This is a genomic window from Pseudomonas borbori (genome assembly GCF_900115555.1).
Taxonomy (GTDB): Bacteria; Pseudomonadota; Gammaproteobacteria; order Pseudomonadales; family Pseudomonadaceae; genus Aquipseudomonas; species Aquipseudomonas borbori.
The window spans coordinates 182,230-236,393 of record NZ_FOWX01000004.1 but is presented as its reverse complement, the minus strand read 5'-3'; the positions used below and the strand labels follow the sequence as shown (position 1 = coordinate 236,393).

Sequence of the window (54,164 nt, the reverse complement as noted above, 5' to 3'; positions counted from 1 at the left end):
TCGGCGGTCAGCGGCACCAGCACCCGCAGCACGTTGCCGTAGGTGCCGCAGGACAGCAGGATCAGGCCCTTGTCGCGGGCCTTGGCGACGATCTGGCCGGTCAGGGCGGCATTCGGTTTGTGCAGATCGCCACCCTCGCATAGTTCCATGGCGATCATCGCTCCGAGGGCGCGCACCTCGCCGATCGCCTTGTGCTTGGCCTGGATGGCCTTGAGCCCCGTGACCAGCCGCTCGCCGACCGCCTTGCAGCGTTCCAGCAGCTGTTCCTCCTCGAACACCTCCATCACCGCCAGGGCCGCGGCGCAGGCAATCGGGCTGCCGGCGTAGGTGCCGCCCAGGCCACCGGGGGCGATGGCGTCCATGTATTCGGCCTTGCCGCACACCCCGGCCACCGGGAAACCGCCGGCGATCGACTTGGCGAAGGTGGTCAGGTCGGCGGCCACACCCATCTGTTCCATGGCGAAGAAGGTGCCGGTACGCCCGGCGCCGGTCTGCACTTCGTCGGCGATCAGGAGGATGCCGTGCTGGTCGCAGAGCGCGCGCAGGCGCTGCATGAATTCTTTCGGCGCGACATAGAAACCACCCTCGCCCTGCACCGGTTCGATGATGATGGCGGCGATGTCGCGCGGCTCGGCGTCGTTCTTGAAGATGCGCTCGATGCTCGCCATGGCGGCGTCGACGCTGACCCCGTGCAGTTCGCACGGATACTGGGCGCGGAACACGCCGCCGGGCATCAGGCCCATGCCGGCCGAGTAGGGATTGACCTTGCCGGTCAGGCTCAGGGTCATCATGGTGCGGCCGTGGTAGCCGCCGGTGAAGGCGATCACCCCGGCGCGGCCGGTGGCGGCGCGGGCGATCTTCACCGCATTCTCCACCGCCTCGGAGCCGGTGGTGACCAGCAGGGTTTTCTTGGCGAAGTCGCCCGGCACCCGGGCGTTGATCTTCTCGCACAGCTCGACGTAGGGCTCGTAGGCCAGCACCTGGAAGCAGGTGTGGGTCAGCTTGCTCAGCTGTTCCTGCACCGCGGCGACGACTTTCGGGTGCAGGTGGCCGGTGTTGAGCACGGCGATGCCGCCGGCGAAGTCGATGAACTCGCGGCCCTCGACGTCGGTGACCGTGGCGTTCTGCGCCCGCTCGGCGAAGATCGGGTGGATCTGGCCGACGCCGCGCGGGACGGCGGCGGTGCGGCGTTGCATCAGGGAGTCGTTGGTTTTGCTCATGGTGTCCTCAGGCGAAACGTGAACGGTAGGGTGCGCCGTGCGCACCGGATCAAAGGTTCTGCCTCACCCATCCACCGCTCTCACGGAGCGTAGCGAGCGAAGGGGAGGCAAGGCGGCGGGGCCGGGAAAAAGCGGAGTTGGCTTTTGCCAATGAGCATTTTTCCCGGCCCCGCCAACGCAGCATCAGCGAAGCGCAGTAGCGACTACAGGCCCATACACAGGTATTTGACTTCCAGGTACTCATCCAAACCGTACTTGGAGCCTTCACGGCCCAGGCCCGAGGATTTCATGCCGCCGAACGGCGCCACTTCGGTGGAGATCACCCCGGTATTGATGCCGACCATGCCGTACTCCAGCGCCTCGGCCACACGGAACACCCGACCGAGGTCGCGGGCGTAGAAGTAGGCGGCCAGGCCGAATTCGGTGTCGTTGGCCTGACGGATCACCTCGGCCTCGTCGCTGAAACGGAACAGCGGCGCCAGCGGGCCGAAGGTCTCCTCGCGGGCCACCGCCATCTCGGCGGTCACGCCGCTGACGATGGTCGGCTCGAAGAAGTTGCCGCCCAAACTGTTGCCGCCGGCGACCAGGGTTGCGCCCTTGTCCAGGGCGTCACGCAGATGCCGCTCGACCTTGGCCACCGCCTCGGCGTTGATCAGCGGGCCGGTGGTGACGCCGTCGTCCATGCCGTTACCGACCCTGAGCTTGGCCACCGCCGCCTGCAGCTTGGCGGCGAAGGCATCGTACACGCCGTCCTGCACATACAGGCGGTTGGCGCACACGCAGGTCTGCCCGGCGTTGCGGTACTTGGAGATGATCGCGCCTTCGACCGCCGCATCCAGGTCGGCGTCGTCGAACACGATAAAGGGCGCATTACCGCCCAGCTCCAGCGACAGTTTCTTCAGGGTCGGCGCGCACTGCTGCATCAGCTTGATGCCGACGCCGGTGGAGCCGGTGAACGACAGCTTGCGCACTATGGGGTTCTCGCACAGCTCGGCGCCCACCTCACGGCTGGCGCCCACATCCGCCGGGATCACGCTGAGCAAGCCGGCCGGGATGCCGGCGCGCTCGGCCAGCGCGGCCAGGGCCAGGGCCGAGAACGGCGTCTGCGGCGCCGGCTTGAGCACCATGGCACAACCCACTGCCAGGGCCGGACCGGCCTTGCGGGTGATCATGGCGCTGGGGAAGTTCCACGGGGTGATAGCGGCGGTGACGCCCACCGGCTCCTTCTGCACCAGGATGCGCTTATCCATGGCATGGGCCGGAATCAGGTCGCCATAGGCACGCTTGGCCTCCTCGGCGAACCACTCGATAAAGGAGGCGGCGTAGGCGATCTCGCCGCGGGCCTCGGCCAGCGGTTTACCCTGCTCGGCGGTCATGATCCGCGCCAGGTCTTCCTGGTTGGCCAGGATCAGCTCGAACCACTGGCGCAGGCGATTGGCCCGCTCTTTCGCCGTCAGCGCGCGCCAGGCCGGCTGGGCGGTTTGTGCGGCCTCGATGGCGCGACGGGTTTCGCCGCGGCCCATGTTCGGCACGCTGCCGATCGGCTCGCCACTGGCCGGATTGAAGATATCGGTACGCGCGCCGCTGTCGGCTTCGCACCACTGGCCGTTCACATAAGCCTGCTGACGCAGCAGGCTGGGGTCCTTCAACTCAAGGCTCATGCGGGCTCTCTTGTTCGTTTGGCGATCAGGTGGGTTGCTGGGTGCGCATTTTCTCGCTGCGCCCGCGCAGCCATTCCAGGGTCAGCAGCAGCAGGATGGAGAAGCCGATCAGCAGGGTCGCCGCCGCGGCGATGGTCGGCGACAGGTTCTCGCGGATGCCGCTGAACATCTGCCGCGGCAGAGTGGCCTGCTCCGGACCGGCGAGGAACAGGGTCACCACCACTTCGTCGAAGGAGGTGGCGAAGGCGAACAGCGCGCCACTGATCACCCCGGGGGCGATCAGCGGCAGGGTCACCCGGCGGAACGCGGTCAGCGGCGAGGCGCCGAGGCTGGCGGCGGCACGCACCAGGTTGTGGTTGAAGCCCTGCAGGGTGGCCGACACCGTGATGATGACGAAGGGTACGCCGAGCACCGCATGCACCACGATCAGCGACAGGTAGCTGTTGCCCAGGCCCAGCGGGGCGAAGAACAGGTAGCTGGCCACCCCGACGATCACCACCGGCACCACCATGGGCGAGATCAGCAGGCTCATCACCAGCGCCTTGCCGCGGAACTCGCCGCGGGTCAGGCCGATCGCCGCCAGGGTGCCGAAGACCATGGCCAGCACGGTGGCGGCCGGGGCGATGATCAGGCTGTTCTTCAGCGAACGCATCCAGTCGGCGGACATGAAGAAGTCCTCGTACCAGCGCAGGGAAAAGCCCTGCAGCGGGTAGACCAGGAAGCTGCCGGAGTTGAACGACAGCGGGATGATCACCAGCACCGGCAGGATCAGGAACAGCAGCACCAGCGCGCAGAGGCTGCGCAGGCTGTAGTACCAGACGCGCTCGACGGGTGACAGGTAGGGGCTCAGCATAGATCTCTCTCCATCCTAAGGTTGCCCTCGCCCGGCGGGCGAGGACGACAGGGTCAGGTCAGGCCAGGCGCAGCCGGCTGGCGCCGACCAGCCAGCTGTAGACCACGTAAAGCACCAGGGTGGCGCCCAGCAGCAAGCCGCCGAGGGCCGTGGCCATGCCCCAGTTGATGGTGGTGTTGGTATAGAAGGCGACGAAATAGCTGATCATCTGGTCGCTCGGGCTGCCCAGCAGCGCCGGGGTGATGTAGTAGCCGATCGACAGGATGAACACCAGCAGGCAGCCGGCGCCGACCCCGGCCAGGGTCTGCGGGAAGTACACCCGCCAGAAGCTGGCGAAGGGGTGGCAACCCAGCGACACTGCCGCGCGCATATAGGTGGGCGAGATGCCCTTCATCACGCTGTAGATCGGCAGGATCATGAACGGCAGCATGATGTGCACCATGGCGATGTACACCCCGCTGCGGTTGAACACCAGCTGCAAGGGTTCGTCGATGATGCCCAGCGACAGCAGCGCACCATTGATCAGGCCGCCGGACTGCAACAGCACGATCCAGGCCGCCACCCGCACCAGGATCGAGGTCCAGAACGGCAGCAGCACCAGGATCATCAGCAGGTTGCTCTGCCGGGTCGGCAGGTTGGCCAGCAGGTAGGCCAGCGGGTAAGCCAGCACCAGGCAGATGGCGGTGATCACCAGACTCATCCAGAAGGTGCGCACGAAAATGTCCAGGTAGATGGCCTGGTCCGGGGTGGCACTGGCCAGCTCGCCGAGATCGTCGATGCGATGGTCGAGGGCGGCCAGCAGGTAATAGGGGGTGAAGCTCGAACTGTTGCGGCGGATCACCTGCCAATAGGCCGGGTCGCCCCAACGCTCGTCCAGGCTTTCCAGGGCGTCCTTGTAGGACGCAGGTTCGCTGGCGAAGGGCAGCGCACGGGCGGTGCTGCTGATCAGGCTGCGAAAGCCGGCCAGTTCCATGTTCAGCCGCTTGGACAGATCACCCAGGCTGCGCTGCTGACGCGCCTCGACGATGTCCAGGCTCACGGCGCGATAGACCGCCTCGCCCGGCAGTGCCTTGCCGTTCCATTCGGCGATGGCCGCCACGGTAAGCGGCAGGCTGGCGACCACTTCCGGGTTGTCCACGCTGCGCCAGAGCAAGGCGCCGATGGGCACCAGGAAGGTCAGCAGGAGAAACACCAGCAAGGGCAGGATCAGCGCCTTGGACTTCAGCCGATTAAAGCGTTCGGCGCGGGCCAGACGCTGCTTGAGACTGGTACTGGTGATGGGCAGGTCGGTGACAGGCATTACGCTGGCCATGGAAAACTCCGCATGCAACGGCCGCACTAGGCGACGGGTAAACACAGGCAAAACAGGCAAGGCCCCGGCCTTGCGGCCGGGGTCGGGGCGGCTTTAGTTGCGCGCAGCCCAGGCATTGAAGCGCTGTTCCAGCTGCTCGCCGTAGTCGGCCCAGAAGGTCACGTCGATGGCTACCTGATCCTTGATGTTTTCCGGCGTGGTCGGCATCACGTTCAGACGCTCGGGCGCCAGCAGGTCGATGGCCTGTTTCTTGGCCGGGCCGTAGGCGATGTTTTCGGCGAAGACTTTCTGCGGCTGCGCTTGCACCGAGAAGGCGATGAACTGCTTGGCTTCTTCCTGATTCTTGGCGCCGCGCGGAATGGCCCAGGAGTCGAAATCGTAGATACCGCCGCTCCACACCACCTGCAGGTTGCTTTCGGCCTGCACCGCGGCGATCCGACCGTTGTAGGCCGAACTCATGACCACGTCGCCGGAGGCCAGGTACTGCGGCGGCTGGGCGCCGGCTTCCCACCACTGGATATGCGGCTTGAGCTCATCCAGCTTGCGGAAGGCCCGGTCGACGCCGTCACGGGTGGCCAGCACCTTGTACACCTCGGCCGGTGCAACGCCATCGGCCATCAGGGCGAATTCCAGGGTGTACTTGGCGCCCTTGCGCAGGCCGCGCTTGCCGGGGAATTTCTTCACGTCCCAGAAATCGGCCCAACCGCTCGGCGCGCCGCTGAGCTTGTCGGCGTTGTAGGCCAGCACCGTCGACCAGACGAAGAAGCCCACGCCGCACGGCTGGATAGCGCCGTCGATGAAATCCTCCGGGTTGCCGAACAGCGCCGGATCGAGCGGCTCGAACAGACCCTCGTCACAGCCGCGGGCCAGCTCGGGCGATTCCACTTCGAGCAGGTTCCAGTTGACGCTGTTGGTGTCGACCATGGCCTTGACCTTGGCCATCTCGCCGTTGTATTCGCCGGCCAGGATCTTGTTGCCGGTTTCTTTCTCGAAGGGCTCGTAGAAGGCCTTGACCTGCGCCTCCTTGCTCGCGCCGCCGAACGAAATCGCAGTCAGGTCGGCCGCCATCGCCGGAACTGCAAGGGCCACCCCAACGGCCAGGGCCGCCAACTTCAGGGATCTCGACATTGTTGTTATCTCCTCTGTGTCACATGGGTAAGGATGAAGAATTGCCCGGATGGGTTCAGTCCGGCTGCTGCGGATCCAGGGCGCGGACGTGCTCGACCTGCCAGCCGAGCGGCACCAGATCGCCAACGGCCAGAGCGGAATCCAGCTCGGCCACCGGCTGCTTGATGTAGAAATCGCTTTTGCCGCAGACCTCCATGCGGATGCGCACGTGGTCGCCCAGGTAGACGAACTCCGCGACGCGCCCGGAGAAGCGGTTCGGGCAGGCCTCGCTGTGGCCGTTCAGGCGAATCCGCTCGGGGCGCACCGACAGGGTCACCGGCTCGCCAGGCTGACCGACGTTGACCGCCAGCGCCTCGACCCGCTCGCCACGGGCCAGGCCGACCACGCAGCGCTCGCCATCGCGGCTGATCAGGTGACCGCTGAGGCGGTTGTTCTCGCCGATGAAGTTGGCGACGAAGGTATTGCTCGGCTGCTCATAGAGGGTGCGCGGCTCGGCGATCTGCTGGATCTCGCCCTGGTGGAACACCGCGACCCGATCGGACATGGTCAGCGCCTCGCCCTGGTCGTGGGTGACGTAGACCACGGTCACGCCCAGGCGCTGGTGCAGGTGCTTGATCTCCATCTGCATGTGCTCGCGCAACTGCTTGTCGAGTGCGCCCAGGGGTTCATCCATCAGCACCAGCTGCGGCTCGAACACCAGGGCGCGGGCCAGGGCCACACGCTGCTGCTGGCCGCCGGAGAGTTGCCCGGGATAGCGGTTGCGGAAGCTGTCCAGCTGCACCATCGACAGCGCACGCTTGACCCGTTCGCTGGTATCGGTGCGCGACAGGCCGCGCACGCTCAGGGGAAAGGCCAGGTTCTCGGCCACGGTCATGTGCGGGAACAACGCATAGTTCTGGAACACCATGCCGATGTCGCGCTTGTGCGGTGGCAGCTTGGTCAGCGAGCGACCGCCGAGGAGGATTTCTCCGGCGGTGGGGGTTTCGAAACCGGCCAGCATCATCAAGCTGGTGGTCTTGCCCGAACCGGACGGCCCGAGCAGGGTCAGGAATTCGCCCTTGCGGATGTCCAGATTGAGATCCTTGACGATCAGGTTCTCGCCGTCATAGCTCTTCTGCACACCGCGAAAACTCACCAACACATCGTTTGCCTGAGACTCGGACATCACCGCACCCTTTGTTGTTGTCTGTACGTCGTTGGCTACAGACTAGGGGCAGCACGGCAGTGAAAAAATCGGGCAGGATGACGACCTGTCATCAGATCGACGGAGAGTTTCGTGTAGGCATCGCCCTACAAAGAACAAGGGCATGCCACGAGCATCAGACCAGGCGGTGTTCCATGGCATAGCGCACCAGGTCGGCCATCGAGTGCACCCCGAGCTTCTGCATCAGGCGCGCCTTGTGGGTACTCACGGTCTTGTTGCTGATCGCCAGGTGCAGGGCGATGTCGTTGACTCCCTCGCCGCGCACCAGACGCTCGAACACCGAGAATTCGCGCTCGGAGAGCTGGGCATGGGGCGGCCGCGAATCGGTCAGGCCGACCTCGAAGACCATGCGGTCGGCCAGGTCCGGGTCGATATAGCGGCCACCGCCGGCCACCTTGCGGATGGCGCTGATCAGCAGCGCCGGGTCGCTGTCCTTGGTCGCGTAACCGGCCGCGCCGATCTTCAGCGCACGGGCGGCCATCTGCGCCTCGTTGTGCATCGACAGCACCAGGATCGCCGGTCCGTTGGCCAGCGCACGGATCCGTGGAATCGCCTCCAGGCCGTTGACCCCGGGCATGCTGATATCCAGCAGCACCACGTCGCAGGCGGTCTTGCGCAGGCACTCGAGCAACTGCTCGCCATTGCCGGCCTCGCCCACCACCTCGAGGTCGCGGGCCATGCCGATCAACTGCTTGATACCTTCACGCACTATGGCGTGGTCCTCAGCCACTATCACCCGAATCACGCCACTTCCTCCTCAGCCACCGCCACTCGTGCGCACAGGGTAGTGCCCTCGCCGGGCTGACTGTCAATCTGCAACCGGCCGCCGAGCATCAAGACCCGCTCCTGCATGCCGACCAGGCCGAACGACTGTCCCGGCTTGCGCTGCTCGGGCGCGAAGCCTTTGCCGTCGTCGCTGACGCACAGGCACAGCTCGCCGTCCTCCAGGCGCAGGCTCACCTGGACGCTGTGCGCGCCGGCGTGGCGCATGATGTTGGTCAGCGCCTCCTGAAGAATGCGAAACAGGCCGATGGCCTTGGCATCGCTGAGTTTCGGCAGGTTCTCCGGCACCTCGACCATGCACGGGATCTGGGTGCGCGCCTCGAAGCGGCGCACCTGCCACTCGATGGCCGAGGCGATGCCGGCATCGAGAATGGGCGGGCGCAGGGCGGTGGCCACATCGCGCACCAGCTGGAACAGCTGGGCGATCAGGCGCTTCATGTTCTGCAGGTGCTTATCCAGCTCCGGCAGTTGGCCGGAGCAGACCAGCTCGCACATGGCGGTTTCCAGCTTGAGCACGGTGAGCACCTGGCCCAGCTCGTCGTGTACCTCGCGGGCGATGCGCGCCTTTTCCTCCTCGCGGACGCTCTCCAGATGCGCCGACAACTCGCGCAGGCGCGCCCGTGACTCGCCCAGCGCCAGCTCCACCTGCTTGTTCTCGCTGATGTCCCAGACGATCCCGTCCCACACCACCCGGCCCTCGCCCAGGCGCCGCGCGGTGGCCTTGATATCGGCCCAGCGCAACTGGCCGGCGCGGGTGAGGATGCGTCCCTGCCACTGCCAGTCGCGGTCGCCGGCCAGGGCTGCGTCCTGGCTGCGCCGGTAGCTGGCCTGATCGTCGGGGTGCACCAGGCTGCGAATTCCGCGGTCGGCGCGCTGCAACTCGGCGGCCGGATAACCGACCAGTTCGACACTGCCTTCGCTGATATAGGCGAACACCACCTGCTGCTCGACGGCGGTGCGCTCCAGGCGAAACACCAGACCGGGCACGTTGCCGGCGATGCCCTTGAGCCGCGCCTCGCTCTCCTGCAGGGCGGCGCGGGCACGGCGGCGCTCGGTGACATCGGCGAGGAACACCACCAGGTATTCCGCCCGGTCGAAGCGCAGGAAACTCAGCGACACATCCACCGGCAAGCCGCTGCCGTCGGCACGCAGGCACTCGCTCTCGAAACCCGGCAAGGCCTCGTCGCTGCTGCGCGCCAGCTTCCACAGGCTCAACCAGCGGTCCATATCCAGACTGGGTTCCAGCGCCTGCAACGGCAGGTCCACCAGTGCCCCGCCGGCATAGCCGAGCATGTCCTCGGCGGCGCGGTTGGCATAACGCACATGGCTGTCCCAATTGACCCAGAGAATGCCCACGGTGCTGTGGTCGATGGAAAACTGACTGAGGCGCAGGGCCTGTTCGGCCACCTCGCGCTGACTCAACTCCTGGCGCACGCCGAGCAGTTGACGCTCCAGGCCGCGGCGCTGCTGACGCAGATGCAGGACGATGGCCGCGGTGCTGAGCAAGGCCAACAACAGCAACAGCGCGAGGCCGCGCCAGAAAGCCAGGGACTCGCCGATCTGCGGGTACTTCAACGGCAGCCAGCGTTCGCGCAGAAGCTCGATCTCGCGCCCGGGCATGGCCTCCAGGGTCCGTTCGAGGATTTCCGCCAGCAGCGGCTCGTCGCGCCGGCTGGCGATACGCAGCAACTGCGGCAGGCCGATATCGCCGACGATGCTCAGGGCCGCGAACTGCGGCTCGCGCAGCAGCAGGCTGAGGCGCGCCTCGTCGACCACGGCGTAGCTGACCTCCTGGCGCAACAGGCGCAGCAGGCCTACCCGCTCCGAACTCACCGCCTGCAGGCGCAAGTTGTTGTGGGTCTTGTACAGGTACTCGAACACGGCGCTCGGCTCGCGCACCGCGACCAGCTCATCGTGCCCCAGGCGGTCGAGGTCGACCGCGCTGATGCCGCGCTGCTCGCTCACCACCAGGTGCGGCACCCGCATGTAGGGCGCGGAATAGAGCCACAGACGCAGGCCGCGCGGGGTCTGCTGCAGTCCCGGCGCGAGATCGACCTCACCGCGCCGCACCGCCCCATCCAGCTCGTCCTGCTCGGCGAAACGCACCCACAGCGGCTCGACCCCCATGCCCTGCAGCAGGCGGCTCATCAGCTCCACATTGGCCCCGGAAAGCCGCTGCTGGCGCCGGTCGTACAAGGCCCAGGGCGCCTGCATGAGCAGGCCCACGCGCAACTGCCGATGCTCGGCGAGCCAGGCCTGCTGCTCGGCGGTGTAGAGCGGACGCAGGGGCACCGCCGAGTCTTCAGCCCAGGCGAATAGTGGCCACGCCAGGAGCAGAAAGAGGATGCGCGACCAGATAGGACTCATACCAAAGTTACTCTGCCAGGGCAGCGGGATAGAATTCACAGGCGTGAAAATCGCCAACCTCAGCGCCAGACAGTCGTCACAGGCAGGCGTTGAGTTCACAAGTGCACATACCTTACTCCAGTCCAGGCCCGGCTCGCCAAGGGCTGGCACTGACAAAGCGCCATGCAAGCAGTAGGCTGAGGCGCTCATCGTCCGCCCCGGAGTCGTCCATGCCCCGCGCCATCCGCCCCCTGCTGACCGCCCTGAGCCTGAGCCTGCTGCTGCCGATCGGCGCGCCGGCCGAAGAAGCCGGCACCGCGAGCAACACCGCAGGCGACCAGGACGCAGCGCTTGATCCGTCCGTGGCAGCCGGGAGTCGTCCAGCACAAACCGAACGCAGTGCGGATGCCGCCCGCGCCTTGAGCCGCCACCTACCCGGCCAGGAACAGCAGTTGCTGCAGGCCGGGGATGAAGCCTTCCTGGCCCTGTGGCGTCCCGCCAATACGGCCGAGGCCCACGGCGTGGTGGTGCTGATCGCCGGCGCTGGCGAAAGCCCCGACTGGCCCAGGGTCATCGGCCCGCTGCGACGCAAGCTGCCGAATGCCGGCTGGCACAGCCTGAGCCTGAGCCTGCCCGACCCGCAGGACAGCCTGCCGCCAGCGCCCATCAAGGTCGCGAACGCGCCAGCGCCGGTCGACGCCGACCCTGCTGGCGAGCCGTCAGGCGCCGACGCGGCGAGCCTGCAGGCCGACCAGCCGCTGCAAGCCCCCGACGAACGCCACGCCCTGCGCATCAAGCAGCGTATCGCCGCGGCGCTGGAACTGGCCCGCCAGCAGCAGGCCAGACACATCGTCCTGCTCGGCCACGGCAGCGGCGGCTACTGGAGCACCCGCTATCTCAACGAAGAGCGCCCCGCCGACGTGCGCAGCCTGCTGCTGGTGGACATCCAACCGGCAGCCGACGCCAGCCCGGCACTGGACGAACTGCAAACCGGCCTCACGCTGGCCACCGGCGACTTCTACTACCAGGATCGGCAACTCGAACGCAACGCCGCCAGACGCATCCAGGCCAGCAAGCGCCAGGAGCACCCGGCCTATACCCAGGTGGCGCTCAAGGCCCTGCCGGGCAACCCCGAGGTCGAACAGGAGCAGCTGTACCGCCGCCTGCGCGGCTGGCTCACCCTGCAATTGAAAGCGCGCTGAACTGTCCGACAGACTGCTAACGAAAGCCACGCCGCTGGCGCACCAGGCCGTAGGCCTGGTGCAGTTCGCGGGTCTTTTCCGTGGCCTCGCGCAGGCGCTCGGGCGATACCCCGCTGCCGGCCAGCTTGTCCGGGTGGTGACGGCTCAACAGGCGCCGGTAGGCGCGCTTGATCTGCGCCGGCTCGCTGTCGGCGCTCACGCCGAGCAAGCGTAGCGCCTGCTGGTAGCTACCGCCGCTGGCCGCCAGTGGGCCTTGCTGCGGCGCATAGGCCGCGCTCAGCACTTGCTGGGTCGCCATCGACACGTCCAGCCACTTGCCCCACAGCAGAATCAATTCGCGCTCGGCCTGGCTGACCCGGCCGTCGACCCAGGCCATGCGCCAGCACGCACGCAACAGGGCTTCGGCCTGCTCGCGCTGGCGGCGCAAGGGTGCGCGCAGGCCATCGCGGCCGGTCTTGCCGCGGGCGAAGGCCGCGACTGCCCGCCGCTGGCCCGCGGCATCCAGGCCCAGGCGCTGCATCTCGGCCCGCGCCTGGAGGATATGCGCCTGCAGCACCCGGCCATCGCACTTGGCCAGGCGCCCGAGCAGGACAAACAGCAACTCCGCGTCCCCCGGATACGGCCTGGCGCCCAGCCGCTCGCGCAACGCCGCCCAGCTGTGCAAGCGCAAGCGCCGATCCACCACCTGACCGAGCAGCCCGCCGAGCAGGGCGCCGGGAATGCTGGCCAGGGCCAGGCCGCCAACGGCACCGAGCAGCGTCGCCGGCCAGAGCACCTCAGTGCCCCGCGGCGAGCAAACGCTCGACTTCGGCCAGGCGTTCATGGGTGCCGACATCGACCCAGCGCCCGGCGAAACGCTCGCCACTGACCAGGCCTGCGCCCATGGCCCGGCGCAACAGCGGCGCCAACTTGAAGGCGCCCGGCTGGCAACCGGCGAACAAGGCCGGGGCCAGCACGGCGATACCGCTGTAGGTCAGACTCGGCTGGTCGGTGTGCGCCTCGCCGACCCGCTCGGCGCACAGGGCAAAATCACCGGCACTGTGATGCGGCGGATTCTCCACCAGCACCAGATGGGCCAATCCCGGCAAGGGTCGACGCAGCTCGGCAAAGGGGTAGTCGGTGAAGATGTCGCCATTGACCAGCACAAAGGGCTGATCGCCCAGCAGCGGCAGCGCGCGGAAAATTCCGCCGCCGGTTTCCAGCGGTTCGCCTTCGGCCGAATAGGCGATGTTCAGGCCAAAATCCGCGCCATCGCCCAAGTAGTCCTCGATCTGCTGACCGAGCCAGGCGTGGTTGATCACCAGCTCACGGAATCCGGCCGCGGCCAGGGCGCGCACGTGGTACTCGATCAAGGGTACGCCGGCGGCCCGGACCAGCGGCTTGGGCGTATGCAGGGTCAGGGGGCGCAGGCGTTCGCCCTTGCCGGCAGCAAGGATCATCGCCTTCATGCCGGCACCGCTGCGGCCTGGGGCAGGCTGGCGAACAGCTGTGCCAGCTCGGCCAGCTCCGGCCGACGCGCCAGTACCGCCTCTATGTAAGCGAAGAAGCGCGGTACATCGGCCAGGTACCTGGGCTTGCCATCACGGTGACAGATGCGCGCGAAGATGCCGATCACCTTGAGATGACGCTGTACACCCATCAGGTCGCTGGCGCGCAGGAAGTCGTCCAGCTCGGCCTGCAGCGGAATCCCCGCCGCCCTGGCCTGCTGCCAGTAGCCCGCGAGCCAACCGCGCACCCGCGGCTCGGGCCAACTGAGGAAGGCATCCTTGAACAGGCAGGTGACGTCGTAGGTCACCGGGCCGTAGACCGCATCCTGAAAGTCCAGTACCCCGGGGTTCGGCGTGCCGAGCATCAGGTTGCGCGGCATGTAATCGCGGTGCACCAGCACCCTGGGCTGGGCCAGGGCACTGTCGATCAGCAGTGCGCAGATGCGCTGCCAGGCGGCCTGTTGCGCCTCGCTCAGCTCGATGCCCAGATGCCGCCGCACATACCACTCGGGGAATAGCTGCAGCTCGCGGCGCAGCAAGGCATCGTCATAACTGGGCAGCGGCGCATCCATCGGCAGCTGCTGAAAGGCCAGCAGGGCCTGCACGGCATCGTCGAACAGCCGATCGGCGTTCTGCCCGTCGATCACCTCCAGGTAGGTCTGGTGCCCCAGATCGCTGAGCAGGAGAAATCCCCGCGGCAGGTCCTGGGCGAGAATCTGCGGCACATTGACCCCAGCCTCGGCCAGCCGCTCGGCGACCTTGACGAAGGGCCGGCAGTCTTCCTGCGGCGGTGGTGCATCCATCAGGATCAGGCTGCGGCCAGCGCCCTGCCAGCGGAAATAACGGCGGAAACTGGCGTCACTGCTGGCGGGCGTCAGGGTGCCGAGCGGCACCTCACCCCAGCCGCGGGCGGCGAACAAGGCTGGCAGTTGCTGGTCGAGCCAGCGGTTGAGAAGCTGCAAACGTATATCTTCATCAGGCATTACAGGGGTCTCCGACGGCGCTAGCCGTTGCGCGGGTCATGCTTTATTATCCAGCATCTTGTGCGACACGCGTAGCGTGTCTCCAGCTTCGCGGTGAGGAGTCATCGTGAAGGGTTTCCGTAAGGAAACCAAGGGCCCCGGCATCCAGTCCAGGGAACCAAAACCAGCCCAGAAGTCCATTGCCTTCAAGGACTTGCCGCAGCGGCGGCCGCAAACCCCAAGGTCGCCTAGCACTCGGAAGCGCGACTGCGAACCAGCTTCACTAGGTTCTGGAGTGCACACTCAACGGAGGGAAGGCATGAGCCAAGAAGTCTTTGGTTTTCTCCTGCTGACCTGCCTGCTGTTCTTCTGTAGCGGAATGGCAGTCTGGGCAAAGTGGCCTGAAATAAAGGGCTACCTCGCTAAGCATAGAGCTCCCCACAAACGTTGACCCTGGCCCTGGCGGCCCCACCCTCGCGGGAGAGAATCCCCGCTGGGGTTCCTCCTGCCTCAAAAACAGGAGGAAAACTCACCCAGAGCACGCTGCTGTAGCAGTCCCTGCTCACTTCAAACCGGAGACATGAGCGAAAGCTCTGTCTGTCATTGTCCAGCCATTGCCGGTTCGGAATGGTAGCGGACTCGTTGTGCGACCAACGATAGCCTAGGGAAACATGCGTCACCGGTAACGGTGGGGTATGAAGCTTTCCCGACAATGTAGCCCCCGTCAGGGTGCGACCTCGCCGCGAGGCGAGGCGTAGATGCTCGGAGCAGTACCGGGTTGAGGCGCTAGGCTGGCTGGTATGGGCAACGCAAGTGAACTGCTGATAAACACCGTAAGGATAACCATGCCCAAACTGCTGTTAGGCATGAACCAAAAGGTGCGAGGTCGGTTATCTCCGTGGGATGTGGGGATACGTCGCCACTACGACCTCCGGTGAAAAGGCAGGCCCTAACCCAGTCGTGTGACAGATAGGGAACGTGGTAAGCCCGTATCGCTGCCCTAGTGGCAGGCTAGCCGCAAGGCGAGCTGTTGGCGGTGCGGGTAGGGGATCGCAGAGAAAGCGAACGCCGGGCTGTAATGGTTCGGATAGGGGTTGGAATATCACCCCACGGGAAACCGGGCAGACTTCTGCGTGGTCTTTCGTCGCATGACCTCTGATTGAACCTGTCTCAATGAACCTCGGGCTCGGCTGTATAGAGCCCAACCTAACCAACCCTGGCGGGATGCGCGCTTCCCGTCAGGGATCGGCGTGTGTCTTCCGCTCGGGGTGGCTCAACCATCTTGAGAGGAAAGCAGCATGAAAGAGCTCAGCCAACAGGCCGGGTCTGCGCTTTCCGGTGCTCCGCGGCAGTGGCACGACATCGATTGGTGTCGTGTGCAGCGGAACGTCCGGGGAATGCAGGTGCGGATTGCGAAGGCTTGTCGGGAAGGCGAATGGCGCAGGGTGAAAGCCCTGCAACGGATGCTGACCCGCTCGACGTCGGCCAGGTTTCTGGCCGTACGGCGAGTCACTGAAAACCAGGGCAAGCGCACGGCGGGAGTCGACCGCGTGCTCTGGGATACACCCGACGCCAAATGGAAAGCGGCACAAGGGTTGAAGCGGCGCGGATACCAGCCACGGCCTTTACGGCGTGTGTTCATTCCGAAGTCGAATGGGAAGGAGCGCCCCCTGGGCATCCCGACCATGACCGACAGGGCCATGCAGGCGCTGTATCTGCTGGCACTGGCGCCCATCGCGGAAACCACGGGCGATCCGAACAGCTACGGCTTTCGAATCGAACGCTCGACGGCGGATGCGATGGGACAGTTGTTCCTCTCCCTATCCAAGAAGGCTTCGGCCCAATGGGTACTGGAGGCGGACATACTGGGCTGTTTCGACCATATCAACCATGACTGGCTGATCGCCAACGCCCCAACGGACAAGGCGGTCTTGCGGAAATGGTTGAAGGCTGGTGTGGTTCACAAAGGCCAGCTACAGGCAACGGATGCCGGTACGCCACAGGGTGGGATTATCTCGCCCACCCTGGCGAACATGGTGCTCGATGGTCTGGAATCGCAGCTCAAGCAACACCTGTGCGTGACAAGGGCCAAGAAGCTGAAGGTCAACGTGGTGCGTTATGCGGACGACTTCGTGATCACTGGAGACTCCCCGGAGCTTCTGGAAAGCGAGGTCAAACCCTGGGTAGAGCAGTTCCTGGCGGTACGCGGGCTGCGGTTGTCGCCCGAAAAGACGCAGATCGTCCACATCGACCAAGGCTTCGATTTCCTTGGATGGAACTTCCGCAAGTACAACGGGAAGCTCCTGATCAAGCCGAGCAAGAAGAACGTCAAGGCGTTCTATCGCAAGGTGAAGGAAGTCATCGACACCCACAAGACGGCCAGGCAAGAGGATCTGATCCGACTGCTGAACCCGATGCTGCGTGGCTGGGCGCTGTATCACCAGCCCGTAGTCGCCAAACAGGCGTATAGCCGCATGGACTACAGAGTGTTTCTCAAGCTCTGGCGTTGGGCGAAACGGCGACACCCGAACAAGTCGCTGGAATGGGTCAGGAAGAAGTATTACCAGACCCAAAGCGAACAGAACTGGGTGTTTGCCACCACGCTAATGGACGAGTCAGGAGCAAAGCGGAACGTCGGACTGTACTCGCTTGCGAGTACACCGATCGAGCGGCACAAGAAGGTGAGCGGGGAATACAACCCCTTCGATCCTGCCATGGAAGAGATGGGCGAGAAACTGCGGATGGAACGGATGCTGAAGAAGCTGAAGTACCGCGAGCAAATCCTTCGCCTGTTCCAGAGTCAGAAAGGACTGTGTGCGCTCTGCAATCAACCGATTACCAAGGAAACGGGGTGGCACGACCACCACATTATCTACCGCTCACAAGGCGGTGGAGACTCCCTAAATAACCGGGTACTATTGCACCCCATTTGCCACCAGCAGCTCCATGCTCGTGGTTTGACAGTATGCAAGCCGGCCCCTTCGGGGGCTTTGTAAAGGCTTGAGCCGTATGCGCTGAAAGGCGCACGTACGGTTCTTAGGGGGCCCCGATTCCGGCAACGGATCGGGGCCACCCGACTTTCAGCCCATCGAGAGGCGTGCGGCCCCTGGGCCCAATGCGCGCAGGAAGCCCGGATAACAAGATGGCAGTAAAATACCCTAGGTTCCGCAAAAAATTCCCCCTTCTGGTTACTGGCGGTCTTCTGGCCTTGCAGCCACTGGCCAGTCAATTCGCCGTCGCCGCCGAGCAATTCGACTGCCAGGCATCCGCCGGCGGAGGCTGGGCATGCGCCCCGAAAACCAGTAGCGCGGCGGTGCCGGAGCGGCCCGCGGCAAAAACTGCGACAACGACCACGGCTCAGCACCAGGGCAGCCCTGGCGCGACTCGGGCCTCCGGCGCCACCCTGGTTACGCAGAGCGGCGGCAAAGCCCTGGCGTCGCGCAGCGCCGACTATAGCCACCTGGACTGGGTGCCCCGCGAGAACCTGAACGAAGCGCAACTGGCAGAAATCGGCCCCTACTGTGCGGGCGGCTATGTAGAACCGAGCCGCCCGGGGATGAACGACAAGACGCCGATGAGTCAGGCGCCGCTGTTCGTTTCCGCCAAGGCCTCGCGCTATGAGCAGGAACAACAGGTCGCCACCCTGGCCGGCGATGTGGTGCTGCGCCAGGCCGGCATGCAGGTCGAGGCCGACGAAGCCAGCCTGCACCAGGCGGAGAACCGCGGCGAACTGATCGGCAACGTGCGCCTGCGCGATCAGGGCATGCTGGTGGTCGGCGATCGCGCCGAGCTGCAACTCGACAACGGCGAAGCCCGGGTCGATAACGCCGAGTATGTGCTGCACAAAAGCCATGTACGCGGCAGCGCACTCTACGCCAAGCGCGAAGAAACCGCGGTTATCCGCCTGAAAGACGGTACCTACACCTCCTGTGAACCGGGCAGCAATTCCTGGCACCTGAAGGGCAATAACGTCACCCTGAACCCGGCCACCGGCTTCGGCACCGCGACCAACGTGACCCTGCGGGTGAAAGACTTCCCGGTTTTCTACACCCCCTATATCTATTTCCCGATCGATGATCGCCGCCAGTCCGGCTTCCTGCCGCCGAGCATCAGCAGCTCCAGCGATAATGGTCTGACGCTGCAAACGCCCTACTACTTCAACCTGGCGCCGAACTACGACGCCACGCTCTACCCGACCTACATGAGCGACCGTGGTCTGCTCCTCGAGGGCGAGGGCCGCTACCTGACCAAGAGCAGCGAGGGCCAGTTTGGCGCGGCTTACCTCGACGACAGCAATGACGACCGCAAACTGCAGTCGGACTACGCAGACCAGCGCTGGCTGTATAGCTGGAAACACAAGGGCGGCCTCAACTCGCGCCTGCTGGCCGAGGTCGACTACACCGACATCAGCGACCCCTATTACTTCCAGGATCTGGACACCGATCTCGGCATCGACACCGCCACCTATGTCAACCAGCGCGGCACCCTGACCTATCGCGGCAACAGCTACACCGCGCGGCTGAATGCCCATGCTTACGAACTGGCCACCATCACCGATCTCACGCCTTACAACCGTCTGCCGCAGATCACCCTGAACGGCGCCCTGCCATTCCAGCCCGGCGGCCTGAATCTCAGCTACGGCAGCGAACTGGTACGCTTCGACCGCGACCTGCGTGACGGCTTCTTCATCAATGAAGAAGGTGTAGCCGAACAAGCCTGGTATGACGCGAACCTGCGCGGCCTGGCCCGCGCCAACGGCAACCGCCTGCACCTGGAGCCGGCCGTCAGCCTGCCGCTGAACTGGAGCTGGGGCTTTCTCAAGCCCCAGGTCAAATACCTGCAGACCAATTACGACCTGAGCCTCGACCAGCAGGGCAAGACCAGCCTGCTGGCCGAACAGGAGTTCAACAGCAGCCAGGACCGCGGCGTCCCGATCTTCAGCGTGGACAGCGGCCTGTACTTCGACCGCGACACCACCTTGTTCGGCAAGTCCTATCGCCAGACCCTGGAGCCGCGGCTGTTCTACCTCTATGTGCCCGAGGAAGACCAGACCGACATTCCGCTGTTCGACACCGGCGAGAGCACCTTCAGCTACGCCTCGCTGTTCCGCGAGAACCGCTTCTCCGGCAAGGACCGCATCGGCGACGAGAACAAGCTGTCGCTGGGCGTCACCAACCGTTGGATCGAGGCAAACGGCTTCGAGCGCCAGCGCTTCAGCATCGGCCAGGCCTTCTACTTCGAAGACCGCCAGGTGACATTGCCTGACAGCTTCAGCGGACGAGCAAACACGTCACCCTTGCGGGATCGCTCTGACTACACATCCTCCGTCTCGCCGTACGCCCTCGAATACCTGTACCGCTTCAACCGCGACTGGCGCTTCTCCTCCGACTTCAACTGGGATCCGGACACCCGCCGCACCCGCTCGGGCAGCGCGATGTTCCACTACCAGCCGGAAGACAACCCGAACAAGGTGGTCAATGCCGGCTACCGCTACCGCAACGACACCATCAGGTTTGACCAGACCACCGGTAACTGGGTGATCGGCGGCGGCGACTTTGGCAGCCCAACACTGGCCGACGGCAGCCCCAACCCCAACTTCATCAAGGACTACTACAAGGTCAGCCAGCATGACTTCTCGGTGATCTGGCCGATCGTCCCGCAGTGGAACCTGATCTCGCGCTGGCAGTACGATTACGGTCGCGATCGCACCCTCGAAGCCTTCGGCGGTTTCGAGTACGACAGCTGCTGCTGGAAGCTGCGCCTGATCAATCGCTACTGGATCGACTATGACGAAGTCAGCCTGAACCCGTCGCTGAATGACGAGCCGGACCGCGGCATCTTCCTGCAAATCGTCCTCAAGGGCCTGGGCGGTGTGACAGGCAACAAGGTCGAGACTTTCCTCGATCAAGGCATTCAAGGTTATCGTAAACGTGAAGATCAAGCTTTCTGACTGCGTGCGCCCGCTGCTGCTGGGCGCGCTGTTTCTGGGTGCCGCGGCGCAGGCCGAGGTGCAACCGCTGAACCGCGTCGTGGCGATTGTCGACAACGACGTCATCATGCAGAGCCAGCTGGACGCGCGCCTGCGCGAGGTGCAACAGACCATCGGCAAACGCGGCGCGGCACTGCCGCCGGAGCAGGTGCTCAGCCAACAGGTGCTGGAGCGCCTGATCATCGAGAACATCCAGCTGCAGATTGGCGACCGCTCCGGCATTCGCATCACCGATGAAGAACTCAACCAGGCGCTGGCCAGCATCGCCCAGCGCAACGGCATGAGCCTCGAGCAGTTCCGCGCCGCCCTGGTGCAGGACGGCCTGTCCTATGCCGACGCCCGCGACCAGGTGCGCCGCGAGATGGTCATCAGCCGCGTGCGTCAACGCCGGGTGGCCGAGCGCATCCAGGTCACCGACCAGGAAGTGCAGAACTTCCTCGCCTCCGACCTCGGCAAGCTGCAGCTCTCGGAAGAATTCCGCCTGGCCAATATCATCATTGCACTGCCCGACGGTTCCTCCCCGCAAGCGATTCAGGCGGCTGAGCGCCAGGCCAAGGAACTGCACCAGCAACTGCGCGAAGGCGCCGACTTCGCCCAGATGGCCGTGACCCACTCGGCCAGCGAGAACGCTCTTGAAGGCGGCGAGATGGGCTGGCGCAAAGCGGCGCAACTGCCACCACCATTCGACGCCATGATCGGCGCGATGGCGGTCGGTGACGTCACCGAACCCATGCGTACCCCCGGCGGCTTCATCATGCTCAAGCTCCTGGAAAAACGCGGTGGCGGCACCCAGGTTCTCGAAGAGGTCAACGTTCGGCACATCCTGATCAAGCCCAGCGAGATTCGCAGCGAAGCGGAAACCAAGCGCCTGGCCGAACGCCTGCACGAGCGCCTGCTGGCCGGCGAAGATTTCAGCGAGCTGGCGAAGAGCTTCTCCGAAGACCCGGGCTCGGCCCTCAACGGCGGCAGCCTCGACTGGATCGACCCGAGCGCGCTGGTGCCGGAGTTCCGCGAGGTGATGAGCAACACCGCCAGCGGCGAGCTGTCGAAACCGTTCAAGAGCCCTTACGGCTGGCACGTGCTGCAGGTTGTCGGCCGCCGCGCCACCGATAGCAGCGCGCAGTTCCGCGAGCAGCAGGCCTTGACCGTGCTACGCAACCGCAAGTACGACGAAGAACTGCAAGCCTGGTTGCGGCAGATCCGCGACGAGGCCTACGTCGAAATCAAGCTGTAGGCCCAACGCAGCAGATCGAAGCCCGGCGCCTGCTCCTCGCAGCGCCGGGCTTTTTTCGCTCCACGGCGGCGCGGCGTACACTGACACCGCCTACCTCGACACCCAGGCGGAAGGCACAACCGAGAACCTGACCATGACTGCACAACAGCTCTTCGCCCTGACCCCTGGCGAGCCGGCGGGCATCGGCCCCGACCTGTGCCTGCTGCTCGCTCGCCAGGCGCAACCCCATGCGCTGATCGCCATCGCCAGCCGCGAACTGCTCGCCGAACGCGCCAACTGCCTGAACCTGGATATCCGCTTGATCACGGTCGGCCCCGGCAACTGGCCGAGCGCGCCCGCAGCGGCCGGCAGTCTGTTCGTCTGGGACACGCCCTTGACTGCCGCCGTACAGCCCGGCCAACTGGACCCGGCCAATGCCGCTTATGTACTGGAAACCCTGACCCGCGCCGGTCAGGGCTGCCTCGACGGGCATTTCGCCGGCATGATCACCGCACCGGTGCACAAGGGCGTGATCAACCAGGCCGGCATCGCCTTCTCCGGGCATACCGAATTTCTCGCCGAACTGACCCACAGCGAACAGGTGGTGATGATGCTCGCCACCCACGGCCTGCGCGTGGCCCTGGTGACCACCCACCTGCCGCTCAAGGATGTCGCCGCCGCCATCACCGCCGAGCGCCTGACCCGGGTCAGTCGCATCCTCGACCATGACCTGCGCAGCAAATTCGGCATCGCCCGGCCACGCATTCTGGTCTGCGGCCTCAACCCGCATGCCGGTGAAGGCGGCCACCTCGGCCGCGAGGAAATCGAGGTGATAGAACCGACCCTCGAGCTGCTTCGCGGCGAAGGCATCGACCTGGTCGGCCCGCTGCCGGCCGACACCCTGTTCACCCCCAAGCACCTCGAGCACTGCGACGCCGTGCTGGCGATGTACCACGACCAGGGCCTGCCGGTGCTCAAGTACAAGGGCTTCGGCGCCGCCGTCAATATCACCCTGGGCCTGCCGATCATCCGCACCTCGGTCGATCACGGCACGGCCCTGGATCTGGCCGGCAGCGGCAGGATCGACAGCGGCAGCCTGCAGGTCGCCCTGGACACCGCCTATCAGATGGCAGCAGCCGGCGGTAAGCGGTAAGCGGTAAGCGGTAAGCGGTAAGCGGTAAGCGGTAAGCGGTAAGCCTGGCAGGGTGCCGTCACCGGCCGCAACTGGTAAGCTGCGCGCCTTCGCAATTTTGCTTTGGGCTCTTGCTTGTCGCTTGTGGCTTGAAACTTGGAGCTGCCGTCTTGTCCGACCATCACCACCACCGCGCGCGCAAGCGCTTCGGCCAGAACTTTCTGCACGACGCCGGCGTCATCCACCGCATCCTGCGCGCCATCCATGCCCGTGAAGGCGAACGCGTGCTGGAGATCGGCCCGGGCCAGGGCGCCCTCACCGAAGGCCTGCTCGACAGCGGCGCACAACTCGACGTGATCGAGCTGGATCGCGACCTGATCCCGATCCTCAACGCCAAGTTTGCCGCCGAGCCGCGTTTCCAGCTGCATCAGGGCGACGCCCTGAAGTTCGACTTCGCCAGCCTGGACCCCGCCCCGCATAGCCTGCGCGTGGTCGGCAACCTGCCGTACAACATCTCCACCCCGCTGATTTTCCACCTGCTGAACAACGCCGCCCTGATCCGCGACATGCACTTCATGCTGCAGAAGGAAGTGGTCGAGCGTCTGGCGGCAGGCCCCGGCGGCAAGGACTGGGGCCGGCTGTCGATCATGGTGCAGTATCATTGCCGGGTGGAGCATCTATTCAATGTCGGCCCCGGCGCGTTCAATCCGCCGCCCAAGATCGACTCGGCGATCGTGCGTCTGGTACCGCATGCAGTGTTGCCCCATCCGGCCAAGGACCACCGCCTGCTCGAGAACGTGGTGCGCGAGGCTTTCAACCAGCGGCGCAAGACCCTGCGCAACACGCTCAAGGCGCTGCTCAGTGCCGATGAGATCGAAGCAGCCGGCGTGGATGGCAGCCTGCGCCCCGAACAGTTGGATCTGGCCGCCTTCGTCCGCCTGGCCGACCGGCTGGCCGAGCAACCCAACGCCGCCTGAGCCGGCTAAACTGGCTTTTCAGCTTATCGAGTTCTAGTTCATGGCAGACCCCCGTTACCAGGTCGACGTCAGCGTCACCACCCGCTATTTGCCGGAGCAGTCGCAACCGGAGCAGGACCGCTTCGCCTTCGCCTATGACGTGACCATCGTCAACCAGGGTCAGTTGCCGGCCAAACTGCTGTCGCGCCACTGGCTCATCACCGATGGCAACGGTCATGTGCAGGAGGTGCGCGGCGCCGGCGTGGTCGGCCAGCAGCCGCTGATCGCAGTCGGCGACAGCCACACCTACAGCAGCGGCACCGTCATGGCCACCCGCGTCGGCACCATGCAGGGCAGCTACCAGATGCTCGCCGAAGACGGCAAGCAGTTCGATGCCCTGATCGCGCCATTCCGCCTGGCGGTTCCAGGCTCGCTGCACTGATGGCGACCTATGCCGTCGGCGACCTGCAGGGCTGCCTGAAACCCTTGCAATGCCTGCTGCAGCGGGTCGCCTTCGACCCGACCGAAGATCGCCTGTGGCTGGTCGGCGACCTGGTCAACCGCGGTCCGCAATCGCTCGCCACCCTGCGCTTTCTCTACCAGATGCGCGCTGCGCTGACCTGCGTGCTGGGCAACCATGACCTGCACCTGCTGGCCGTCGCCTGCAATATCGAACGACTGAAGAAGAGCGACACCCTGCAGGAGATTCTCGACGCCCCTGATCGCGCCGATCTGCTCGACTGGCTGCGCCGGCAGAAGCTGCTGCATTACGACGCCGAGCGCGACATCGTCCTGGTGCATGCCGGCATCCCGCCGCAATGGTCGCTGACCAAAGCCCTCAGGCGCGCGGCCGAGGTCGAGGAAGCCCTGCGCGACGACGCGCGCTTCCCGCTCTACCTCGATGGCATGTACGGCAACGAGCCGGCCAAGTGGGACAAGGATCTGCACGGTGTGGCCCGCCTGCGGGTGATCACCAACTACTTCACGCGCATGCGCTTCTGCACGGCCGATGGCACCCTGGACCTGAAAAGCAAGGAAGGCGTTGCCAGTTCGCCGCCCGGCTATGCGCCCTGGTTCAGCTACAAGCAGCGCAAGACCCGCGGACAGAAGATCATCTTCGGCCACTGGGCGGCCCTGGAAGGTCGCTGCGAGGAACCCGGCCTGTTCGCCCTGGACACCGGTTGCGTGTGGGGTGGCGCCCTGACCCTATTGAATATCGACAGCGGCGAACGCCACCGCTGTGACTGCAGTGAGGTGCACCCATGAGCGAGTTCACACGTATCCCCCCATCCACTGCTCAGGCTCTGCGCCAACAAGGCGCCGTGGTGGTCGACATCCGCGATCCGCAGAGCTTTGCCGCCGGCCATATCAAAGGCTCGCAGCACCTGGACAATCACTCGCTGCATGACTTCATCGCCAGGGCCGACCTCGACCTGCCGCTGATCGTCACCTGCTACCACGGCAACTCCAGCCAGAGCGCCGCCGCCTACCTGGTCGGCCAAGGCTTCAGCGCGGTGTACAGCCTGGATGGCGGCTTCGAACTGTGGCGTGCGACCTTTCCGGAAGAGACCGCACAAACGCCGGACGAATAAAAAATTTACCCGCGCCAAGCCACGCCAACACTGGGCTACCGCCCATCTCTAAGCAGCGGTAATATCCTGTTATCGTTCGTTGCCACTTGACCTTGCCGATTCCGAACTATCCTTTAGCTCAGGCCATCCAAAATCAAGGTAGAGCCGGCTAGCCGGCATCCGGGCCATCGGTAAGACCTTTAGGTGTTCTGGGGGATTTTCCTGGGCTGACATGTCAGCCGATCACCCGCACCCGCACGACCGATGCCACGGCGGCTCTAAGCATCGAGCGAGGTGAAGTCATGAGCATTTTCAGCCACTTCCAACAACGTTTCGAGGCGACTCGGCAGGAGGAATTCTCCCTGCAGGAGTACCTCGAACTGTGCAAACAGGATCGCAGCGCCTACGCCACTGCAGCCGAGCGTCTGCTGCTGGCGATTGGCGAGCCTGAATTGCTCGACACCTCAAGCAACTCTCGGCTGTCGCGGATCTTCTCCAACAAGGTGATCCGCCGCTATCCGACCTTCGCCGACTTCCACGGCATGGAAGAGTGCATCGACCAGATCGTCTCCTACTTCCGCCACGCCGCCCAGGGCCTGGAAGAGAAGAAGCAGATCCTCTACCTGCTCGGCCCGGTTGGCGGCGGCAAGTCGTCGCTGGCGGAAAAGCTCAAGCACCTGATGGAAAAAGTGCCCTTCTATGCGATCAAGGGCTCGCCGGTGTTCGAATCGCCGCTCGGCCTGTTCAACGTCGACGAGGATGGCACCATCCTCGAAGAGGAATACGGCATTCCGCAGCGCTACCTGAACAGCATCATGTCGCCCTGGGCGACCAAGCGCCTGACCGAATTCGGTGGCGACATCAGCCAGTTCCGCGTGGTCAAGCTGTACCCCTCGATCCTCAACCAGATCGCCATCGCCAAGACCGAGCCGGGCGACGAGAACAACCAGGACATCTCCGCCCTGGTCGGCAAGGTGGATATCCGCAAGCTGGAGGAATTCCCGCAGAACGACGCCGACGCCTACAGCTATTCCGGCGCCCTGTGTCGAGCCAACCAGGGTTTGATGGAATTCGTCGAGATGTTCAAGGCGCCGATCAAGGTACTGCACCCGCTGCTGACCGCCACCCAGGAAGGCAACTACAACAGCACCGAGGGCCTCGGCGCGATTCCCTACAGCGGCATCCTGCTGGCCCACTCCAACGAGTCGGAGTGGCACAACTTCCGCAACAACAAGAACAACGAGGCGTTCATCGACCGTATCTACATCGTCAAGGTGCCCTACTGCCTGCGCGTCACCGACGAAATCAAGATCTACGAGAAACTCCTCACCAACAGCTCGCTGGCCAAGGCCCATTGCGCGCCGGACACCCTGAAGATGCTCGCCCAGTTCTCGGTACTGAGCCGCCTGAAGGAACCGGAGAACTCGAATATCTACTCGAAGATGCGCGTCTACGACGGCGAAAATCTCAAGGACACCGACCCCAAGGCCAAGTCGATCCAGGAGTACCGTGACAACGCCGGCGTCGACGAGGGCATGAACGGCCTGTCGACCCGCTTCGCCTTCAAGATCCTGTCCAAGGTGTTCAACTTCGACCCCCACGAGATCGCCGCCAACCCGGTGCACCTGCTCTATGTACTGGAGCAGCAGATCGAACAGGAGCAGTTCCCCGCCGAAACCCGCGAGCGCTACCTGCGCTTCATCAAGGAGTACCTGGCGCCGCGCTACATCGAGTTCATCGGCAAGGAAATCCAGACCGCCTACCTGGAGTCCTACAGCGAATACGGGCAGAACATCTTCGACCGCTACGTGCTGTACGCCGACTTCTGGATCCAGGATCAGGAGTACCGCGACCCGGAAACCGGCGAGATCCTCAACCGCGTCGCGCTCAACGAAGAGCTGGAGAAGATCGAGAAACCGGCCGGCATCAGCAACCCGAAGGATTTCCGCAACGAGATCGTCAACTTCGTGCTGCGCGCCCGGGCCAACAACAACGGCAAGAACCCGACCTGGCTCAGCTACGAGAAGCTGCGCGTGGTGATCGAGAAGAAGATGTTCTCCAATACCGAAGACCTGCTGCCGGTCATCAGTTTCAACGCCAAGGCGAGCAAGGAGGATCAACAGAAACACAACGATTTCGTCACTCGCATGGTCGAGCGCGGCTACACCGACAAGCAGGTACGCCTGCTGTCCGAATGGTATCTGCGGGTTCGTAAATCGCAGTAAGGCAGCCATAAGCAGCAAGCTTTAAGCTGCAAGCAAGAGGTTCAGGAGTGGACCGCTCTTGCAGCTTGTGGCTTGTGGCTTGCAGCTCCCCGGAGGGGCCCCATGAGCCATGTGATCGACCGACGCCTGAACGGCAAGAACAAGAGCACGGTAAACCGCCAGCGTTTCTTGCGGCGTTACCGCGAGCACATAAAGAAAGCCGTCGAAGAGGCGGTGAGCCGCCGCTCCATTACCGACATGGAGCACGGCGAGCAGATCAGCATCCCCGGACGCGACATCGATGAGCCGGTGTTTCACCATGGCCGCGGCGGCAAGCAGACCATCGTCCATCCGGGCAACAAGGAATTCACCGCGGGCGAACGCATTCCGCGGCCGCCGGGCGGTGGCGGCGGCCGCGGCGCGGGCAAGGCCAGCAACACCGGCGAAGGCATGGACGAATTCGTCTTTCAGATCACCCAGGAAGAATTTCTCGACTTCATGTTCGAGGATCTCGAACTGCCCAATCTGGTCAAGCGCCACCTGACCGGTGCCGACACTTTCAAGACCGTACGCGCCGGCATCAGCAACGAAGGCAATCCGTCGCGGATCAACATAGTGCGCACCCTGCGCTCGGCCCATGCCCGGCGCATCGCCCTGTCCGGCAGCAGCCGCACCAAGCTGAAAGAGGCACAGCTCGAACTGGAGCGGCTGAAGCGCGAGGAGCCGGACAACTTCGGCGACATCCAGGCGCTTGAAGCGGAAATCGGCAAGCTCCAATCCCGGATAAAACGGGTGCCCTTCCTCGACACCTTCGACCTCAAATACAACCTGCTGATCAAGCAGCCCAATCCCAGCTCGAAGGCGGTGATGTTCTGCCTGATGGACGTCTCCGGCTCCATGACCCAGGCCACCAAGGACATTGCCAAGCGCTTTTTCATCCTGCTGTACCTGTTTCTCAAGCGTAACTACGACAAGATCGACGTGGTGTTCATCCGCCACCACACCAGCGCCAAGGAGGTGGACGAGGAGGAGTTCTTCTACTCCCGCGAGACCGGCGGCACCATAGTCTCCAGCGCGCTGAAACTGATGCAGGAGATCATGGCCGAGCGCTATCCCACCAACGAGTGGAATATCTATGGCGCCCAGGCGTCGGATGGCGACAACTGGAACGACGACTCACCGATCTGCCGGGATATATTGATCAAGCAGATCATGCCGTTCGTGCAGTACTTCACCTACGTCGAGATCACCCCGCGCGAGCACCAGGCGCTGTGGTTCGAGTACGAGCAGGTCAGCGAAGCCTTTGACGACACCTTCGCCCAACAGCAGCTGGTGTCGGCAGGCGATATCTACCCCGTGTTCCGCGAACTGTTCCAGCGGAGGCTTGCGACATGACAGCGCATGACAGCAGCGTACCCGTGAAGAAACGCCAACCGATCTCCACCGGCTCGGAGTGGACCTTCGAGCTGATTGGCGCCTACGACCGCGAAATCGGCCGGCTCGCCGAACGCTATGCGCTGGACACCTACCCCATCCAAATCGAGCTGATCACCGCCGAGCAGATGATGGACGCCTACGCATCGGTGGGCATGCCCCTGGGTTATCACCACTGGTCCTATGGCAAACACTTCCTCAGCACCGAGAAGAATTACAAACGCGGACAGATGGGCCTGGCCTACGAGATCGTGATCAACTCCGATCCCTGCATCGCCTACCTGATGGAAGAGAACACCATGTGCATGCAGGCCCTGGTGATCGCCCACGCCTGCTACGGCCACAACAGCTTCTTCAAGGGCAACTACCTGTTCCGCACCTGGACCGACGCCAGCTCGATCGTCGACTACCTGGTGTTCGCCAAGCAGTACATCATGCAGTGCGAGGAACGCCATGGCATCGATGCGGTGGAAGACCTGCTCGATTCCTGCCATGCCCTGATGAATTACGGGGTCGACCGCTACAAGCGCCCCTACCCGATTTCCGCCGAAGAGGAGCGGCGCCGGCAGAAGGAGCGCGAAGAGCATCTGCAGAAACAGATCAACGACCTCTGGCGCACCATTCCCAAGGGCGCCGGCAAGCGCGGCGAGCAAGACAACAAGCGCTTCCCCTCGGAGCCGCAGGAAAACATCCTGTACTTCCTGGAGAAACACGCCCCCCTGCTCGAACCCTGGCAGCGCGAAGTGATCCGCATCGTGCGCAAGATCGCCCAGTATTTCTATCCGCAGCGCCAGACCCAGGTGATGAACGAAGGCTGGGCCTGCTTCTGGCATTACACCCTGATGAACGACCTGTATGAGGAAGGCCTGGTCACCGACGGCTTCATGATGGAGTTCCTCCAGTCGCACACCAGCGTGATCTATCAGCCGCCCTTCGACAGCCCCTACTACAGCGGCATCAACCCCTACACCCTGGGTTTCGCCATGTACCGCGACATCCGCCGGATCTGCGAAGAGCCCACCGATGAGGACAAGCGCTGGTTCCCCGAGATCGCCGGCAGCGACTGGCTGACGACCCTCAAGTTCGCCATGAGCAGCTTCAAGGACGAGAGTTTCATCCTGCAGTACCTGTCGCCCAAGGTGATCCGCGACCTCAAGCTGTTCAGCATTCTCGATGACGACCAGAAGGATGAATTACTGGTCCCGGCCATCCATGACGAGCCGGGCTACCAGAGCATCCGCGAGACCCTGGCGGCCCAGTACAACCTGGGCAATCGCGAGCCCAACATCCAGATCTGGAGCATCGACCGCCGCGGCGACCGCTCGCTGACCCTGCGCCACCAGCAGCACGACCGCAAACCCCTGGGCAACTCCACCGACGAAGTGCTCAAGCACCTGCATCGCCTGTGGGGTTTCGACATTCACCTGGAAACCCTGCAGGGCGACAAACTGATCGACACCCAGCACGTGCCGCCCAAGGGCGAGGCCGACCCCGATGGCGACTACCCGCGACTCGATCTGGTGATTCCGCCGATCTGAGCGCACCCCGCTAGCCACGCCCCCATTAGCCTGGATGACGTGAGCAACTGCGTTTGAAGCAAGCAAGGTGGCCAGGACGTGGCCCAATCCGGGAGCGGTTGGTCGACGCCAGATTTCCCCGGATTGCGCCAAGGCTTATCCAGGCTAGGGTATCGCGCGTTCACTTCGCCAAAGTGAACGGCCGCGCCTCCACTCTCGACTGCCCACCCACTCCAGCCATGGCCGCTCAGCCCCTCCAGCCGTTATGCTGTGCCGCAACGGAGGAGCAGGCATGCAGATTTACAAAGTGGGCGGCGCAGTGCGCGACCGCCTGTTGGGACGCCCGGTCAGCGAAGTCGACTGGGTGGTGGTCGGGGCCACGGCCGAACAGATGCACGAACAGGGATTCCGCCCGGTGGGCGCAGACTTCCCGGTGTTCCTGCACCCGCAAACCGGTGAGGAGTACGCCCTGGCGCGGACCGAGCGCAAGAGCGGACGCGGCTATGGCGGCTTCACCTTCCATGCCAGCCCGGACGTCACCCTCGAAGAAGACCTGATCCGCCGCGACCTCACCGTCAACGCCATGGCCGAGGATGCACAAGGCGGCCTGATCGACCCCTATGGCGGCCAGCGCGACCTCGCAGCCAGGCTGCTACGGCACGTCTCCCCGGCCTTCGCCGAAGACCCGCTGCGTGTGCTGCGGGTCGCCCGCTTCGCCGCGCGCTATGCGCCCCTGGGTTTTCGCGTGGCGCCCGAGACCCTGGCGCTGATGCGGCAACTGAGCGACTCCGGCGAACTTTCGGCGCTCACCGCCGAGCGCAGCTGGAAGGAAATCTCCCGCGCCCTGCTCGAACCCCGCCCCGACGTGTTTATCCAGGTCCTGCGCGACTGCGGCGCCCTCAAGGCGCTGCTACCGGAAGTCGACGCCCTGTTCGGCGTGCCCCAACCACCCGCTCATCACCCGGAAATCGACACCGGCGCGCACGTACTCAGCGTGCTGCGCCAGTGCGCCGAACACCGGCAACCGCTGGCGGTGCGCTGGGCCTGCCTGCTGCACGATGTCGGCAAAGGCCTGACGCCAATGGCCGACTGGCCCCGGCATATCGCTCACGAGCGACGCGGGCTGAAGCTGATCCGGGCGATCAACGCGCGCAGCAAGGCGCCCAAAGACTGCCAGGAGCTGGCCCTGCTGGTCGGCGAGTACCACACCCACGGCCACCGCGCCCTGGAGCTGAAAGCCTCGACCCTGCTGGAGCTGCTGCAGCACTTCGATGTGTTTCGCCGCCCGCAACGCTTCGAGGCGTTCATCGGCGCCTGCGAAATGGATGCCCGGGGCCGGGCCGGCCTGGAACAACGCGCCTACCCGCAGGCCGATTACCTGCGCGGGGCCATGCAGGCGGCCCGTGCCGTGGCGGTGCAGCCGCTGCTGGAGCAGGGCCTGCAAGGCCCCGAACTGGGCGAGGCGCTCAGGGGCGAGCGCCTCAAGGCGCTCAAGGCCTACAAGGCGCAGGCGTAGGGCGTGCACTGGTGCGCGTAGCGCACCCTACGCGGGACTTGGGAACGCTTGGAGCAGCTCGCTCGGGGTCAGCTCGCTTCCGCGCCACCGGAATGGCACAGGACAGAGTTGCTGCTCGATCTGCGCCGTCCGCCACAGCGTGGCAAAACTGCGCTGCTCGCCCGGGTGCAAACGCTCCGGCAGCAACAGCGAAAGCGGCCAGAGTACGAAGGCGTTCTTGAGGATTTCCGCACGCGGCAGGATCAGGCCATCGAAATTACCGACCTGATCACCATACAGCAGGACATCGATATCCAGCGGCAGGCCCTTGCGTTCGGGAGCATAGCGGCCGTTGTCCGCCTCGATGAATTTCAGCCGGCGGTCCAGCTCGCCCAGCGGCAAGTCGCTGTAGCCGGCCACCACCAGATTGAAGAAGGGCCCACTCTTGATACCCACCGCCTGACTTTCGAACACCGGCGAGCAGCGCATGTCGCGCAGAATGGCGGCCAACGCATCGAGCCCAGCCTGCAAATGCGCCTCTCGCTCGATATTGCTGCCCAGCCCGAGCACAACGGGAGTTAGCGACATCCGCGCTCGATCTCCACGCCAACACCGCCAATCGCGGCCGGTACCGCGCCGGGCTTGGTCAGCCGGAGGCGCAGCCAGGGGATCTGGAACTCGCTCAGCAACACCGCGGCCAGTCGTTCGGCAAAGGTTTCCACCAGAATGAACTGCGCTTCACTGGCGAAGGCCTGCACACGCGCCGACACTGCCGCGTAATCCAGCGCCTTGCTCAGGTCATCGTCAGCCGCTGCCGGACGGTTGTCCCACCCCAGGCACAGATCCAGGCGCAAGCACTGGCGAATGGAGCGCTCCCAGTCGTAGGCGCCGATTACCGTATCGACTTCCAGACCTTCAATAAACACTGTGTCCAAGCACGCTCTCCACAACACGAAAAACCACCACACGACAAAGCCGCAGCATAGCTGCCGGCTAACCGAGTAACACCTACTGTGCCCGACTATACGGCGTTGGAATCCGGTTTAAATGCTCATTTGCGACTCATACACCGCGCTTTTGCCCTGTCGGACCAGCCCTGCACGCCATCGCCGCGCCGCACGTGAGCCACCGCCTGCGCTCGCTACCTTTTCCAACCGCCTGCTAGAATCCCGCCATTCCCTCAGCGTGGAATGGCTACCATGTTTTGGCTACTGGCGATCCTCGCCTACCTGCTCGGCTCACTGTCCTTCGCCATTCTACTCAGCCGCAAGGCCGGCGGGCCGGATCCGCGCGTCAGTGGCTCGGGCAACCCCGGCGCCACCAATATGCTGCGGGTCGCCGGCAAACGCCTGGCCGGCCTGACCCTGCTCGGCGACCTGCTCAAGGGCCTACTCCCGGTCCTGGCCGGCGCCCTGCTCGGCTTGAGCCTGCAACAACAAGCCTGGCTCGGCCTCGCCGCGGTGATCGGCCATCTGTATCCGCTGTATTTCCGTTTCCGCGGCGGCAAAGGCGTCGCCACCGCCGCCGGCATGCTGCTGGGACTTTACCCACCGGCTGCACTGCTGGCCATCTGCGCCTGGTTACTGAGTTTCAACCTGACCCGCACCAGCTCATTGGCCGCACTGATCGCCACGCCACTGAGCCTGCCACTGCTGGCCTGGCAACAACCCGAAGCATTGCTGCCGATGAGCGCGGTCACCGGCCTGATCGTCTGGCGGCACCGCAGCAATCTGCGCGACCTGTTCGACGGCCGGGAGCGGCATTTTTAGGCGACCGCGGCAAGCCCCTAAGAATGCAATGCAGACTCACTGGCCAAGCGGCGGCAACTGCTCCATCGGCCAGCGCGCCTGCACCTTGATGTTCAGCTCCTCATGCTGACCGGCCTTGAGGCGCTGGCAGCCGGCATAGGCGATCATCGCGCCGTTGTCGGTGCAGAACGCCGGACGGGCGTAGAACACCTGCCCCTTGAACTCGCCGAGCATCTTCTCCAAGCCCAGACGCAGCGCCTTGTTCGCGCTGACGCCGCCGGCGATCACCAGCGAGCTAAGCCCGGTCTGCTTGAGCGCCCGCCGGCACTTGATGACCAGGGTCTCGACCACCGCCTGCTGGAACGCCAGGGCGACATCACAACGGGTCTGCTCGCCGTCATCGCCGGCGGTGCGGCACTGCTGCCAGGTATTGAGGGTAAAGGTCTTCAAGCCGCTGAAACTGAAATCCAGCCCCGGCCGGTCGGTCATCGGCCGCGGGAAGGTAAAGCGCCCTGGCGTGCCCTGCTCGGCCAGCCGGGCGATCTCCGGCCCGCCCGGGTATGGCAGGCCCATCAGCTTGGCGGTCTTGTCGAAGGCTTCGCCGGCGGCATCGTCGAGCGACTCGCCGAGCAGCTGGTAACGACCGATGCCATCGACCCTCACCAGCTGGGTATGGCCACCGGAGACCAACAAAGCGACGAACGGAAACGCCGGCGGATTTTCTTCCAGCATCGGCGCCAGCAAGTGGCCTTCCATATGGTGCACGCCAAGCGCCGGAATGCCCCAGGCGAAGGCCAGCGCCTGGGCACAGGAAGCCCCCACCAGCAGCGCGCCGACCAGCCCAGGACCCGCGGTATAGGCAACAGCTTCGACTTCGCCCGGCGTGCACTTGGCCTCGGCCAATACTTCGCGGATCAACGGCAGCATGCGCTTGACGTGGTCGCGCGAGGCCAGCTCGGGCACCACCCCGCCGTAGATGCGGTGCTGCTCGATCTGACTGAACAAGGCATCGGCCAGCAAACCACGCTCGCTGTGATAGAGTGCGACGCCTGTCTCATCGCAGGAAGTTTCCAACCCCAGTACCAGCATGGGCAACGCCTTGATATCGAGTGGCTAAACGCCAGAAGGCGCGCATGATAATCGGCGCCGACGGACTCAGACCAGTCCTTTTCGATCAGAGGCTTTGCATTCCTGCTGCTGAGACGGTAACATCCGCAACCCTTAAAAACGTACGTTCTCCAGCGCCATTTGCCAGGAGTACGACACCCCCCGGTAATAAAGAAGGTACGCCCTGGATGCCAGCCGTCAAAGTTAAAGAGAACGAACCCTTCGACGTAGCTCTGCGTCGTTTCAAGCGCTCCTGCGAAAAAGCCGGTGTTCTGGCCGAAGTTCGCAGCCGTGAATTTTACGAAAAGCCGACTTCCGAGCGTAAGCGCAAAGCAGCAGCCGCTGTTAAGCGTCACGCCAAGAAAGTACAGCGCGAACAGCGCCGTAGCGTCCGCCTGTACTAAGCGCCACGGCTTTCGCCTGCACGCATAGCTACAAGCGCAACGCCTGAATGCCCGGCCTCGGCCGGGCTTCGCTTTTGGACTCCGCGCCACCCATGGGTGGCGCGGAGTCTTTTGGTTTCCGCAAGTATTTGTCCCGCCGCCTCGCACGGCAGTATCCTGAGCGCCTATGGCCGGCCTGATCCCACAGTCTTTTATCGATGACCTACTCAACCGCACCGATATCGTCGACGTGGTCGCCTCGCGCATCCAGCTGAAAAAGGCCGGCAAGAACTACACCGCCTGCTGCCCCTTCCATAAAGAAAAAACCCCCTCGTTCAGCGTCAGCCCGGACAAACAGTTCTATTACTGCTTCGGCTGCGGCGCCGGCGGCAATGCCTTGGGCTTCGTCATGGACCACGACCAACTGGATTTCCCCCAGGCGGTCGAGGACCTGGCCAAGCGCGCCGGCATGGAGGTGCCGCGCGAAGAGGGCGGACGCAACAGCAGCAAACCGCGCCAGCCCACCGATTCACCGCTCTACCCGCTGCTGACCGCCGCCGCCGAGTATTACCGCCAGGCCCTGAAGAGCCATCCGCAGCGCAAGGCCGCCGTCGACTACCTCAAGGGCCGCGGCCTGTCCGGCGAGATCGCCCGCGACTTCGGCCTGGGCTTCGCTCCGCCCGGCTGGGACAACCTGCACAAGCACCTGGCCAGCGACAGCCTGCAGCAGAAGGCCATGATCGATGCCGGCCTGCTGGTGGAGAACGCCGATAACCCGGAAAAGATCAAGCGCTACGACCGCTTCCGCGACCGCATCATGTTCCCCATCCGCGACAGCCGCGGGCGGGTGATCGCCTTCGGCGGCCGGGTGCTCGGCGACGACAAGCCCAAGTACCTGAACTCCCCGGAAACCCCGGTATTCCACAAGGGCCAGGAACTCTACGGCCTGTTCGAGGCGCGCAAGAGCAACCGCGACCTCGACGAGATCATGGTGGTCGAGGGCTACATGGACGTCATCGCCCTGGCCCAGCAAGGCCTGCGCAACGCCGTCGCCACCCTCGGCACCGCCACCAGCGAAGAACACCTCAAGCGCCTGTTCCGCGTCGTGCCCAGCGTGCTGTTCTGCTTCGACGGCGACGCGGCCGGACGCAATGCCGCCTGGCGCGCCCTGGAAGCGACCCTGCCGAGCCTGCAGGATGGCCGGCGCGCACGCTTCCTGTTCCTCCCCGACGGCGAAGACCCGGACACCCTGGTCCGCAGCGAAGGCACCGACGCCTTCCGCGCGCGCATCAACCAGCACGCGCAGCCGCTGGCCGACTATTTCTTCCAGCAACTCAGCGAAGAGGCCGACCCGCGCTCACTGGAAGGCAAAGCCCACCTGGTGACCCTGGCCGCCCCACTGATCGACAAGATCCCCGGCAACAACCTGCGCGCCCTGATGCGCCAGCGCCTCAGCGAGATCACCGGCCTCAGCGGCGAAGCCCTGGGCCAGATGGCACCCGCCACCAAGAGCGGCGTCCCACCCAGTGCCAACCCGCCCCCCGGCGACTACTATCCGGACCATGGCGAAATACCCGACAGCGCCTACTACGACGTCGCCCCCGGCCCCAATGAATACGAAAACCCCAGCCCTACGGCGGGCTTAGAACGCAGCAAGGGCAAGAGCGACTGGAAGAAAGAAGGCGGCAAATGGAGTAAAAAGGGCCGCGACGACTTCACGCCACGCGCGCCACGCACCGCCGTCAGCGTCGAATCGCCGCACCTGAGCGCCTTGCGCACTTTGCTGCATCACCCCGAACTGGCCCAGAATGTCGAAGACGTCAGCCACTTCGCCGCCGAAGACGACACCTACACACAACTGCTGGTGGCCCTGCTTGGCGCCCTGCAAAAGAACCCGAAACTGCGCGCACTGCAACTGCTCGCGCGCTGGCACGGCACCGAGCAGGGCCGCCTGTTACGGGCCCTGGCGGAAAAAGAGTGGCTGATTTCAGCCGACAACCTTGAACAACAGTTTTTTGACACTATAACTAGTCTTGTGGCCCGCCAACGCGAGCGCAGCCTGGAACATTTGATCAACAAAGCCCGTCAAAGTGAGTTAAGTGCAGAGGAAAAAAACCAACTGCGTAACCTGCTGAGCCGTAATGCATCACCGGTAATCCCGAGCCCAACTGGCGCATAGGGGTCTTATTCGGGTATAATCCGCGGCTTGTTTTTAGCCCGCCAAGACCTTCAGTGGATAGGGTGTTATGTCCGGAAAAGCGCAACAGCAATCTCGTTTGAAAGAATTGATCAGCCGCGGTCGTGAGCAGGGTTACCTGACTTACGCGGAGGTCAATGACCACCTGCCGGAGGATATATCCGACCCGGAACAGGTGGAAGACATCATCCGCATGATCAACGACATGGGGATCAACGTATTCGAGAGTGCTCCGGATGCGGACGCCTTGTTGTTGGCCGAAGCCGACACCGATGAAGCCGCGGCCGAGGAAGCCGCTGCAGCACTCGCCGCCGTGGAGACCGATATAGGCCGAACCACCGACCCGGTGCGCATGTACATGCGTGAAATGGGCACAGTGGAACTGCTGACCCGCGAAGGCGAAATCGAAATCGCCAAGCGTATCGAAGAGGGTATCCGCGAAGTCATGGGCGCCATCGCCCACTTCCCGGGCACCGTCGACAGCATCCTCGCCGAGTACACCCGCGTGACCACCGAAGGTGGTCGCCTGGTTGAAGTCCTCAACGGCTATATCGACCCCGACGACGGTAGCGTTCCTGCCGAAGCCGCCGCACCCGTACCCGCCAAAGACGACGCCGCCAGCGATGCCGGTGACGACAAGGAAGAGGACGAGGACGACGCCGAAGAGGAAGAAGAAGGCGACGGCGGTCCGGACCCGGAAGAAGCCCTGCGCCGCTTCACAGCCATCGCCGAGCAACTGGCGATCGCCAAGACGACGCTGGACAAGCATGGTCGTGGCAGCAAGCAAGGCATCGCCGAGCTGAAAGCCCTGGCCGAACTGTTCATGCCGATCAAGCTGGTGCCCAAACAGTATGAAGCGCTGGTGGTGCATGTGCGTAGCGCCCTGGAGCGTCTACGCGCTCAGGAACGCGCCATCATGCAACTCTGCGTACGCGATGCACGCATGCCGCGCGCCGACTTCCTGCGCCTGTTCCCGGGCAATGAAGTCGATGCAACCTGGTCCGAACAACTGGCCAAGGGCAAAGCCAAGTACGCCGAGGCCATCGGCGGCCTGCAAGGCGACATCCAGCGCTGCCAGCAGAAGCTGGTTGCCCTGCAAGCCGAGTGCGACCTGACCCTGGCCGAGATCAAGGACATCAACCGGCGCATGTCGATCGGCGAGGCCAAGGCCCGCCGCGCGAAGAAGGAGATGGTTGAAGCCAACCTGCGCCTGGTGATCTCGATCGCCAAGAAGTACACCAACCGCGGCCTGCAATTCCTCGACCTGATCCAGGAAGGCAACATCGGCCTGATGAAGGCGGTGGACAAGTTCGAATACCGTCGCGGCTACAAGTTCTCGACCTATGCCACCTGGTGGATCCGTCAGGCGATCACTCGCTCGATTGCCGACCAGGCCCGCACCATCCGTATTCCGGTGCACATGATCGAGACCATCAACAAGCTCAACCGTATCTCCCGGCAGATGTTGCAGGAGATGGGCCGCGAACCGACCCCGGAAGAGCTGGGTGAACGCATGGAAATGCCCGAGGACAAGATCCGCAAGGTATTGAAGATCGCCAAAGAGCCGATCTCCATGGAAACCCCGATCGGCGACGACGAAGATTCGCACCTGGGCGACTTCATCGAGGACTCCACCATGCAATCGCCGATCGACGTGGCGACCGTGGAAAGCCTCAAGGAAGCCACCCGCGAAGTACTGGCCGGCCTTACCGCGCGTGAAGCCAAGGTACTGCGCATGCGCTTCGGCATCGACATGAACACCGACCACACCCTCGAGGAGGTTGGTAAACAGTTCGATGTCACCCGTGAGCGGATTCGTCAGATCGAGGCCAAGGCGCTACGCAAGTTGCGCCACCCGACGCGAAGCGAGCACCTGCGCTCCTTCCTCGACGAGTAACACCAAACCCCCGGCCAACACCGGGGGTTTTGCTATCTGCCTGGCCGAGCGCCTCAAGCCCCGTCTACACTGGGGAGCACCACCCGCTCCGTTACGAGGCCGCCATGCCGCGATTGCCGGCCATTCTCCTGCTGTGTCTGGTGTATTGGGTCAGCCCGGCTGCCGCCTTGACGCTAAGCGAAGAGGAGCGCAACTGGCTTGCCGAGCACCCCGTACTGCGCCTGGGCATCGATACCGCCTGGCCGCCGTTCGAGTTCCGCGACCCACAGGGCCGCTACCAGGGCCTGGCCGCCGATTACATCGCGCTGTTCGAACAACGCCTGGGCGTGAGCCTGCAACCGGGCGCAACAGACAGCTGGAGCGAGGTACTGGCGCAGGCCAAGGCCGGCCAACTCGACTTGCTGCCCGCCGTGATGGCGACCCCCGAACGCCAGGCTTACCTGACTTTCACCCGCCCCTACCTGGACTTCCCGATCGTCATCCTGGCACGCGATGATGGCCCGCAACCACGTGCAATGAAGGATCTGCCGGGACTGAAAATTGCCGTGGTCGAGAATTATGCGCCCCACGAACTGCTGCGCAGCCAGCACCCGAACCTCCAACTGCTGCCGCTAGCGACCGTCCATGCCGCCCTGCAAGCACTCGCCACCGGCCAGGCCGACGCCCTGATCGGCGACCTCGCCTCCAGCGTCTGGAGCCTGCGCCATCTCAAGCTGGAAGGCCTGTTCATCAGTGGCGAAACACCCTATCGCTACCAACTGGCCATGGCCGCGCCGCACGGCCAGGCGCTCCTCAGCGGGATACTCGACAAGCTGCTCGCCGACATCAGCAGCGAAGAAGCGGCCGCCCTGCAAGCGCGCTGGGTCGGCGACCTGCAGGACAGGCGCAGCATCTGGCGCGAACTGCTGCTCTACGGCCTCCCTGGGCTGCTCGCACTCTGCGCCGTCATCGCCGTGATCCTGCGTATCAACCGCCGCCTGCATACCGAAATGCTCGCCCGCAGCCTGCTCGAACAGGAATTGCGCAACAGCGAACAACACTACCGCAGCCTGGTGGAAAACCTCTCGGCCATCGCCTGGGAGGCGCGCCTGGATGATTACATCTTCACCTACGTTTCGCAGCACGCGGAAAAACTGCTCGGCTACCCGCTGACCGACTGGCAGCGCCCAGGTTTCTGGCTGAGTATCCTGCACCCGGACGATGCCCAGCAGGCCATGGAATACTGCCTGCGCGAAAGCACCGCCGGCCGCGACCACAGCCTGGACTACCGGATGTATGCCGCCGACGGCCGCGTGCTGTGGATCCGCGACATAGTCACCCTGACCCGCAGTGGCGACCGGACGATCATGCGCGGCCTGATGGTCGACATCAGTGAAGCCAAGCAGGCCGAACAGGCCCTGCGCCTCTCCGAGCAGAAATTCGCCTCGGTGTTCCAGCAGTGCCCGGACATCCTGGTAATCGCCCGCAGAGCCGATGGCCGCCTGCTCGAAGCCAACAACGCGTTCGAGCAACAGACCGGAGTCCCAGTCGCCGAAGCGCTCGGCAAAACCGCCAGCGAACTGAATATCTGGGGCATTCCCGGCATCGGCCCAACCCTGCTCAAACGCCTGCAAGGCGAGAGCCTGCGCAACCTGGAAATGCCCTTCCTGCGGCGTGACGGCCAACCCTTCACCGGGCTGATCTCCGCCCAGGCCTTCCAGCTCGCCGATACGCCGGCGCTGGTGGTGATAGTGCGTGATATCAGCCAGCTCAAAGCCACCCAACAGCAACTGCTGAGCTCCGAAGAAAAATTCGCCAAGGCCTTCCACGCCTCCCCCGACGGCCTGCTGATCAGCCGCGTCAGTGACGGCCAACTGATCGAAATCAATGAAGGCTTCAGCCGCATCACCGGCTACAGCAGCAGCGAAGCAGCCGGCCGCTCGACCCTTGAACTGGGGGTCTGGGCCAACCCCGCAGACCGCGCCGGGATGATCGGACAGATCGCCCTGCACGGCAGCGCGCGTGACCTGAGCGCCACAATCCGCACCCGCGACGGCCAGATACGCCGCTGCGAACTGTCCATCCAGCCGATCCAGGTCGGCGACGAACCCTGCCTGCTGACCATCGCCCGCGACATCACCGAACGCCAGCTCATGCAGGAAAAACTCCAGCAGGCCGCCACCGTATTCGAAAGCACCGCCGAAGGCGTGATGATCACCGACCCCCGGCAGCGCATAGTCGCGGTCAACCGCGCCTTCAGCGCAATCACCGGCTTCAGCGAAGCCGAAGCGCTCGGGCAGACACCCCGGCTACTCGCCTCCGGCCAGCACGACAGCGCCTTCTACAGCGCCATGTGGCACCAACTGGAAGATGAAGGACACTGGCAAGGGGAAATCTGGAACAGGCGCAAGAACGCCGAGATCTATCCGGAATGGCTGACCATCAGCGCCGTGCGCAATAAAGACCAGCAGACCACGCACTTCGTCGCCGTGTTCGCCGACATCAGCTCACTCAAACATGCCCAGGCCCGCCTCGACCACCAGGCCCACCACGACTCCTTGACCGGCCTGCCCAACCGCACACTGTTCGAAACCCGGCTGCATGCCGCGCTCGACGATGCGCAAACCGACGAGCGCCAAGGCGCGATCCTGTTTCTCGACCTCGACCGCTTCAAGCACATCAACGACAGCCTGGGCCACCCGGTCGGCGACCAGTTGCTCAAGAGCATCGCCATCCGCCTCAAGGAACAACTGCGCGACATCGACACCGTGGCCCGCCTCGGCGGCGACGAATTCATCATCCTGCTGCCGGGCCTGCACCAGAGCGAGGACGCCAAACGGGTCGCCAACAAGCTGCTCGCCTGCTTCAGCCCTGCCTTCCACATCGACGTCCACGAGTTCCATATCAGCGCCAGCATCGGCATCAGCCTGTTCCCGGATGACGGCCTGGATGTCGCCACCCTGGTCAAGAACGCCGACGCCGCCATGTACCGCGCCAAAGCCAAAGGCCGCAACCGGGTCGAAATGTACACCCGTGACCTGACCTTCCAGGCCACCGAACGCATGGCCCTGGAACTCGAACTGCGCCGCGCCCTGGAGCGCGAGGAGCTGCAACTCTACTACCAGCCGAAACTCAGCCTGATCACCCAGCGTCTGGCCGGCGCCGAAGCCCTGATCCGCTGGACCCACCCCGTGCTTGGCGAAATTCCGCCCGAACGCTTCATCCCACTGGCCGAAGAAAACGGCCTGATCCTGCCGCTGGGCGACTGGGTGCTGCGCCAAGCCTGCCGGCAAATGGGCGAATGGCAACGCCTCCACGCACCGTTCGGCCCTCTCTCGGTCAACCTGGCCGGCGTGCAACTGCGGCAACCGCAGCTGCTCGAACGCATCACCCAGCTGCTCGACAGCAATTCACTCGCCCCCGGCCTGCTGCAACTGGAAATCACCGAAAACTTCATCATGAACCAGACCGAGGACGCCCTGAGCATCCTCCATCAACTGAAAGCCCTCGGCGTGCAACTGGCCATCGACGACTTCGGCACCGGCTACTCCTCGCTGAGCTACCTCAAGCGCCTGCCACTGGACACCCTGAAGATCGACCAATCCTTCGTCCGCGGCCTGCCGTCCGACCCGCACGACGTCGCCATTACCCGCGCCATCATCGCCCTGGGCCGCAGCATGCAACTCACGGTGATCGCCGAAGGCGTGGAAACCAAGGCCCAGGAACTGTTCCTCGCCGCCGAAGGCTGCGAACAGATCCAGGGCTTCGTCCTCAGCCGCCCCCTCGCCGCCGACGCCTTCGCCCATAATTTCCTCGGCCCGCGTCGTTCGATTGGCACTACGGAGAAGGCACCGGTATAATCCGCCGGCTTCAGGGCCTATAGCTCAGTTGGTTAGAGCAGGGGACTCATAATCCCTTGGTCGCAGGTTCGAGTCCTGCTGGGCCCACCAAATCGAAAAGCCGCGCATTGCGCGGCTTTTTGTTGCCCGATCGAGTCACCGTCTTAGCGGCTAGCCACGCCCAGGCATGGATGGCGCAACGCCGCCGGAAACAGCCCGCATCGTTCCCGCCGCCAAGCACTGTTCGCTGTGCGTCGGCCCCTGAGCTGACATGTCGGCAAAAATCGATTTCACCAACGGCTGATGTGCATAAGTCGTCCCCAGCGACACGAAGACACAACAAGTCGCCGCAATTGAACAACAGCGACACGCAATGAAACGGGCGCTCGTCCCGCGGAATTGGGAGCTGAGCACTGCCGAAGCTATTTCAGGACGGCTGGAGTTCGATGATCAGATCCGCGCGGAAGCCCGTCTCCTCCCCCGGATAGCCCCTGGGATTGCACAGCACCCGCGTGCCCGCCAGGTCATAGTCGACAGCCCTATGCGAATGGCCGTGCAGCCACAGCGCCATCCGCTCTCCCCCCATCAGCGCTTCCCAGCGATTGGCGTACGCGGCGTCCAGGTGAGTGCCCGCGTGCGGGCCGCCCTGGAGCGAGCGCAGCGTCGGCGCGTGGTGGGTAATCACCACCGTTGGGCCGGCAAATGCTTGCGCCAGCTTCATGCGCAGCCAGTCTTTCGTCTGCACCGACCGGGCGACCAGATCGGCCGGGCGGATACGCCTGAAACCTTCGGTGCGGATCTGCCGGAAGTCGTTCATCGCATTCTGCGCAGTCAGGCACGCCATCGGCATGTTGTCGGTGGCGGCGAAATCCGTCCACATGGTCGCGCCCAGAAAGCGTACGCCGCCGAGAATGACCTCATCGCGCTCCAACACCCGAACCCGCTCATCCTGCGCCGCGCGCATTTTCTCCAGGGTGTGAGTCAGGTGTCCGCCGTAGAACTCGTGATTGCCGAGGACGTACAACACCGGGCCAGAGAAGGCTTGCCTGGCCCACTCGACAGCACGCGCCTTGACATCGATGTCGCCCGCCAGAATGACCAGATCGCAGTTCAGCGGCGCCGGAGTGAAGGGGCCGAACTCATTGTGCAGATCGGACAGCAGGTGGATACGCATCTTCATTTCTCAGTGGTTTAGCCGGGCTGAACGCTCAACCCCAGCACCTTGACTGACGACCCCCCGGCTAGGGGCATAACCACACATATACCGGCCCAGCTTCCTGCGAACAACCCGCTGCAATAAGGACAATGGCGATTCAATCCCAGGAGCGTTGCCCGCCTTTCCTGAAGCAATCTGGACAACCCGCATCGGCACCCGCTATCAAGTTAATTGCGCAGGTAGTGTGCAAGGCCGCGAACGACCTGAGCCGGCAGCTCAGCCCCATCACCCAGCGGGTGGCTCAATGCCATGGCCAAACTCTGTCGACCTTGGTTAAGCTGCCGCCACTTACGCGTAATAAAGCCAAGCTTGGCGTACTGAGCGGGCAAACAACCGAAGGATCGACCATGGCAGCCAGCAGTAACTTCGCCTTCCTCCAGGAACACGACCCCGTCTTCCTGCAGCTTGCGAGCACGGCCGAGCAGGTATTCGCCAGCGATCCCAACACCACCCTGATCAAGTTGCGCCAGCTCGGCGAAGCCTTGGCCCAGGATCTGGCCAGCCGGGCCGGGATCGACTTCGAGGCCACCACCACCCAGGCCGACCTGCTCTACAAGCTGGGCCGCGAGATCCAGCTGGATCGCAACATCGTCAGCCTGTTTCACACCTTGCGCGTCGAAGGCAACAAAGCCACCCACCAGTTCCGCACCCAGCACCGCGAAGCCATGGACGGGCTCAAAGTCGCCCGCGCCCTGGCCATCTGGTATCACCAGTCCTTCGGCAAGAACGCCCATGCGTTCAAGCCCGGTCCCTTCGCTACGCCGGCTGACCCCAGCACCCCGCTACGCGACCTGCAAAACCAGATCGACCAGCTAAAGGCGCAGCTGAGTGAATCCAGCCAACAGCTGGAAAGCAATCAGCAACTGGCCGAGTTGATGACGCGCGAGGCAACGGAGTACGCCGTTCTCGCCGAGCAGATGGATGCGGAGTCACGCGAGCACAAGCAGCTGGCGCTGACTCATGAAACCGAGCTGAACAGGCTGCGCAGCGAGTTCGAGCAACGCCTCAAGGCTCTGCAACAGGAACTGGAAACCAAGCCCCAGGCCAGCCAGCAGGTGCTGCACAAGACCCAGCAAGCCAGCAGCAGCTTCGACCTCTCCGAAGACCTCACCCGCATCCTGATCGACCAGCAACTGATCGAGGCCGGCTGGCAGGCCGATTCGCTGGACCTCACCTACAGCAAGGGCACGCGCCCGGAGAAGGGCAAGCACAAGGCCATTGCCGAGTGGCCCACCAGCAGCCCCAAGGCCTGCGCCGACTACGTGCTGTTCGCCGGCCTGATGCCCGTGGCCATTGTCGAAGCCAAGCGTAAGCGCATCAATATCGCCGACCGCATTTCCCAGGCCGAGCGCTATGCCCGCGAGTTCAAACTGGCGGCAGAGCATCAGCAGCCCTGGCTGCTGGCTGGGCAGACGCAACCCTGGAGCGATGGCCAGGGTGGCAACTTCCGCGTGCCCTTTGCCTTCTCCTGCAATGGCCGCCCCTATATCAAGCAGCTCGCCGAGCAGTCCGGCACCTGGTTCCGTGATCTGCGCTGCCCGGCCAATACTCGCCGGCCGCTGCAGGATTTCCACAGCCCGCAGGATCTGCTCGACCTGCTCAAACGCAGCCAGACGGAGGCCGAGGCCAGGCTCAAGGACGAAGGCTTCGCCTACCTCAAACTGCGCGACTACCAGGAAAAAGCCATCCAGGCCGTGGAACAGGCGCTGGCCAGCAACCAGCGCGATTGCCTGCTGGCCATGGCCACCGGCACCGGCAAGACCCGCACCATCATTGGTTTGATGTACCGCTTCCTCAAGGCCGAGCGCTTCAAGCGCATCCTCTTTCTGGTCGACCGCAGCGCCCTGGGCCAGCAAGCCATCGACGCATTCAACGACACCGCTCTCGAGCAAAACCACACCCTGGCGCAGAACTACAACATCAAAGAGCTGGGCGACATGGCCGCCGAGGCGGAAACCCGCATCCAGGTCGCCACCGTACAAGCCATGGTCAGTCGTATCTTCCGCTCGGACACCCCGCCGTCCGTGGGCGAGTTCGACTGCATCATCGTCGACGAGGCCCACCGGGGTTACACCCTCGACCAGGAGATGAGCGAAGGCGAACTGGCCGTGCGCGACCACAGCCAGTACCTCTCGCAGTACCGCCGCGTGCTCGACTACTTCGACGCCTGCAAGATCGGCCTCACCGCCACCCCGGCCAAGCACACCAGCGAGATCTTCGGCAAACCGGTGTACACCTACAGCTACCGCGAAGCCGTGGCCGATGACTGGCTGATCGACCACGAGCCGCCGATCCGCTACGAAACCCAGCTCAGCCAGCACGGCATTCGCTTCGAAAAGGGCGAGTCGGTCAGCGTCATCAACACCCAGACCGGCGAAGTCGACGTCACCGAACTGGAGGACGAACTCACCTTCAATATCGAGTCGTTCAATCGCCGCGTGATCACCCCGGCTTTCGACAAGGTCATCTGTGACGCCCTGGCCAATGAGCTGGACCCGTTCGGCGAAGAGAAGACCATGATCTTCTGCGTCAACCAGGCCCATGCCGAGCGGGTGAAAAACCTCCTGGATGACGCCTTCAAGGCAGCCTACGGCGAGCAGTACAACCAGGCGGCGGTGCAAATCATCACCGGCCAGAGCGACAAGGTTGAGCAGCTGATTCGCCAGTACAAGAACGAAGCGCATCCCAACATCGCCATCACCGTCGACCTGCTCACCACCGGCATCGACGTGCCGAAGATCTGCAACCTGGTGCTCATGCGCCGCGTGCGCTCGCGCATCCTCTATGAACAGATGAAAGGCCGCGCCACCCGCCGCTGCGACGAAATCGGCAAAACCGTGTTCCGCATCTACGACCCCGTCGATCTCTACGCCAGCCTGGAAGCGGTCGACACCATGAAGCCCCTGGTGAAGAACCCCAACGTCTCCCTGGAACAACTGGTCAGCGAACTCACCGGCAGTGCCAGCCATGAGGCACCCGGCAGCCAGGACGACAGCAGCCACGCCCACGACGTGCTCGACGTCCTCAGCCAGCGCATCATGCGTATTCTGCGCAAGGCCAGCCACAAGGCCGAGGACAAACCGAGCCTGAAGAAAAAGCTCGATGAGCTTCAAGAAGTGTGGGGCGTTGAGCCGGCTCAATTACATAAACACCTGCACGACCTTGGCCCGCAACAGGCCGCCAACTTTATCCGCCAGCACGGCCAGCTGCTCAGCCAACTGGATGCCGTCAGCGCCCTGCTCGGCTCGGAAAACTACCCGCTCATCTCCACCCACAGCGACGAGCTGAAGGTGCGCGAGCAGAACTACGGCAACAACCAGAAGCCAGCCGACTATCTGGAAAGCTTCCACCAGTTCATCCACAAGCAACTCAACCAGTCCGCCGCCCTTGGCGTTGTGGTCAACCGTCCCAAAGACCTGACCCGCGAGCAGCTGCGCGAAGTACGCCTGCTGCTCGACCAGCATGGCTTCAGCGAAGTCAGCCTGAAAAGCGCCTGGCGCAACCAGACCAACCAGGAGATCGCCGCCAGCATCATCGGCTATATCCGCCAGGCCGCCATCGGCGAAGCCCTGCTGCCCTTCGATCAGCGCGTGGCCCAGGCCATGCAGAAGATCTACGCGCTGCAACCCTGGACCCAGGCACAACGCAACTGGCTGCAGCGCCTGGCCAAACAATTGGTACACGAAGTGATCATCGATTCGCAGCAGTTCAATGATGCATTTAGGCTGCATGGCGGCCTAAAAGGCCTGGATCGCAATCTGGGCGGTAACCTGGACAGCGTGCTCGATGCACTCAACGAGAATCTCTGGCCGCAGGTCGGTTAATCCGTGAGCCGAATACACGGCCTATTCGGCTCATTAGCTGAGTCGAATAGGCCTGACGACTGTCTCTGCCGCATAGTCCATGCGCCCTGGCGGGTAGAGAAACCCAGACGACGCCTGCGCTCCGAGCTTGCCAAACCAACACCAAAAAGCAAAAATCAACGAAATTTTGTTGGAATAGTGAAAATATGATCAGTTCGCTGCGTTTCTCCAACTTCTACAGCTTCGCGGAGGAAACTCGGCTCGACTTTTCCGTGGGCAAGAAACCCACTCCGTCCGGCTTCGACATCGACCTGCCCGAGACCCGCCTGAACAAGGTCATCGCCGTGGTGGGGGCCAACGGCTCGGGGAAAACCCAGTTGATCAAGCCCCTGGCTTTCCTTAGTTGGTTTATTTGCGATTCTTTCCTGCAAGGGGACCCCGATCAGGACATCGCTTACCAGCCCCACCGCCTGCACGCTGATAAAGACACCAGCCTTGAGATCGATTTCTTTCTGCAGGGCATCGAACACCGCTATCAACTGGTGCTGAATGCCGGCCAAGTCATCAGCGAGGTTTTGCTCAACCGAACCAGCACCCAGTTCAGCTATCTGTTCCGCCGCGAGCGCACTGCTGCTGAAGGCTTTACCTTCAAGCAGAAAGGCTTCCCCTTTCCCAAGGCACAAGCACAAAGCCTGCGTGCCAACTGTTCGCTACTGGCGGCGGCTCACAGCTATGACATCAAGGAAGCCCGCCCTTTCATTGAGTACTTCCGCCGCATCATCAGCAATGTGGCCAGTCATGGCCGTCGTCATTTCCAACGCGGTGCCCTGGTAAATGCCGCCGAGCTCTACGAAAGGGCACCGGCCATCAAGTCACGCATGGTTGAAGCCATGCGCGAGTTCGATCTGGGCTTGTCCGACGTGGTCATTCGGCAACTGGAAGTCGCGGCACCAGAAGGCAAGGACAGCACGGTGTACATGCCCTTCGGTGTGCACCAGAGCCAGGATGGCAACGCCTTTGAGCTGAGCCTCTTCGAGGAGTCCAGTGGCACCCAGTCGGCGTTCGTGCTGCTTGAGCGCCTGCTGACCACCCTGGAGCAAGGCGGCATGGCGGTCATCGACGAGATCGACAACGACCTGCACCCCCACCTGATGCCCAGAATTCTCGACTGGTTCCGCTTCGAGCACAGCAACCCACACCAGGCGCAGTTGATCTTCACCTGCCACACCCCGGAAGTGCTCAACCGCCTGCAGAAACATCAGGTGTACCTGTGCGAGAAACAAGACCAATGCTCAACCGCCTGGCGCCTGGATGAAGTCGTCGGCCTGCGTGCCGACGACAACCTCTACGCCAAGTACATGGCCGGCGCACTGGGCGCTGTGCCCGATCTATGAGTGCCCCACGCAAAAATAGTCGAGCCGTTCTGCACAGCACCCTGCTGGTGGTGGGTGAAGGGGCCGACGACCGCGCCTTCATCAGCCACATGAAGCAGCTGTTCTGCCCGCGCGGCAGCGGTCAGAGCGTTAAAGTCGAATCGGGCGACGGCGGCTCGGCCGGCAATATCATCACCAACGCCATCCGCAGTTACCGCGACAGTGGCTATGACCGGCGGCTACTGCTGCTCGATGCCGACCTGCCGCCTACTCCGGACGAGCGCAAGCGGGCCGAGAAAGCCGGCTATGCAATAATCCTGTGGGCACCGCAGAGCCTGGAAGGCGCGCTGCTCGATACCCTGGGCGAGGCTGTACAGCCTCACGAAACCAGCCAGCAACTCAAGCAGCGCCTGCACCCCAGGTTAGCGGCCAGGCACACAGAGGCGACTGCTTACGCCGTACTCTTTACCCGCGAGCTGTTGACCGGCACGCGCAACCCGCCCATTTCTCAACTACGCCGCGCCCTGCTTAATCAGCCCGCCGTACCGAACGAGTAAACCATGACCAACTCCGACATCGTCCAGAAGCTCTGGAACCTCTGCGACGTGCTGCGCGACGACGGCATCAACTACAGCGACTACGTCACCGAGCTGGTGCTGCTGCTGTTTATCAAGATGGAATTCGAGCAGGTGCAGAACAACGACAGTTTCGCCCACAAGCTGCCCGCGGGCGCGCGCTGGCCGGATCTGGCCGGTAAATCCGGGCTCAACCTGCTCGACCACTACCGGCAGATGCTGCTGGATCTGGGCAAAAACACCGACCCGCTGATCGCCGCCATCTATGCCGACGCCCAGACGCGCCTGAAAGAGCCGCGCCACCTGGAGCAGCTGATCAAAAGCCTCGATGGTATCGACTGGTTCAGCGCCCGCCGCGACGGCCTCGGCGACCTCTACGAAGGCCTGCTGGAGAAGAACGCCAGCGAAACCAAATCCGGTGCCGGCCAGTACTTCACCCCGCGCCCGCTGATCGACAGCATCATCAACTGCCTCAAGCCCCAGCCGGGTGAAACCATCCAGGACCCGGCCGCCGGCACCGCAGGCTTCCTGATTGCCGCCGACGCCTATATCAAGCGCCACAGCGACGACCACTACGACCTCGACACCAAGGCCCAGGCCTTCCAGCGCAACCGCGCCTTCGTCGGCATCGAACTGGTGCCCGGCACCCGCCGACTGGCGCTGATGAACTGCCTGCTGCACGGCATGGAAGGCGACGAGGAAGGCGTGGTGCACCTGGGCAACGCCCTCGGCCAAACCGGCGCCAACCTGCCCAAGGTCGACCTGATCCTCTCCAACCCGCCGTTCGGCACCGCCAAGGGCGGCGGCGGCCCGACCCGCGACGACCTCACCTACAAGACCAGCAACAAGCAGCTGGCCTTCCTCCAGCACATCTACCGTGGCCTTAAACCCGGCGGCCGCGCCGCCGTGGTGCTGCCGGATAACGTATTGTTCGAGGCCGGCGTCGGCACCGAGGTGCGCCGCGACCTGCTGGACAAGTGCAACCTGCACACCCTGCTGCGCCTACCCACCGGCATCTTCTACGCCCAGGGCGTCAAGACCAACGTGCTGTTCTTCCAGAAAGGCACCGCCGAAAACCCACGCCAAGAGCAAGGCTGCACCCGGCGCGTCTGGGTGTATGACCTGCGCAGCAATATGCCCAGCTTCGGCAAGCGCACACCCTTTGGCGCTGCGCACCTCAAACCTTTTGAAGAGGCCTACGGGGATGACCCCAACGGCAACAGCCCCCGCGCCGAGAATGTCGAAGGCATCGGCGAACTCAGCCGCTTCCGCGTATTTACCCGGGACTTTATCCGCGAGCGCGGCGACTCCCTGGATATCAGCTGGCTCAAGGATGCCGACAGCCTGGATGCGGCCGATCTGCCCGCCCCGGAAGTGCTGGCAGGCGAGGCCATGGCCGAACTGACCGAAGCCCTGCATGAGTTGGAAGAGTTGATGAAGGCGCTGGGCGCTGGGGATGAGGTGGCGGCGCAGAAGCAGTTGATGGCGGAGGTGATGGGGCTTTCGGTAGTTCAGGAGGCGGGGGATGAGTGAGTTGCCGAGTGGGTGGGCTCAGTGCTCTCTTGAAGACTGTGTTGAAATCTTGGACTCACTTCGAGTTCCAATAAATAACTCTGAACGACAACAACGCATTGAGGGTAAGACTGCTGATCAGCTGTACCCATACTACGGTGCAACTGGCCAAGTTGGATTTATCGACAGCTTCCTTTTTGATGAAGAGCTAGTTGCACTCGGTGAAGATGGTGTTCCATTTTTTGAACCAATGAAGTCAAAGGCATACATGCTTCATGGCAAAACATGGGTCAATAACCATGCCCATGTTTTGCGAGGACTTAAGGATCCTCTGAAGTAGCCATGCATTTCTGGCTGACTTCAGCCTCCGCTGATTTTAAAAGCGGAAAATCGATCAAAAACGCTCAGATCACCCGCTCATGTCTGTGTTTTTAGCCGCTGCGAGCACCTCGCTGCGGCTACTTCCTGCATTACAGACGCACCTCTCCTGCATTCGTCAGTAAATGTCGGCGTGCCATCCACAGGTTCGACAGTGCGAACAGCGTTACCAGTTGTGCGGTGTTCTTGACCAGGCCACGGAAGCGCGTCTTCACATAACCGAACTGGCGCTTGATCACCCGAAATGGATGCTCGACCTTGGCCCGCACCTGGGCTTTGGCCTTCTCGATTTTGCGCTTGGCTTTGTACAGCGCGCTGCGCCTATCGAGCTTCTTGTAGGTGCTGCGGCGTGCCGCCACCTGCCAGATAACCTTGCGGCCATCATGCTCCGGACGTTTCTCGACGCCGGTGTAACCCGCATCGGCACCCACCATGTTTTCCTCACCGTGCAGCAGCTTGTCGACCTGGCTGATATCCGCCACATTGGCCGCCGTACCCACCACGCTGTGCACCAGGCCGGACTCGGCGTCCACACCGATGTGGGCCTTCATGCCGAAGTAATATTGCTGGCCTTTCTTGGTCTGGTGCATCTCCGGGTCGCGCTTACCCTCCTTGTTCTTGGTCGAACTCGGCGCACTGATCAGCGTGGCGTCGACGATAGTGCCTTGGCGTAGCGACAGACCCCGGTCACCTAGATAACCATTGATCACCGCCAGGATGCCGGCAGCCAGTTCGTGTTTTTCCAACAGACGACGGAAGTTGAGGATGGTGGTTTCGTCGGGGATGCGCTCCAGGCTCAACCCCGCGAACTGGCGCAGGATCGTGGTCTCGTACAGCGCCTCCTCCATCGCCGGATCGCTGTAGCCGAACCAGTTCTGCATCAAATGCACGCGCAACATCGCCATCAGCGGATAGGCCGGACGACCGCCTTCACCCTTGGGGTAATGCGGCTCGATCAGGGCGATCAAACCCTTCCACGGCACCACCTGACCCATCTCGATCAGGAACAACTCTTTGCGGGTCTGCTTGCGCTTGCCGGCGTACTCGGCGTCAGCGAAGGTCATCTGCTTCATCGGAAAACTCGGCGGGTGGAATCCGGGTATTTTGCCAAAATCAGGAAGTCTTCTTCAGAGTTTCCTTAATGGTGTAGCCACTAATAAATTTGTTCTTCATTACTTAAATCAGTTTGACTATCAAGGCTTTGTAAATGGCGGAACTCGTCTGAAACTCACGCAAGCGAACATGCGTGCAATACCAGTTACGCTTCCGCCACTAGCCGAGCAAACCCGCATTGTCCAAAAACTCGATGAACTGTTGGCCCAGGTCGACACCCTCAAAGCCCGTATCGACGGAATCCCCGCCCTGCTTAAACGCTTCCGCCAATCCGTCCTCGCCGCAGCGGTTTCCGGGCGGTTGACGGAGGAGTGGCGCACACAACATGTAGGTTGGGTTGACGAAGGAAACCCAACTGCAGTGCCCGACCAAGACACCGACTGTTGGGCTTCGCAGGCTCAACCCAATCTACGGACTACGAGACTTGGGGAACTCATCGCAGAAATGCGAAATGGACTTTCTGCAAAGCCGAATGAGGAAGGCAAAGGATTACCGATTCTTCGTATCAGCTCCGTCCGATCTGGCTCAGTGGAGCAAGCAGATATCCGTTTCCTTGAGTGTGATGAAACAGAGAAGGAACGCTATTCACTGAAAGTTGGAGATCTGCTTTTCACTCGCTATAACGGAAGTCTTGATCTTGTTGGTGTTTGCGGCCTGATTAGGAACTTGTCACATACAACGCTTGTGTACCCGGATAAGCTTATTCGCGTTCGCTGCAAGACCAACATCATCCGCCCTGAATATTTAGAGTTATTTTTCTCTGAGCTTTCAACACGACAACAGGTTATGGATCTTGTTAAGTCAACTTCGGGACAAAAAGGAATTTCCGGACAAGATCTGAAAAAGTTCTCTGTTACCTATCCCGACCTACAAGAGCAAACCGAAATCGTCCGCCGCGTCGAACAACTCTTCGCCTTCGCCGACCAACTCGAAGCCAAAGTCGCCTCGGCCAAAAGCCGTATCGACCACCTGACCCAAAGCATCCTGGCCAAGGCCTTCCGCGGCGAACTGGTAGCGCAAGACCCCAATGACGAACCAGCCAGCGTGCTGCTGGAACGCATCAAAGCCCAACGCGCCGCCGCTCCTAAGGCTAAGCGTGGAAGAAAATGCGCCTGATGCTCTTGGTCTCGACTCTATGTCCACGTTCAAAAACAACAAGGCCACTAGTTACCAGCAGTATTCCGTTGCCAGACCATGAAGAAAACAAATAGCATCTGGCCACTATATGCAGACGCATTTTGGCCCCGCAGGTAGCTTTGGAACGACCAGAACAGGGATTTGATTTGTGAATGAATTCATTATCTACGGTGCGGCAGCCTTCTCTGTGGCCGCGCTTGGTGGTGCCTCTCTGCTCTTTATCAAGAGCCGAGGTGTC

At 63.3% G+C, this 54,164-nt stretch carries 42 protein-coding genes and 1 tRNA gene (1 of these 43 running past the window's edge); 27 read left to right on the top strand and 16 right to left on the bottom strand.

Annotation, left to right across the window (positions count from 1 at the left end):
* From gabT to BM315_RS04725, 8 genes are all read right to left on the bottom strand, one after another.
* The coding region (gene gabT, locus BM315_RS04760; RefSeq protein WP_090498342.1) for a 4-aminobutyrate--2-oxoglutarate transaminase at positions 1–1,220 on the bottom strand (1,220 nt) is incomplete at its 3' end.
* A 203-nt stretch (positions 1,221–1,423) separates the two neighbouring features.
* Positions 1,424–2,881: an NADP-dependent succinate-semialdehyde dehydrogenase gene (gene gabD, locus BM315_RS04755; RefSeq protein ID WP_090498340.1), complete on the bottom strand. Its 1,458-nt coding sequence runs from the start codon at positions 2,879–2,881 to the stop codon at positions 1,424–1,426.
* Between the two features lie 25 nt (positions 2,882–2,906).
* A complete protein-coding gene (locus tag BM315_RS04750) occupies positions 2,907–3,734 on the bottom strand; it encodes an ABC transporter permease (RefSeq protein ID WP_090498338.1) in 828 nt (275 codons plus the stop codon).
* Between the two features lie 58 nt (positions 3,735–3,792).
* Positions 3,793–5,034 carry an ABC transporter permease gene (locus tag BM315_RS04745; protein ID WP_425287766.1) on the bottom strand — a complete coding sequence of 414 codons (1,242 nt, stop codon included), beginning with the start codon at positions 5,032–5,034 and terminating at the stop codon, positions 3,793–3,795.
* Between the two features lie 105 nt (positions 5,035–5,139).
* Positions 5,140–6,174, bottom strand: a complete 1,035-nt coding sequence (locus BM315_RS04740; protein WP_090498334.1) for an ABC transporter substrate-binding protein — start codon at positions 6,172–6,174, stop codon at positions 5,140–5,142.
* 55 nt (positions 6,175–6,229) lie between these two features.
* Positions 6,230–7,339, bottom strand: a complete 1,110-nt coding sequence (locus BM315_RS04735) for an ABC transporter ATP-binding protein (protein WP_090498332.1) — start codon at positions 7,337–7,339, stop codon at positions 6,230–6,232.
* A 154-nt stretch (positions 7,340–7,493) separates the two neighbouring features.
* Positions 7,494–8,123 carry a response regulator gene (locus tag BM315_RS04730; protein ID WP_090498330.1) on the bottom strand — a complete coding sequence of 210 codons (630 nt, stop codon included), beginning with the start codon at positions 8,121–8,123 and terminating at the stop codon, positions 7,494–7,496.
* The gene (locus BM315_RS04725) at positions 8,120–10,528 is read right to left on the bottom strand and encodes a PAS domain-containing sensor histidine kinase (RefSeq protein ID WP_090498328.1); all 2,409 of its coding nucleotides are present in this window, start codon (positions 10,526–10,528) and stop codon (positions 8,120–8,122) included. Before BM315_RS04725 ends, BM315_RS04730 begins: the two co-directional genes overlap by 4 nt.
* A gap of 209 nt (positions 10,529–10,737) precedes the next feature.
* On the opposite strand from BM315_RS04725, the gene BM315_RS04720 reads away from it, so the two are divergent.
* On the top strand, positions 10,738–11,709 hold the full coding sequence (locus tag BM315_RS04720; RefSeq protein WP_090498326.1) for an alpha/beta hydrolase family protein: 972 nt from the start codon (positions 10,738–10,740) through the stop codon (positions 11,707–11,709).
* Between the two features lie 16 nt (positions 11,710–11,725).
* Here the strand turns inward: BM315_RS04720 and BM315_RS04715 are convergent, their stop codons facing one another.
* From BM315_RS04715 to BM315_RS04705, 3 genes are read right to left on the bottom strand one after another with little or no spacing between them, the layout of a single operon-like run.
* Entirely contained in the window at positions 11,726–12,484 is a 759-nt protein-coding gene (locus BM315_RS04715; protein ID WP_090498324.1) for a DnaJ domain-containing protein, read from the bottom strand.
* 1 nt (position 12,485) lies between these two features.
* Complete coding sequence (gene murU / locus BM315_RS04710) at positions 12,486–13,157, bottom strand: N-acetylmuramate alpha-1-phosphate uridylyltransferase MurU (RefSeq protein WP_090498322.1); 672 nt, start codon at positions 13,155–13,157, stop codon at positions 12,486–12,488.
* The gene (locus BM315_RS04705) at positions 13,154–14,179 is read right to left on the bottom strand and encodes an aminoglycoside phosphotransferase family protein (RefSeq protein ID WP_090498320.1); all 1,026 of its coding nucleotides are present in this window, start codon (positions 14,177–14,179) and stop codon (positions 13,154–13,156) included. Before BM315_RS04705 ends, murU begins: the two co-directional genes overlap by 4 nt.
* Before the next feature lie 298 nt (positions 14,180–14,477).
* Here BM315_RS04705 and BM315_RS25235 point away from each other — a divergent pair, with 298 nt between their 5' ends.
* The 13 genes from BM315_RS25235 to BM315_RS04640 all read left to right on the top strand — a co-directional run bounded on the left by BM315_RS25235 (position 14,478) and on the right by BM315_RS04640 (position 31,690).
* Positions 14,478–14,609 (top strand): hypothetical protein, encoded by a 132-nt coding sequence (locus tag BM315_RS25235; protein ID WP_268787740.1) that lies wholly within the window; start codon positions 14,478–14,480, stop codon positions 14,607–14,609.
* A gap of 847 nt (positions 14,610–15,456) precedes the next feature.
* Complete coding sequence (gene ltrA / locus BM315_RS04700) at positions 15,457–17,154, top strand: group II intron reverse transcriptase/maturase (RefSeq protein WP_090498318.1); 1,698 nt, start codon at positions 15,457–15,459, stop codon at positions 17,152–17,154.
* 146 nt (positions 17,155–17,300) lie between these two features.
* Positions 17,301–20,108, top strand: coding sequence for an LPS-assembly protein LptD (locus BM315_RS04695; RefSeq protein WP_090498316.1), 2,808 nt, complete (start codon positions 17,301–17,303; stop codon positions 20,106–20,108).
* Positions 20,089–21,381: a peptidylprolyl isomerase gene (locus BM315_RS04690; protein ID WP_090498314.1), complete on the top strand. Its 1,293-nt coding sequence runs from the start codon at positions 20,089–20,091 to the stop codon at positions 21,379–21,381. The genes BM315_RS04695 and BM315_RS04690 overlap by 20 nt, the downstream gene beginning before the upstream one ends.
* 133 nt (positions 21,382–21,514) lie before the next feature.
* Complete coding sequence (gene pdxA / locus BM315_RS04685) at positions 21,515–22,513, top strand: 4-hydroxythreonine-4-phosphate dehydrogenase PdxA (RefSeq protein WP_090498311.1); 999 nt, start codon at positions 21,515–21,517, stop codon at positions 22,511–22,513.
* A 149-nt stretch (positions 22,514–22,662) separates the two neighbouring features.
* Positions 22,663–23,469 carry a 16S rRNA (adenine(1518)-N(6)/adenine(1519)-N(6))-dimethyltransferase RsmA gene (gene rsmA, locus BM315_RS04675; protein ID WP_090498307.1) on the top strand — a complete coding sequence of 269 codons (807 nt, stop codon included), beginning with the start codon at positions 22,663–22,665 and terminating at the stop codon, positions 23,467–23,469.
* A 40-nt stretch (positions 23,470–23,509) separates the two neighbouring features.
* Positions 23,510–23,890 carry a Co2+/Mg2+ efflux protein ApaG gene (apaG, locus tag BM315_RS04670; protein ID WP_090498305.1) on the top strand — a complete coding sequence of 127 codons (381 nt, stop codon included), beginning with the start codon at positions 23,510–23,512 and terminating at the stop codon, positions 23,888–23,890.
* Complete coding sequence (locus tag BM315_RS04665; RefSeq protein ID WP_090498303.1) at positions 23,890–24,714, top strand: symmetrical bis(5'-nucleosyl)-tetraphosphatase; 825 nt, start codon at positions 23,890–23,892, stop codon at positions 24,712–24,714. Before apaG ends, BM315_RS04665 begins: the two co-directional genes overlap by 1 nt.
* Positions 24,711–25,040, top strand: coding sequence for a thiosulfate sulfurtransferase GlpE (glpE, locus tag BM315_RS04660; RefSeq protein ID WP_090498301.1), 330 nt, complete (start codon positions 24,711–24,713; stop codon positions 25,038–25,040). Before BM315_RS04665 ends, glpE begins: the two co-directional genes overlap by 4 nt.
* Positions 25,041–25,321: 281 nt before the next feature.
* Positions 25,322–27,244 (top strand): PrkA family serine protein kinase, encoded by a 1,923-nt coding sequence (locus BM315_RS04655; RefSeq protein ID WP_090498299.1) that lies wholly within the window; start codon positions 25,322–25,324, stop codon positions 27,242–27,244.
* A gap of 102 nt (positions 27,245–27,346) precedes the next feature.
* Entirely contained in the window at positions 27,347–28,618 is a 1,272-nt protein-coding gene (locus BM315_RS04650; RefSeq protein ID WP_090498297.1) for a YeaH/YhbH family protein, read from the top strand.
* Positions 28,619–28,641: 23 nt separating this feature from the next.
* Complete coding sequence (locus BM315_RS04645; protein ID WP_170862162.1) at positions 28,642–30,195, top strand: SpoVR family protein; 1,554 nt, start codon at positions 28,642–28,644, stop codon at positions 30,193–30,195.
* Between the two features lie 271 nt (positions 30,196–30,466).
* Entirely contained in the window at positions 30,467–31,690 is a 1,224-nt protein-coding gene (locus tag BM315_RS04640) for a multifunctional CCA addition/repair protein (RefSeq protein WP_090498293.1), read from the top strand.
* 27 nt (positions 31,691–31,717) lie between these two features.
* On the opposite strand, the gene folK is transcribed toward BM315_RS04640, so the two are convergent.
* Together folK and folB are read right to left on the bottom strand one after the other, a co-directional pair.
* Positions 31,718–32,257: a 2-amino-4-hydroxy-6-hydroxymethyldihydropteridine diphosphokinase gene (gene folK, locus BM315_RS04635; protein ID WP_090498291.1), complete on the bottom strand. Its 540-nt coding sequence runs from the start codon at positions 32,255–32,257 to the stop codon at positions 31,718–31,720.
* Positions 32,248–32,604, bottom strand: a complete 357-nt coding sequence (gene folB, locus BM315_RS04630) for a dihydroneopterin aldolase (protein ID WP_090498289.1) — start codon at positions 32,602–32,604, stop codon at positions 32,248–32,250. Before folB ends, folK begins: the two co-directional genes overlap by 10 nt.
* Positions 32,605–32,868: 264 nt before the next feature.
* Between folB and plsY the strand changes: the two genes are divergently transcribed.
* Positions 32,869–33,438, top strand: coding sequence for a glycerol-3-phosphate 1-O-acyltransferase PlsY (gene plsY, locus BM315_RS04625; protein ID WP_090498287.1), 570 nt, complete (start codon positions 32,869–32,871; stop codon positions 33,436–33,438).
* 36 nt (positions 33,439–33,474) lie between these two features.
* On the opposite strand, the gene tsaD is transcribed toward plsY, so the two are convergent.
* Positions 33,475–34,506, bottom strand: coding sequence for a tRNA (adenosine(37)-N6)-threonylcarbamoyltransferase complex transferase subunit TsaD (gene tsaD / locus BM315_RS04620; RefSeq protein ID WP_090498285.1), 1,032 nt, complete (start codon positions 34,504–34,506; stop codon positions 33,475–33,477).
* 206 nt (positions 34,507–34,712) lie between these two features.
* Here tsaD and rpsU point away from each other — a divergent pair, with 206 nt between their 5' ends.
* The 5 genes from rpsU (at position 34,713) to BM315_RS04595 (ending at position 42,930) form a co-directional block, all read left to right on the top strand.
* Positions 34,713–34,928: a 30S ribosomal protein S21 gene (gene rpsU / locus BM315_RS04615; protein WP_003296736.1), complete on the top strand. Its 216-nt coding sequence runs from the start codon at positions 34,713–34,715 to the stop codon at positions 34,926–34,928.
* 166 nt (positions 34,929–35,094) lie between these two features.
* On the top strand, positions 35,095–37,086 hold the full coding sequence (gene dnaG / locus BM315_RS04610; RefSeq protein WP_090498283.1) for a DNA primase: 1,992 nt from the start codon (positions 35,095–35,097) through the stop codon (positions 37,084–37,086).
* A 67-nt stretch (positions 37,087–37,153) separates the two neighbouring features.
* Positions 37,154–39,001 carry an RNA polymerase sigma factor RpoD gene (rpoD, locus tag BM315_RS04605; protein WP_090498280.1) on the top strand — a complete coding sequence of 616 codons (1,848 nt, stop codon included), beginning with the start codon at positions 37,154–37,156 and terminating at the stop codon, positions 38,999–39,001.
* A 104-nt stretch (positions 39,002–39,105) separates the two neighbouring features.
* Positions 39,106–42,840, top strand: a complete 3,735-nt coding sequence (locus tag BM315_RS04600; RefSeq protein ID WP_090498278.1) for an EAL domain-containing protein — start codon at positions 39,106–39,108, stop codon at positions 42,838–42,840.
* A 13-nt stretch (positions 42,841–42,853) separates the two neighbouring features.
* A tRNA-Ile gene (locus BM315_RS04595) sits at positions 42,854–42,930 on the top strand.
* 316 nt (positions 42,931–43,246) lie between these two features.
* Here BM315_RS04595 and BM315_RS04590 read toward each other — a convergent pair.
* Complete coding sequence (locus BM315_RS04590) at positions 43,247–43,993, bottom strand: metallophosphoesterase family protein (RefSeq protein ID WP_090498359.1); 747 nt, start codon at positions 43,991–43,993, stop codon at positions 43,247–43,249.
* Positions 43,994–44,382: 389 nt separating this feature from the next.
* Here BM315_RS04590 and hsdR point away from each other — a divergent pair, with 389 nt between their 5' ends.
* From hsdR to BM315_RS04565, 5 genes are all read left to right on the top strand, one after another.
* A complete protein-coding gene (gene hsdR, locus BM315_RS04585) occupies positions 44,383–47,859 on the top strand; it encodes a type I restriction-modification system endonuclease (protein WP_090498276.1) in 3,477 nt (1,158 codons plus the stop codon).
* A 185-nt stretch (positions 47,860–48,044) separates the two neighbouring features.
* Positions 48,045–49,232, top strand: a complete 1,188-nt coding sequence (locus BM315_RS04580) for an AAA family ATPase (RefSeq protein WP_090498274.1) — start codon at positions 48,045–48,047, stop codon at positions 49,230–49,232.
* Positions 49,229–49,768, top strand: coding sequence for a hypothetical protein (locus BM315_RS04575; protein ID WP_244527246.1), 540 nt, complete (start codon positions 49,229–49,231; stop codon positions 49,766–49,768). The genes BM315_RS04580 and BM315_RS04575 overlap by 4 nt, the downstream gene beginning before the upstream one ends.
* A gap of 3 nt (positions 49,769–49,771) precedes the next feature.
* Positions 49,772–51,319 carry a class I SAM-dependent DNA methyltransferase gene (locus tag BM315_RS04570; protein ID WP_090498272.1) on the top strand — a complete coding sequence of 516 codons (1,548 nt, stop codon included), beginning with the start codon at positions 49,772–49,774 and terminating at the stop codon, positions 51,317–51,319.
* Entirely contained in the window at positions 51,312–51,638 is a 327-nt protein-coding gene (locus BM315_RS04565) for a restriction endonuclease subunit S domain-containing protein (protein WP_212632932.1), read from the top strand. Before BM315_RS04570 ends, BM315_RS04565 begins: the two co-directional genes overlap by 8 nt.
* Positions 51,639–51,768: 130 nt before the next feature.
* On the opposite strand, the gene BM315_RS04560 is transcribed toward BM315_RS04565, so the two are convergent.
* Complete coding sequence (locus BM315_RS04560) at positions 51,769–52,749, bottom strand: IS5 family transposase (RefSeq protein ID WP_090498269.1); 981 nt, start codon at positions 52,747–52,749, stop codon at positions 51,769–51,771.
* Here BM315_RS04560 and BM315_RS24940 point away from each other — a divergent pair.
* Together BM315_RS24940 and BM315_RS04545 are read left to right on the top strand one after the other, a co-directional pair.
* Entirely contained in the window at positions 52,709–53,905 is a 1,197-nt protein-coding gene (locus BM315_RS24940) for a restriction endonuclease subunit S (RefSeq protein ID WP_244527245.1), read from the top strand. The two genes, BM315_RS04560 and BM315_RS24940, sit on opposite strands and share 41 nt — an antisense overlap.
* Positions 53,906–54,074: 169 nt before the next feature.
* A protein-coding gene (locus BM315_RS04545) for a hypothetical protein (protein WP_141123922.1) crosses the window boundary here: on the top strand, positions 54,075–54,164 show its beginning. Its footprint extends 1,215 nt past the window's final position; only the first 90 of its 1,305 coding nucleotides appear in the window; it begins with the start codon at positions 54,075–54,077; the stop codon falls past the right edge of the window.

Coding starts and splice junctions, on each gene's coding strand:
- BM315_RS04745 (WP_425287766.1), bottom strand. CDS start 5,034: ATGCCTGTCACCGACCTGCCCATCACCAGTACCAGTCTCAAGCAGCGT.
- pdxA (WP_090498311.1), top strand. CDS start 21,515: ATGACTGCACAACAGCTCTTCGCCCTGACCCCTGGCGAGCCGGCGGGC.
- BM315_RS04665 (WP_090498303.1), top strand. CDS start 23,890: ATGGCGACCTATGCCGTCGGCGACCTGCAGGGCTGCCTGAAACCCTTG.
- apaG (WP_090498305.1), top strand. CDS start 23,510: ATGGCAGACCCCCGTTACCAGGTCGACGTCAGCGTCACCACCCGCTAT.
- BM315_RS04655 (WP_090498299.1), top strand. CDS start 25,322: ATGAGCATTTTCAGCCACTTCCAACAACGTTTCGAGGCGACTCGGCAG.
- BM315_RS04565 (WP_212632932.1), top strand. CDS start 51,312: ATGAGTGAGTTGCCGAGTGGGTGGGCTCAGTGCTCTCTTGAAGACTGT.
- BM315_RS04600 (WP_090498278.1), top strand. CDS start 39,106: ATGCCGCGATTGCCGGCCATTCTCCTGCTGTGTCTGGTGTATTGGGTC.
- BM315_RS04735 (WP_090498332.1), bottom strand. CDS start 7,339: ATGTCCGAGTCTCAGGCAAACGATGTGTTGGTGAGTTTTCGCGGTGTG.
- BM315_RS04580 (WP_090498274.1), top strand. CDS start 48,045: ATGATCAGTTCGCTGCGTTTCTCCAACTTCTACAGCTTCGCGGAGGAA.
- BM315_RS04740 (WP_090498334.1), bottom strand. CDS start 6,174: ATGTCGAGATCCCTGAAGTTGGCGGCCCTGGCCGTTGGGGTGGCCCTT.
- dnaG (WP_090498283.1), top strand. CDS start 35,095: ATGGCCGGCCTGATCCCACAGTCTTTTATCGATGACCTACTCAACCGC.
- glpE (WP_090498301.1), top strand. CDS start 24,711: ATGAGCGAGTTCACACGTATCCCCCCATCCACTGCTCAGGCTCTGCGC.
- BM315_RS04705 (WP_090498320.1), bottom strand. CDS start 14,179: ATGCCTGATGAAGATATACGTTTGCAGCTTCTCAACCGCTGGCTCGAC.
- ltrA (WP_090498318.1), top strand. CDS start 15,457: ATGAAAGAGCTCAGCCAACAGGCCGGGTCTGCGCTTTCCGGTGCTCCG.
- BM315_RS04560 (WP_090498269.1), bottom strand. CDS start 52,749: ATGAAGCAGATGACCTTCGCTGACGCCGAGTACGCCGGCAAGCGCAAG.
- gabD (WP_090498340.1), bottom strand. CDS start 2,881: ATGAGCCTTGAGTTGAAGGACCCCAGCCTGCTGCGTCAGCAGGCTTAT.
- rpoD (WP_090498280.1), top strand. CDS start 37,154: ATGTCCGGAAAAGCGCAACAGCAATCTCGTTTGAAAGAATTGATCAGC.
- BM315_RS04570 (WP_090498272.1), top strand. CDS start 49,772: ATGACCAACTCCGACATCGTCCAGAAGCTCTGGAACCTCTGCGACGTG.
- folK (WP_090498291.1), bottom strand. CDS start 32,257: ATGTCGCTAACTCCCGTTGTGCTCGGGCTGGGCAGCAATATCGAGCGA.
- BM315_RS04650 (WP_090498297.1), top strand. CDS start 27,347: ATGAGCCATGTGATCGACCGACGCCTGAACGGCAAGAACAAGAGCACG.
- tsaD (WP_090498285.1), bottom strand. CDS start 34,506: ATGCTGGTACTGGGGTTGGAAACTTCCTGCGATGAGACAGGCGTCGCA.
- BM315_RS04590 (WP_090498359.1), bottom strand. CDS start 43,993: ATGCGTATCCACCTGCTGTCCGATCTGCACAATGAGTTCGGCCCCTTC.
- hsdR (WP_090498276.1), top strand. CDS start 44,383: ATGGCAGCCAGCAGTAACTTCGCCTTCCTCCAGGAACACGACCCCGTC.
- BM315_RS04575 (WP_244527246.1), top strand. CDS start 49,229: ATGAGTGCCCCACGCAAAAATAGTCGAGCCGTTCTGCACAGCACCCTG.
- plsY (WP_090498287.1), top strand. CDS start 32,869: ATGTTTTGGCTACTGGCGATCCTCGCCTACCTGCTCGGCTCACTGTCC.
- BM315_RS04640 (WP_090498293.1), top strand. CDS start 30,467: ATGCAGATTTACAAAGTGGGCGGCGCAGTGCGCGACCGCCTGTTGGGA.
- murU (WP_090498322.1), bottom strand. CDS start 13,157: ATGAAGGCGATGATCCTTGCTGCCGGCAAGGGCGAACGCCTGCGCCCC.
- rpsU (WP_003296736.1), top strand. CDS start 34,713: ATGCCAGCCGTCAAAGTTAAAGAGAACGAACCCTTCGACGTAGCTCTG.
- BM315_RS04725 (WP_090498328.1), bottom strand. CDS start 10,528: ATGAGTCCTATCTGGTCGCGCATCCTCTTTCTGCTCCTGGCGTGGCCA.
- BM315_RS25235 (WP_268787740.1), top strand. CDS start 14,478: ATGAGCCAAGAAGTCTTTGGTTTTCTCCTGCTGACCTGCCTGCTGTTC.
- BM315_RS04750 (WP_090498338.1), bottom strand. CDS start 3,734: ATGCTGAGCCCCTACCTGTCACCCGTCGAGCGCGTCTGGTACTACAGC.
- BM315_RS04720 (WP_090498326.1), top strand. CDS start 10,738: ATGCCCCGCGCCATCCGCCCCCTGCTGACCGCCCTGAGCCTGAGCCTG.
- BM315_RS04695 (WP_090498316.1), top strand. CDS start 17,301: ATGGCAGTAAAATACCCTAGGTTCCGCAAAAAATTCCCCCTTCTGGTT.